This window comes from Gracilimonas amylolytica, assembly GCF_002911695.1.
GTDB lineage: Bacteria > Bacteroidota > Rhodothermia > Balneolales > Balneolaceae > Gracilimonas > Gracilimonas amylolytica.
In genome coordinates this window covers 1-57,671 of the sequence record NZ_PQBS01000037.1, presented here as the reverse complement: position 1 = coordinate 57,671, position 57,671 = coordinate 1, and the positions used below count along the sequence as shown (strand labels likewise).

At 45.6% G+C, this 57,671-nt stretch carries 46 protein-coding genes (1 of these 46 running past the window's edge); 19 read left to right on the top strand and 27 right to left on the bottom strand.

The window, feature by feature from the left end; genetic code table 11:
* Positions 1-481, bottom strand: the 5' portion of a protein-coding gene (locus C3B73_RS09680; RefSeq protein ID WP_103665828.1) for a PhzF family phenazine biosynthesis protein. Its footprint begins 305 nt before the window's first position; only the first 481 of its 786 coding nucleotides appear in the window; the start codon lies at positions 479-481; the stop codon falls past the left edge of the window.
* Positions 482-680: 199 nt separating this feature from the next.
* Between C3B73_RS09680 and C3B73_RS09675 the strand changes: the two genes are divergently transcribed.
* The 3 genes from C3B73_RS09675 (at position 681) to C3B73_RS09665 (ending at position 6,571) form a co-directional block, all read left to right on the top strand.
* Positions 681-2,678, top strand: coding sequence for a TonB-dependent receptor plug domain-containing protein (locus C3B73_RS09675; RefSeq protein WP_103665405.1), 1,998 nt, complete (start codon positions 681-683; stop codon positions 2,676-2,678).
* Positions 2,679-2,892: 214 nt separating this feature from the next.
* The gene (locus C3B73_RS09670) at positions 2,893-5,304 is read left to right on the top strand and encodes an endonuclease MutS2 (protein WP_103665404.1); all 2,412 of its coding nucleotides are present in this window, start codon (positions 2,893-2,895) and stop codon (positions 5,302-5,304) included.
* A 217-nt stretch (positions 5,305-5,521) separates the two neighbouring features.
* Positions 5,522-6,571: a type I restriction endonuclease gene (locus tag C3B73_RS09665; RefSeq protein ID WP_103665403.1), complete on the top strand. Its 1,050-nt coding sequence runs from the start codon at positions 5,522-5,524 to the stop codon at positions 6,569-6,571.
* Positions 6,572-6,752: 181 nt separating this feature from the next.
* On the opposite strand, the gene clpB is transcribed toward C3B73_RS09665, so the two are convergent.
* The 4 genes from clpB to C3B73_RS09640 form a co-directional block, all read right to left on the bottom strand.
* Positions 6,753-9,392 carry an ATP-dependent chaperone ClpB gene (gene clpB, locus C3B73_RS09660; RefSeq protein WP_103665827.1) on the bottom strand — a complete coding sequence of 880 codons (2,640 nt, stop codon included), beginning with the start codon at positions 9,390-9,392 and terminating at the stop codon, positions 6,753-6,755.
* 876 nt (positions 9,393-10,268) lie between these two features.
* Positions 10,269-11,741: a Do family serine endopeptidase gene (locus C3B73_RS09650; RefSeq protein WP_103665401.1), complete on the bottom strand. Its 1,473-nt coding sequence runs from the start codon at positions 11,739-11,741 to the stop codon at positions 10,269-10,271.
* A 155-nt stretch (positions 11,742-11,896) separates the two neighbouring features.
* Positions 11,897-12,325, bottom strand: a complete 429-nt coding sequence (locus C3B73_RS09645) for an Hsp20/alpha crystallin family protein (RefSeq protein ID WP_103665400.1) — start codon at positions 12,323-12,325, stop codon at positions 11,897-11,899.
* A 216-nt stretch (positions 12,326-12,541) separates the two neighbouring features.
* Positions 12,542-13,900 carry a class II 3-deoxy-7-phosphoheptulonate synthase gene (locus tag C3B73_RS09640; RefSeq protein ID WP_103665399.1) on the bottom strand — a complete coding sequence of 453 codons (1,359 nt, stop codon included), beginning with the start codon at positions 13,898-13,900 and terminating at the stop codon, positions 12,542-12,544.
* Between the two features lie 117 nt (positions 13,901-14,017).
* On the opposite strand from C3B73_RS09640, the gene C3B73_RS09635 reads away from it, so the two are divergent.
* The 7 genes from C3B73_RS09635 (at position 14,018) to C3B73_RS09605 (ending at position 23,639) form a co-directional block, all read left to right on the top strand.
* Positions 14,018-15,310, top strand: a complete 1,293-nt coding sequence (locus tag C3B73_RS09635; RefSeq protein ID WP_103665398.1) for an adenylate/guanylate cyclase domain-containing response regulator — start codon at positions 14,018-14,020, stop codon at positions 15,308-15,310.
* Positions 15,311-15,574: 264 nt separating this feature from the next.
* A complete protein-coding gene (gene uvrA, locus C3B73_RS09630; protein WP_103665397.1) occupies positions 15,575-18,412 on the top strand; it encodes an excinuclease ABC subunit UvrA in 2,838 nt (945 codons plus the stop codon).
* 58 nt (positions 18,413-18,470) lie between these two features.
* Positions 18,471-19,025, top strand: a complete 555-nt coding sequence (locus C3B73_RS09625) for a hypothetical protein (RefSeq protein ID WP_103665396.1) — start codon at positions 18,471-18,473, stop codon at positions 19,023-19,025.
* Between the two features lie 144 nt (positions 19,026-19,169).
* Positions 19,170-20,984, top strand: a complete 1,815-nt coding sequence (secD, locus tag C3B73_RS09620) for a protein translocase subunit SecD (protein WP_103665395.1) — start codon at positions 19,170-19,172, stop codon at positions 20,982-20,984.
* A 40-nt stretch (positions 20,985-21,024) separates the two neighbouring features.
* The gene (gene secF / locus C3B73_RS09615; protein ID WP_103665394.1) at positions 21,025-21,936 is read left to right on the top strand and encodes a protein translocase subunit SecF; all 912 of its coding nucleotides are present in this window, start codon (positions 21,025-21,027) and stop codon (positions 21,934-21,936) included.
* A gap of 24 nt (positions 21,937-21,960) precedes the next feature.
* Positions 21,961-22,302 (top strand): STAS domain-containing protein, encoded by a 342-nt coding sequence (locus C3B73_RS09610; RefSeq protein WP_103665393.1) that lies wholly within the window; start codon positions 21,961-21,963, stop codon positions 22,300-22,302.
* 62 nt (positions 22,303-22,364) lie between these two features.
* Positions 22,365-23,639 carry an adenylosuccinate synthase gene (locus tag C3B73_RS09605; protein ID WP_103665826.1) on the top strand — a complete coding sequence of 425 codons (1,275 nt, stop codon included), beginning with the start codon at positions 22,365-22,367 and terminating at the stop codon, positions 23,637-23,639.
* Positions 23,640-23,716: 77 nt separating this feature from the next.
* Here C3B73_RS09605 and C3B73_RS09600 read toward each other — a convergent pair whose 3' ends face one another.
* From C3B73_RS09600 to C3B73_RS09555, 10 genes are all read right to left on the bottom strand, one after another.
* Positions 23,717-24,445 carry a sulfotransferase-like domain-containing protein gene (locus C3B73_RS09600; RefSeq protein WP_103665392.1) on the bottom strand — a complete coding sequence of 243 codons (729 nt, stop codon included), beginning with the start codon at positions 24,443-24,445 and terminating at the stop codon, positions 23,717-23,719.
* A gap of 71 nt (positions 24,446-24,516) precedes the next feature.
* A complete protein-coding gene (locus tag C3B73_RS09595; RefSeq protein WP_103665391.1) occupies positions 24,517-25,440 on the bottom strand; it encodes an aminotransferase class IV in 924 nt (307 codons plus the stop codon).
* A gap of 529 nt (positions 25,441-25,969) precedes the next feature.
* Positions 25,970-26,641: an FAD-binding oxidoreductase gene (locus C3B73_RS09590; protein ID WP_103665390.1), complete on the bottom strand. Its 672-nt coding sequence runs from the start codon at positions 26,639-26,641 to the stop codon at positions 25,970-25,972.
* A 68-nt stretch (positions 26,642-26,709) separates the two neighbouring features.
* Positions 26,710-27,177: a nuclear transport factor 2 family protein gene (locus C3B73_RS09585; protein WP_103665389.1), complete on the bottom strand. Its 468-nt coding sequence runs from the start codon at positions 27,175-27,177 to the stop codon at positions 26,710-26,712.
* Positions 27,164-28,696, bottom strand: coding sequence for a sodium:solute symporter (locus tag C3B73_RS09580; protein ID WP_103665388.1), 1,533 nt, complete (start codon positions 28,694-28,696; stop codon positions 27,164-27,166). Before C3B73_RS09580 ends, C3B73_RS09585 begins: the two co-directional genes overlap by 14 nt.
* A 2-nt stretch (positions 28,697-28,698) precedes the next feature.
* The gene (locus tag C3B73_RS09575; RefSeq protein ID WP_103665387.1) at positions 28,699-29,664 is read right to left on the bottom strand and encodes a N(4)-(beta-N-acetylglucosaminyl)-L-asparaginase; all 966 of its coding nucleotides are present in this window, start codon (positions 29,662-29,664) and stop codon (positions 28,699-28,701) included.
* 57 nt (positions 29,665-29,721) lie between these two features.
* Positions 29,722-30,309 (bottom strand): RdgB/HAM1 family non-canonical purine NTP pyrophosphatase, encoded by a 588-nt coding sequence (gene rdgB, locus C3B73_RS09570; RefSeq protein WP_103665386.1) that lies wholly within the window; start codon positions 30,307-30,309, stop codon positions 29,722-29,724.
* Positions 30,306-30,566: a PQ-loop domain-containing transporter gene (locus C3B73_RS09565; protein WP_103665385.1), complete on the bottom strand. Its 261-nt coding sequence runs from the start codon at positions 30,564-30,566 to the stop codon at positions 30,306-30,308. The genes rdgB and C3B73_RS09565 overlap by 4 nt, the downstream gene beginning before the upstream one ends.
* Positions 30,567-30,572: 6 nt before the next feature.
* Positions 30,573-31,568 carry an adenosine kinase gene (locus tag C3B73_RS09560; RefSeq protein ID WP_103665384.1) on the bottom strand — a complete coding sequence of 332 codons (996 nt, stop codon included), beginning with the start codon at positions 31,566-31,568 and terminating at the stop codon, positions 30,573-30,575.
* A gap of 149 nt (positions 31,569-31,717) precedes the next feature.
* A complete protein-coding gene (locus tag C3B73_RS09555) occupies positions 31,718-32,950 on the bottom strand; it encodes a S8 family peptidase (protein WP_103665383.1) in 1,233 nt (410 codons plus the stop codon).
* A gap of 258 nt (positions 32,951-33,208) precedes the next feature.
* On the opposite strand from C3B73_RS09555, the gene C3B73_RS09550 reads away from it, so the two are divergent.
* Both C3B73_RS09550 and C3B73_RS09545 read left to right on the top strand, forming a co-directional pair.
* A complete protein-coding gene (locus C3B73_RS09550) occupies positions 33,209-33,772 on the top strand; it encodes an NUDIX hydrolase (RefSeq protein ID WP_103665382.1) in 564 nt (187 codons plus the stop codon).
* 81 nt (positions 33,773-33,853) lie between these two features.
* Entirely contained in the window at positions 33,854-34,783 is a 930-nt protein-coding gene (locus C3B73_RS09545; protein ID WP_103665381.1) for a 2-hydroxyacid dehydrogenase, read from the top strand.
* A gap of 73 nt (positions 34,784-34,856) precedes the next feature.
* On the opposite strand, the gene crcB is transcribed toward C3B73_RS09545, so the two are convergent.
* The 3 genes from crcB to ppc all read right to left on the bottom strand — a co-directional run bounded on the left by crcB (position 34,857) and on the right by ppc (position 39,213).
* Entirely contained in the window at positions 34,857-35,249 is a 393-nt protein-coding gene (crcB, locus tag C3B73_RS09540) for a fluoride efflux transporter CrcB (RefSeq protein WP_103665380.1), read from the bottom strand.
* 2 nt (positions 35,250-35,251) lie between these two features.
* Positions 35,252-36,343, bottom strand: a complete 1,092-nt coding sequence (locus C3B73_RS09535) for a branched-chain amino acid aminotransferase (protein WP_103665379.1) — start codon at positions 36,341-36,343, stop codon at positions 35,252-35,254.
* A gap of 68 nt (positions 36,344-36,411) precedes the next feature.
* Complete coding sequence (gene ppc / locus C3B73_RS09530; RefSeq protein WP_103665378.1) at positions 36,412-39,213, bottom strand: phosphoenolpyruvate carboxylase; 2,802 nt, start codon at positions 39,211-39,213, stop codon at positions 36,412-36,414.
* A gap of 108 nt (positions 39,214-39,321) precedes the next feature.
* Here ppc and C3B73_RS09525 point away from each other — a divergent pair, with 108 nt between their 5' ends.
* The gene (locus tag C3B73_RS09525) at positions 39,322-39,900 is read left to right on the top strand and encodes a DNA-3-methyladenine glycosylase I (RefSeq protein WP_103665377.1); all 579 of its coding nucleotides are present in this window, start codon (positions 39,322-39,324) and stop codon (positions 39,898-39,900) included.
* 57 nt (positions 39,901-39,957) lie between these two features.
* Here the strand turns inward: C3B73_RS09525 and C3B73_RS09520 are convergent, their stop codons facing one another.
* Entirely contained in the window at positions 39,958-41,370 is a 1,413-nt protein-coding gene (locus C3B73_RS09520; protein WP_103665376.1) for an MBL fold metallo-hydrolase, read from the bottom strand.
* Between the two features lie 73 nt (positions 41,371-41,443).
* On the opposite strand from C3B73_RS09520, the gene C3B73_RS09515 reads away from it, so the two are divergent.
* On the top strand, positions 41,444-42,040 hold the full coding sequence (locus C3B73_RS09515; RefSeq protein ID WP_103665375.1) for a class I SAM-dependent methyltransferase: 597 nt from the start codon (positions 41,444-41,446) through the stop codon (positions 42,038-42,040).
* Between the two features lie 120 nt (positions 42,041-42,160).
* On the opposite strand, the gene C3B73_RS09510 is transcribed toward C3B73_RS09515, so the two are convergent.
* The 8 genes from C3B73_RS09510 to C3B73_RS09475 form a co-directional block, all read right to left on the bottom strand.
* The gene (locus tag C3B73_RS09510; protein WP_103665374.1) at positions 42,161-42,823 is read right to left on the bottom strand and encodes a sulfite exporter TauE/SafE family protein; all 663 of its coding nucleotides are present in this window, start codon (positions 42,821-42,823) and stop codon (positions 42,161-42,163) included.
* Positions 42,824-42,928: 105 nt separating this feature from the next.
* Positions 42,929-44,191, bottom strand: a complete 1,263-nt coding sequence (locus C3B73_RS09505; protein WP_103665373.1) for an NAD(P)/FAD-dependent oxidoreductase — start codon at positions 44,189-44,191, stop codon at positions 42,929-42,931.
* Positions 44,192-44,418: 227 nt separating this feature from the next.
* Entirely contained in the window at positions 44,419-44,760 is a 342-nt protein-coding gene (locus tag C3B73_RS09500) for a rhodanese-like domain-containing protein (RefSeq protein ID WP_232803127.1), read from the bottom strand.
* A gap of 63 nt (positions 44,761-44,823) precedes the next feature.
* Entirely contained in the window at positions 44,824-46,044 is a 1,221-nt protein-coding gene (locus tag C3B73_RS09495; protein ID WP_103665371.1) for an MFS transporter, read from the bottom strand.
* Positions 46,045-46,062: 18 nt separating this feature from the next.
* On the bottom strand, positions 46,063-47,793 hold the full coding sequence (locus tag C3B73_RS09490) for a SulP family inorganic anion transporter (protein ID WP_103665370.1): 1,731 nt from the start codon (positions 47,791-47,793) through the stop codon (positions 46,063-46,065).
* A 262-nt stretch (positions 47,794-48,055) separates the two neighbouring features.
* Positions 48,056-49,474, bottom strand: coding sequence for an MBL fold metallo-hydrolase (locus C3B73_RS09485; protein ID WP_103665369.1), 1,419 nt, complete (start codon positions 49,472-49,474; stop codon positions 48,056-48,058).
* A gap of 113 nt (positions 49,475-49,587) precedes the next feature.
* Positions 49,588-50,013, bottom strand: a complete 426-nt coding sequence (locus tag C3B73_RS09480) for a DUF6691 family protein (RefSeq protein ID WP_103665368.1) — start codon at positions 50,011-50,013, stop codon at positions 49,588-49,590.
* A 19-nt stretch (positions 50,014-50,032) separates the two neighbouring features.
* A complete protein-coding gene (locus C3B73_RS09475) occupies positions 50,033-50,590 on the bottom strand; it encodes a YeeE/YedE family protein (protein WP_103665367.1) in 558 nt (185 codons plus the stop codon).
* Between the two features lie 211 nt (positions 50,591-50,801).
* Between C3B73_RS09475 and C3B73_RS09470 the strand changes: the two genes are divergently transcribed.
* The 5 genes from C3B73_RS09470 to C3B73_RS09450 all read left to right on the top strand — a co-directional run bounded on the left by C3B73_RS09470 (position 50,802) and on the right by C3B73_RS09450 (position 57,660).
* Positions 50,802-51,590, top strand: coding sequence for a GntR family transcriptional regulator (locus C3B73_RS09470; protein WP_103665366.1), 789 nt, complete (start codon positions 50,802-50,804; stop codon positions 51,588-51,590).
* Positions 51,591-51,647: 57 nt separating this feature from the next.
* Positions 51,648-53,153, top strand: a complete 1,506-nt coding sequence (locus tag C3B73_RS09465) for a M16 family metallopeptidase (RefSeq protein WP_198597331.1) — start codon at positions 51,648-51,650, stop codon at positions 53,151-53,153.
* Positions 53,154-53,184: 31 nt separating this feature from the next.
* On the top strand, positions 53,185-55,251 hold the full coding sequence (locus tag C3B73_RS09460; RefSeq protein ID WP_103665365.1) for a M16 family metallopeptidase: 2,067 nt from the start codon (positions 53,185-53,187) through the stop codon (positions 55,249-55,251).
* Positions 55,252-55,371: 120 nt separating this feature from the next.
* Entirely contained in the window at positions 55,372-55,896 is a 525-nt protein-coding gene (locus tag C3B73_RS09455; RefSeq protein ID WP_103665364.1) for a DinB family protein, read from the top strand.
* Between the two features lie 534 nt (positions 55,897-56,430).
* Positions 56,431-57,660: an IS256 family transposase gene (locus tag C3B73_RS09450; protein WP_103664478.1), complete on the top strand. Its 1,230-nt coding sequence runs from the start codon at positions 56,431-56,433 to the stop codon at positions 57,658-57,660.
* Positions 57,661-57,671: the final 11 nt, after the last annotated feature.

The following is a 57,671-nucleotide window of genomic DNA, read 5'->3' as shown; positions in this document are numbered from 1 at the left end:
GTAAGGCAGCTACTTCATCTTCAGAGTCCAGCACGATCATATAATCGTCTGTTTTATACACCCTTGAGGTCGGTTGTATTCCAAGAGACCTGAACAACACATCAGGAGCTTCAACCTCAGGCATTTCAACGGCCGGAAAGTTCATTTTCAAATAATCTCCTTCCCTGCCAACCGTCAGAATTCCACTTTTGGTTTTGAAGACCAGCTCGTCCTCATCATAACCAAGTTCCTCAAACAAGACATGGGCAGTAGCCAGAGTGGCATGGCCGCAAAGATCAACTTCAGTGGTTGGTGTGAACCACCGTAGTCTGTAACTGTCTCCCTCTTTTACAAAGAAGGCTGTCTCTGAGAGATTATTTTCCGCAGCAATATTCTGCATGTGTTCATCAGTCAGCCATTTGTCTAAAGGAACCACCGCAGCCGGGTTACCTGTAAATAACGAATTTGTAAAAGCATCAACCTGATAGATCGGAAGCGTCATACGTTTTAATATTTTTTGGATACTTAGATCACCAACTAAAGTACTGTCATTTTTTAAAGATGTAAAAGCCTTGTTTTGTAAATCTTTACCACTTAAAACAAGCTCCTGCATCCAATTTTAGCTTATTATGATTGGTATTTACATGTTACAGATATGTATCTTTGCAGCATTACAGACCTATTCATCAAATTAATTACCTATGAGAACCCTATTAACCATTGGTCTGCTCTTACTTACCACTGAACTGTCTTTTGGGCAGATCAAAGCCGAGCTGGACTCTATTGACGTTACCGCATCACGTATCACAACCACTATTTCAGAAAGCGGAAAAAATGTATCCGTTATCACTCAGGCAGACATTCAGGAAATGCCGGTTCAATCAGTTGATGACCTGCTGAGAAGCCTGCCCGGTGTCAACATCAATGGTCGTGCCGGCTTTGGTGTTCAGGCCGATGTTGGGGTGCGGGGAAGTACCTTTTCACAGGTTATGTTTCTTCTTGATAACACTCCACTGAATGACCCTTTGACGGCACACTTCAATACAAATATTCCGGTTGCCCTGTCCGAGATAGCTCAAATTGAACTGATCCGCGGGCCGGCCAGTACCTCCTATGGAGCCGATGCCGTGGGTGGTGTGGTTCATATCAAAACCAAGACTTACATGATGAAGGAGATCGAAGCCGGCGAGAAGCTTCAGACCCGTACTAACGTTGATGTATCAGCGGGAGAAAATGCCCTTCGAATTTTAGACGCCACCGCCGGTGTAGCCAAAAAGAATATCCGGTTTAGCACCTCCTTCCGAAGTGCAAGCTCTGATGGAGAACAATATCAAAACCCTGGTTTTGAACAGGGAGTCTCATCTCAGGAAAACTACAACTCTTACTTTGATATGATGAACCTGTCAGCGGCCCTGGCAGTTGATCTTGGCACCAACTGGAACTGGTATGTTCGTTCCGGGATCGAGAATCGGGACTTCAACGCTCGTTACTTCTACACCCAAAGCATCTATGACGAATCTGTTGAAGACATCGACAGCCGATGGGCATTGACATCGCTAACCTATGAGAATGGGAATCATCGTTCAGAGGTCAATGCTTCCTACCGGCAGGTTGAGGATATTTTTGATTTCAATTCGGCCATTTCTCCTGCCAATGTGCACGAAACCGATCTGCTATTCCTGAACGCTTCTCACCAATATGAACTTAGTTCTGATCAGCTTTCTTCTCTGTCCGGTTCCCTGAACTTCATGCGCTTTATGATAGGTGGTCAGGTCATGAACAAAGAGATCGTGAGTACTGATCGAGGCGATCATGAAACCACTTCCTGGGGCATTTATGGGATCCATAACATGAGCTTCGAGTCCGGTTTGAGTGTCACATCCAGCCTCAGAATGCAGTTCGATCCGATCAGTGACCTGTCCGTTCTGCCACAGGTGAGTGCGGCTTATGATGCGGGCCCCATCGTCGTAAGAACTTCTATTGGTCGGGCTGTGCGGGAAGGTGACTTCACCGAACGCTACATTTCTTCCGAGATCCCCGACCTCACACCGGGACGTAACATCGGCAATCCGGATCTGTTGCCTGAGGAGTCAACCACCTTTGACCTGGGACTCGATATCACTCCAACCAACAACTTGCTGATATCTCCCACCTTTTTCTATCGTTCCTCGAGTAATCTGATCGATTATGCACTGACCAACTCCTCTGCCATCAACAACGCAAATAACCTGCTGCCAAATGAGGATTATTTCTATGCTTCTAATATCTCAGAAAGCGACGTGATCGGGGTGGAGTTTATTTCCGCGTTGACCAATAAACTGACGTCCAACAGTAACCTAAGAACTGAAGCCGGTTACACCTACATCAAGACCGAAAGTGATGGTAATACGGTGTCCCGTTATATTGCCAACCATCCCTCCCATCAGTTGAGTTTGAATCTATCATTGAATGCCGGAGATATAACCGTTCAAACTCTGTCAAAATATAATGTACGGTCAGCCCAATCAGATGCCCTTATCAATGCTGATGTTCCTGATGAATACTTTGTGACCGATCTGAGGGTGGCCTATAAGCCATTCGGCGGACGGATTCAGCTTTACACTCAGGTGCTTAACCTGACTGATACCCAATATCAGGAGATCCTTGGCGCTCCCCTGCCCGGAAGGTGGTTATTAGGTGGAGTGAAGTACAGTTTATAACCCGTTTAGAATCGATCCCAAGCTCCGATTTAAGACTAGTTCACCAAGCAGGAGCTTGGGAACGATTCCGACGCTCCGGCTTGGGATCGATTCCAGTTAAATCTCGCTGCTACGCTCTGCATTGGAGCAAACAGTGCACCTCCAAAGCCTGCTTGGGAACGAGTGCTGCTACCTTTATCTTTAGGAGTCAGCATATTCAGTCCAAACCTCATTAATGAAGATATACCCCGACTCCCTTTTAGATAAACTTGGCTTTGAGCAAATCCGAATAGCAGCCCTGAAGCTTACCCAGTCTGTTCGTTCAGAAGAACTTCTCGAATCACTACGACCTACCTCCGACCCCAAACGAGTTGAACTGCTTACCAGTCAGACGGCCGAAATGCTGCAGATCCTGGAGGACCCGGATCCCTTTCCTTTAGGTGAAGTCCCCGAGATTCGAGACTACCTCTCAGCTTCCAAAGCTGAAGGAAGCCTGATCCCCCTGCCTGCCTTTGTGGATATTCTTAAGATCTGCTCGGTGACCCGCAGGGTCAAAAGTTTTATCAGGCAGAGGAGCGATGAGTATCCGGAACTTACTAAAGTTTCAGAGGGACTCATCCCAATGAAGGATCTTGAAAAAAGCATTAAAGAGAAGGTCACAGACCATGGTGAACTCAGGGATGATGCCAGTCCTGAACTTCAATCCATTCGGAGAAAATTAAACAAGAGAAAAAGTGACCTTCGCGGCACCATAAACCGGGCCATGAGCAAAGCGGCTAAAGATGGCATGACCTCTGATGAAGGTGCCACGATTCGTAATGGCCGAATGGTGATCCCAATTCAGGCTGAGTTCAAGAGGAAAGTACAGGGCTTTGTGCATGATGTCTCCTCAAGCGGACAAACGGTTTACATTGAGCCGGTTGAAGCCCTGAATATGAACAATGAGATCAGGCAGTTCGAAGCTGAGGAACAACGGGAGATCGAACGGATCCTGCGGGAACTGACCAATCATGTCCGAAAGAACAGAGATTATATCGATCAAAATACCCTGTTCCTTGCCAAGATCGATGTGATCGCAGCGAAAGCCAAGCTTACCAAAAAGCTGGAAGGTCAGATTCCCATTTTAGCCCAAAAGAATTACCTGAGTGTAAAAGAAGCCTATAACCCGATCTTACGGCTCAAAAACCTCAACATCCGTAAAAAGGAAGACCGGGAAACCATCATCCCATTGTTTTTGAAGATGGAAGAGGATGAACGCTGCCTGATGATCACCGGACCCAATGCGGGCGGTAAATCTGTTGCCATGAAGACCGTGGGATTGTTATCCCTGATGATGCAATCCGGTTTTGGAGTACCGGCCGACCCGACTTCTGAATTACCCATTTTCTCAGGATTATTTGTAGATATGGGGGATGATCAATCCATTGAAGATGACCTGAGTACCTTTTCATCCCGACTCCAGTGGATGCGGGAAACCATCAAGAAATTTGAGGCCGGAAGCCTGGTTTTGATCGACGAAGCCGCTGCGGGTACCGATCCTGAGGAAGGTGGAGCCCTTTTCCAGTCGTTTATCGAACGCATGCTGGAGCAGGACTGTAAGGTGATTGTAACCACCCATCACGGTTCACTGAAAGTATTTGCACACGAACATCCTATGGCGGTAAACGGATCCATGGAGTTTGATCAGGCGACCCTCTCCCCTACGTACAAGTTCAAGAAAGGAATACCCGGAAGCAGTTACGCTTTTGAGATCGCTCAGCGTATGCAACTTGATGAAGATGTACTGAAACGAGCGAGGGTATTGCTGGGGGAGGCTAAGAATAAGATGGAATCGCTTATCACTGAATTGGAAACCAAGTCCCAGCAAGCTGCTGAGTTAAAAGACAAATACACCTCCCTTCAGGCCAAGGCAGAATCGGAACGGAAGAAATTCGAAAATAAGATACAAGCCATTGAAAAGGATAAGGAGAAGATCCGTGAGAAGGCTTTGAAGGAAGCTAAATCCATCATGGATTCGGCCAATCAACGGGTAGAACAGGCGGTACAGCGCATCGTTGAGCAGAATAAGGCGGATAAGGATGAGATCAAGGAGATCCGCAAGGAAGTGGATCAGGAAAAGAAGGACATCGACCGATCGCTGAAGGAAATTGAGGAGAAAAAAGAGGAGCGGGAGCAGGTCACCGATGACCCACCCAAAACTGGAGACCATGTTCGGTTCAAAGATGGCCATACAACGGGAGAGTTAGTTGAGATCACCGGTAAAAACGCTGTGGTTCAGGCGGGAGGACTCAGGCTAAAGACCAAGTATAAGAACCTGGTAAAAGTGGAGCAGCCCAAAAAGAAAAAGATATCGAAAGCCCGTTCATCGGTCATTGTGGGTGACAGTGACCTGACCAAAGGTCTTGTGAAGCCATCCATTGAAGTACGGGGTATGAGAACTGAGGATGCCCTGCATGAAGTCACCCAATACATAGACCGGGCTGTTTTCAGAAATATGAATCAGGTTGAGATCATTCACGGCAAAGGAGATGGGATCTTGAGAAGTCAGATCCAATCATATTTAAACACCCGTAATGATGTAAAACGGGTTGAAACGGCACCGATTGAACGAGGTGGCGCCGGGGTTACGATCGTTGAATTGAAGTAGGGTAAGGTTTATGGTGATGCGAACAATTATTTTTTGGGTCAGCTGATCTGCTTCATCGCCAAGGTATCACTTATAGACAAGGAACCGGAAGTTCCGGCAGGCATTCCGAACGAGACCTTCGGAACGAGAATGAGTATTCTGAAATAGTTATTCATTAGATTCTATCAAAATATTTCATTACACTAACAATCAGTTATTAAATAGTTTAAAGGGAAAAATGGATTTAATTGATCAGCTCAAATCAATCGCCAATAATATTGAAAGGCAGAAAGACAAGGTGTTAACTGAAGAGGCTACCAAAAATGCATTTGTAATGCCGTTCATTAAATCATTGGGTTATGATGTATTTAATCCCGATGAAGTTGTTCCAGAATTCACTGCTGATGTTGGTATTAAGAAGGGTGAAAAAGTTGATTATGCAATTTTTATTGATGGTAAGCCTGCTATTCTCTTTGAGTGTAAAAAGTTTGATACAAATTTATCTGAAAAAGCTCCTTCTCAATTATATCGCTATTACTCTGTAAGTGAGGCAAAACTTGGGATTGTCACGGATGGTAGATTTTATCACTTCTATTCGGATTTAGAAGAATCCAACAAAATGGATGATAAACCATACATGGAACTGGACCTGCTCAATATTGATGAACATTTAATCCCACAACTAAAAAAAATATCAAAAGGTACTTTTGACTTAGATGCAACTTTAGAAACTGCTGTTGAACTTAAATACACCAAAGCTATTAAACGTGAAATAGCGAAACTTTTAGAGGAGCCTACAAAAGAGTTTGTCAAATTTTTCACATCATTAGTTTATGATGGAAGGTTTACAAGTAATACTGAAGAACAATTTACTCCAATTGTTAAAAAAGCTTTCAATCAATTCATCAGAGAAAAAATCAATGCTAAAATTGATTCCGCTTTTGATGAAGAAGAGGATGATCAAGAGCTACAGATTGACGAAGTATCTGAACCTGATAACGGAGTTGTTACTACTGAAGAAGAAATTGAAGGATTCCATATTGTGAAAGCCATTGTTTCATCAGTTGTTGATCCTAAAAGAGTTGTTCATCGAGATACAAAAAGCTATATGGGAATTCTATTAGACGATAACAATAGACAGCCAATTTGCAGATTGCATTTTAACTCTACAAACTGGTATTTGACTTTATTTGATGAAGAGAAAAATGGACAAAGAGTTGATATTGAATCACTAACTGATATTTACAAATATTCTGAACAACTCAAAACTGCAGCAACTAGCTATTAAAACAAAAGCTCATACGAGTCCTTAGTATCGAGGTACATGAATTTATTGCTCCAACGCAGAGCGACTTGAGCAAGAACGAACCGGTGTCCCTCCGGAGGGAAGTCAGTACTTAGCAAAACAAAAATGGGCTGCAGCTTTCACCACAACCCATTTTTAATCTATCATTTTGAATTTTTAATTCTTAATCCGCTTCTGCCCAGGCTTCGGCATCTTCCACAACCTCAGCAAATTCAATGGATTCCCCATTTTTGCTCATGGTTGCCTCGAAATGAACCGGGCCTTCCTCATCTCTGCTGATCAGCAGTGAAGCCAGTTTATTTGTGATATTCTGCTGTATCACACGCTTCAGCGGTCGGGCACCATACACCGGATCGTATCCGCGCACGGCCAGCCAGTCTTTCACATTGTCCGGAACATCCAGCTTCACATGGCTCTTGGCCAGCATCTCGTGAACGCGTCTCATTTGAATATCCACAATAGCCCGTATGTGCTCTTGGCCCAGTGGATGGAACACGATCGTATCATCCACACGGTTCAGGAACTCAGGCCGGATCGTCTGCTTGAGCTGTTCGATCAGCTTGTTCTGCAGCTCATCATACTTCTCATCAGACATTTTACCACCTGATTTCTCGATCTCATTGGAGATCAGGTGTGAACCGATATTGGAAGTCATGATGATGATGGTGTTCTTGAAGTCCACCGTTACGCCTTTGTTATCTGTCAGGCGACCTTCATCCAGCACCTGAAGCAGAATATTGAATACATCAGGGTGGGCTTTCTCGATCTCATCCAGCAGGATGACTGAGTACGGATGCCGGCGAGCGGCTTCCGTTAACTGACCACCTTCATCATATCCCACATAGCCCGGAGGAGCACCAACCAGACGGCTGACACTGTGTTTCTCCATATACTCACTCATATCAATGCGGATCATCGCCTGCTCATCATTAAACAGGAAATCTGCCAGTGAACGAGCCAGCTCGGTCTTACCCACACCGGTTGAACCGAGGAAGAAGAACGAACCGATCGGTTTCTGTTCATCCTGAAGTCCGGCCCGCGATCTACGAACCGCATTCGATACCGCCTCGATGGCTTTGTCTTGTCCGATCACTCGTTTATGCAAGACCTCTTCCAGGTGAAGTAATTTCTTACGCTCACTTTGCAGCATCTTGCGCACCGGAATGCCTGTCCACCTGGATACGATATCCGCAATATCCTCAGCATCCACTTCCTCTTTTAGAAGGGACTGATCTTCCTGCATCTCATCCAGTTTGGTTTGAGCATCTTCCAGCTCATCTTCCAGCTTGGTGATGGTTCCATATCTCAATTCGGCAACTTTCTCATAATTACCCTGACGCTCGGCCTTGTCCGCTTCGTTTCGGGCATCATCAATAGCCTGCTTGGTATCACGCACTTTTTGGATGAGCTCACGCTCCTGTTCCCACTGAACACGCATGGTTTTGCGCTGCTCCTCAAGGTCGGCCAGTTCCTTCTCGATGCCTTTCATCTTGGACTGATCCTTTTCCCGTTTCAGGGCCTCTCGCTCGATCTCCAGCTGACGGATCTGTCGCTCTATGGCATCCAGTTCTTCCGGCAGGGAATCAATTTGCAGGCGTAACCGTGAAGCTGCCTCATCGATCAGGTCAATGGCTTTGTCCGGCAGGAACCGATCAGCGATGTAACGATGCGAAAGTTCTGCCGCTGCAACCACAGCCGCATCCGTGATCCGAACCCCATGGTGCACTTCATAACGTTCCTGCAATCCTCTGAGGATGGATACGGTATCTTCCACACTCGGCTCACCAACCAGTACAGTTTGAAGTCGGCGTTCGAGAGCCTTGTCTTTTTCAATGTATTTTCGATATTCATCAAGGGTGGTGGCACCGATGGCATGGAGTTCTCCCCGTGCCAGTGCGGGCTTCAGGATATTGGCAGCATCCATGGCGCCTTCCGTAGCTCCGGCTCCAACCAGTGTGTGGATCTCATCAATGAAGAGGATCACTTCCCCGTCAGAATCGGATACATCTTTCACCACGGCTTTAAGTCGTTCTTCAAATTCACCGCGGAATTTGGTACCTGCTACCAGCGATCCCATATCGAGGGCCACAATACGTTTTGATTTAAGTCCTTCAGGCACATCACCGCGCACAATTCGCAAAGCCATACCTTCTGCAATGGCGGTCTTACCCACCCCGGGTTCACCGATCAGAACTGGATTGTTCTTGGTACGCCGGGTCAGGATCTGCATCACGCGCCGGATCTCCTGATCACGGCCAATAACGGGATCCAGTTTATTCTTTTCGGCCAGTTCGTTCAGGTCGCGGCCGTACTTTTTCAGGGCTCCATACCGGCTTTCGGCATTTGGGTCATCAACCGTTTGGTTTCCGCGGACATCCTGAAGCACTTTCAGAATATTTTCCTTAGTCACGTTCTGGTCATTCAACAGGCTGGCGATCTCACCTTTGATACTTGCCATACCGATCAGTACATGCTCCGAGCTGATATATTCATCTCCAAGCTTCGTGCCTTCTTTCTGAGCTATATCAAACAGCTCTTTACTGGTATTGGAAAGATATTGGCCCGAAACGGATGCTCCCTGTACTTTTGGCAAACGTTCCAGAATGGAATCCACTACCTTACTGATGGCTGATGGATTGGCCCCAAGCTTACCCAGTAATGTGTTTACGATGCTATCCTGATCACTCAGAAAAGCCTTCAAAATATGAGCCGGTTCAACCGCCTGATTGTTCCCGCTTTGTGCGAGCTCCAGTGCTTTCTGAACGGCTTCCTGTGCTTTAAGCGTAAATTTGTTCAAGTTCATATTAAAATCTCCTTTTTCTCTTGTTTCGATATTAATATGACCAAAATCATGCCTATACCTGAATATTGACATAATTTCAGTACCGGCTTCTGCCGAAATTCACATCTGACTAAATAACGTGAGTTCGATATAAAACTACCTCTTGGTTGTCACTCTTATAGAGGTTAGATAATTCGAGGGTAGTTTCTAAATTTAAAAAAGCCCTGAAGGGGCCACATCTGAATAACCCCGGACAATGAAATGCGATAGCATGGAAGCAGTCCGGGGTTAATAAGCGTACATTGAACAAAGCTTCGCCCGATTCATGTTTAAAACCTCTCATGGTTTTCGAAGCTTGGGCAAACTTCTCTTTAATGACCAGATTCCCGCAACCCTGCGAAAACCAACAGAGACACTGGCATCTCTGTTTTCTTGGGTTTTCTTTTTTTGGACTATGTATCCCAGGGTTGCACCCGCTTACGCGGCTTTATCCTGGGCTATTCAGATGTGACCCCTTCAGGGTCTTCATCTTAACCAACATTGTCATCGAATTACCTAAAACATCTACAAGGATGACAACTTCAAAAGAATTATTTCGAACTCAGGTTAAATAAAATAGAAGGATTTATGAATGTGGCATGAATATCGTCGGATAAGCCTCTGTGACAGGGAAATTCATGCCATAAAAAAACCCTGAGCTGTATCAGAACTCAGGGTTTGGGTTTTTCGGGGTACAAAATCAAAAATTTCTTCGCCCTTAAGATAAAAACATCTGAAGAAAGATGCCTTGTAATTATTCGTAAATACCAAGGCATTCAATAGAGTTTATCAATCAGTAAGATAGAAACCATGATCCGTATCAGGGACCATGGTCTTGGTTTTGGGGTACAAAGTCTTCTATAGCTCAAAAGCAATAAACTGCTCGATATCGTTCCTTAGCACGGTCAGCAGTAAAACCTCGTCTCCGGCATCTATGGCTTTTTCAACTTCATCATAGAATTCAGAAGAACTTGATACTTCGATCCTTTTAACCCGGGTTATCACATCGCCCCTGCGCAATCCTCTCTCGTAAGCAGTACTGCCTTCACTTATGGATCGTACGACCACGCCTTCTGTGTCTGAATCCAGTTGTAGTTGATCACGTAAGGATCCGTCTAATCCGGTCACTGTAAAACCCAGTCGCTCTTGCATACTTTCCATCTGTGCGGGATCGGCTGCGGCCACTTCACCTTCAGGACGCTCACCTAAGGTAACGGTTAGCTCTATTTCATCCCCATCCCGTATTAGGCCAAGTTCGATCTTATCCCCCGGTTTTTTGGAGGCTATCTCTGTTCTGAAGGCATCCCAGTTTCTGATCTGCTCTCCGTTCAGCGATACGATCACATCCTGTTGTTGCAAACCGGCTTTATCAGCAGGACCACCTTCCTCTACGCGTCCAACGATCACCCCGCGAATATTATCAAGACCGAGGGCACGTGCCATGGTTTGGTCCACTTCGCCACCGGTGTACATTCCGAGATATCCTCGGCTTACTTCTCCATCCTCGATCAGATCGGTCATGATCCTTTTCGCCAGATTCACAGGAATCGCAAAACCAATACCGTCATTTCCTCCTGATCGGGATGCAATAGCTGAGTTGATACCTACTAAATTACCATTCACATCGATCAGGGCACCACCCGAATTACCCGGATTAATGGCGGCATCGGTTTGAATGTAATCTCCATAGGCGGTTAAATTATTCAATGATCGCCCGCGTGCACTCACAATACCAAAAGAAACAGTGTGGGCCAGTGATTCATCCAAAGGACTTCCAATAGCCAATACAAATGACCCCACTTTAAGATTATCACTGTCACCCATATTTACAGCCGGCAGATCATTCACCTCTACTTTTAACACAGCAATGTCGGTTTGTGGATCGGTTCCTACTAATTCTGCCTTCACCTCATTACCATTGAACATTCTTACGGTGATCTCATCCGTTTCCGCGATCACATGGTTGTTGGTCAGGATGTATCCCTCTTCGGATACGATCACTCCGGAACCGAGTCCACGCTGAGTTCTTTCACGGGTTTCACCCTGATCTCTTGGGTTTCCAAAGAACTGAGCAAAGGGATTGATGACCCGCACTTCCTCTGTTCGCTTGGTGGTAATGGTTACTACGGATGGATTTGTCTTTTCAGCGATGTCCACGATGGCATCGTTAAAATCCTGAAGGGTATTGACGGATCTGCTCTCAGCTGATTTCACCTTATCATTTTCAGCTGTATTAAAGCTAACGGAGCTTGAATCTGTGGCCAGATTAAATCCCAATAGAACTAAAATGGCCGCAGCCACTCCAAATATATTCCTTACAGTCGTATTCATGATTTGTAATTAAAAAGTTAGTCTGTTTTGATTTACGATATTACAACGCATGAAAGCTTTAAAATTGTGCGTAGCCTCAAACGCCTTGTAAAAATCACAAAAAAACCGGAGCTCTTTTCACAGAACCCCGGTCCTCTTAACCAATCAGATCAAGCTTATGATATCTTGATCTGCTTCTTAACCTTTTCTTCGCTCTTCTTAATGTTGATGTTCAACACACCATTATCATATTTAGCTTCGATGCTCTCTTCATCAATGCTGTCGGGCAGCTGGAAAGAACGGCTGAATGAACCGTAACTTGATTCTACCCGATGGTAATTTTTTCCGGTCTCCTCGTTCTCTAACTTTCGCTCGCCACTAATGGTCAGGCGTCCGTTCTCAAGGTCTATATTAATGTCGTCTTTCTTCAAGCCGGGAAGAGATACTTCTACCTGAAAATCATTTTCAGTTTCAGAAATATCTACGGTTGGCATGAAGGTATCTTTGCGATAATTCAGTGAATCGTTAAAGAATTCATCTAAAATGTCGCTGAAATTTCTTGAGTTAACATCAAGATTTGGTCGTGAATATTTGATAAGTGCCATGATTGCCTCTCTTTTTAATTCGTTGTTCACCTTTGAATATGCAAGGCATATGCCAACTTATTACGGCGAAGCCTGAATATGACAGACGGGCAATATGGGTATGATACAATTACACACCGGTTGACATTTTGGGATAAGATGTCAGACCGGGCGCTTCTTATTTGGCAGTCCTATGACAGTTTTGGCAGAAACCTGATTAAAGATCAGCCGGTTGCCTTAACCCCTACTGTTTTTCCATTCGCGAGCCACCAGAAAGGCCATTTCGAGGCTTTGCTCATAATTGAGGCGCGGATCACAGAAGGTCTCATAATTTCGGTTGAGTTCATTTTCCTCAAGTCCCTTGGCACCACCTACGCATTCGGTCACATTATCTCCGGTCAATTCCAGGTGAACTCCACCCAGGTAACTGCCTTCAGAGCGGTGAATGGCAAAAGCGGAACGAACCTCACGAATGATATCATCAAAATTACGGGTTTTGATACCCCCGCCGGTACTAAATGTATTCCCGTGCATAGGGTCTGAACTCCAGACCACCGGAAAGCCTTCACGTCTCACCGCCTGGATCAATCCCGGCAATTGTTCTTCGATCAGATCTTTCCCAAAGCGGGTGATCAATACGATCTTACCTTTTTCATGGGTCGGATTCAGGGTTTCGATAAGCTTTAGAGTTTCATCAATTTCAAAAGGCGGCCCGATCTTGATACCAACAGGGTTATTGATCCCTTTAAAATATTCCACATGTGCTCCATCCAGTTCACGGGTTCGGTTACCGAGCCATACCATGTGGGCACTCAGGTTATAGTGGCCCGGTTTTCGGGGAACCGGACGGGTTTGAGCAGAATCATAATATAGATTCAGAGCCTCATGTGAGGTATAAAAATCAACTTTCTGCAGGGTCGTGAAGGTGTCCGGTGCAATGGCTTCAACAAACTTCACAGCCTTGGTAATGGATGAGACCATTTCCTCATACTCAGCGTAGTATTCATTATTCCGCATAAAATCGAGTTCCCACTGCTCGGGGTGATGGAGATCAGCAAATCCCTCTTCCGACAAAGCTCTCAGGAAATTTAGCGTCAACCCTGCTTTATGATAACCCTCTATCAGTCTTTGGGGATCCGGAATCCGAATACCTGACTCAGATTCAAATCCATTGATCAGGTCACCACGATAATTGTGTATCTCTTCCCCATCTACCATCTCAAAATCATTGGAACGGGGTTTGGCATACTGCCCGGCTATTCGCCCTACCCGCAATACCGGTATGCCCATCTCATGGATCAGAATGAAACTCATCTGAAGCAGCACCTTCACCATGTTGACGATCTTTGGAGCCTTGGTTGCATCAAAACTCTCTGCGCAATCACCACCCTGCAGTAAAAAACCATTGCCATCAGAAATATCCGCCAGTTTATTCTTCAAGGCATCAATTTCCCAGGATGTCACCAAAGGTGGCAGGTCTTTAAGCATTTCATAACACTGCTCTAACTCCTTTTGATCCGGATAATCAGGTAACTGCTTTACCGGTTTTTCTTTCCAGGAGATCGGCGACCAACTTTTATGTACAACTTCAGGCATAAATCTTATAATTTTTTAATTGGGTTTAAAACTATCGGTTTTTACTGCTTAATGCTCAATTTTCTTATACCTTACGGCATTCAAACTTACATTTGAGGGAAATACAAATAACACACTATGTTAGAAACAAAACCACGCATACTGGTTGTTGATGACCATCCTGCCCTTGTAACACTTACAAGGCATAAATTAATTCAAAAAGGGTACGAAGTATTGACGGCACAAAACGGGGAAGATGCCTTAGAGCTGGCCCGAACAGAATATCCCGATCTCATTCTCAGTGACGTTGAAATGCCCGTCATGGATGGCTTTGAGCTGTGTGAACGCATCAAAAAAGATTCAAGGCTCAACAAGATCCCTTTGATCCTTGTCACATCCATGGTCACCACCGAATACATCATGCGAGGTATAGAGGCGGGGGCCGATAATTATCTTACCAAGCCATATGACGATGACACGCTGTACACCAAAATAAAAGAGTTACTTCAAAATCCCCCTCCTCCGGTAAGTGAAGTAAGTACTGTTGAGGTTAACATAGAAGGCAAAACCTACAATATTCTGGCGGATTACTCACACCTTGTGAACCTGCTGATATCGACCTATAAAAATACGCTCGCTCAAAACAATCAACTGAGTGAGATGCAAAGCGGGTTAAATGCAGCCAATAAGGAACTTGAGATCACCAAACAGGAACATGAGGAGCTGATCCACAATATCTTCCCTGAAAAGATCGCTGAAAACCTGCTGGCTTATGGAACCGTGACTCCCGAGCGTTATGAGGATTCCACGATTATGTTCACCGATTTTGTAGGCTTCACCAAAGTGGTGCCTGACCTTTCAGCGGAGCAACTCATTGAAAGCCTTTCCTTCTACTTTGACAAGTTTGATGATTTTACGGCTCAGCATAATATGATCAAGATCAAAACCATTGGTGACAGTTATATGGCGGCCGGTGGTTTGCCCGATCGAAACTCCACTCACCCGGTGGATGCAGTTTTGACAGCTCTCAAGATCGTGGATTTTGTGCGGGATTTCAGCAAGAAAAGTTTGTCAGAAACTCCTTACCTCCCGATTCGCATCGGGGTGCACACCGGTAAAGCCGTGGTTGGAGTGATCGGTAAAAAACGCTTTGCTTATGATATGTGGGGAGAAACCGTAAACCTGGCGGCCCGACTCGAACAACATTCGGATGAAAATCAGATCAATATCTCAGAAACAACCTATCAGCGGGTCAAGGATTTCTTTGAATGCGAACCGCGTGGCGATATCGAAACCAAGTACATGGGTAAAGTCCCGATGTATTTTGTGAAGCGTATCAAACCGGATTATTCTGAGGATGATGAAGGTATGTTTCCAAATCGACTGTTTGTGAGAGAGTACAATAGCATTTCCCGGCAGCATCAGTTGTAGGGTACAGGCTTAGCTAAACCATGGTTTAGGCTTGGGATATGTTAAGTTGGTATGGTTTAAGAATCGAAATCGTGGCAGATATTGGATTTCCGCCATCGCGGGAATGACCATAACAGTCACTTTCACTGATCTTATCTTATATTCCGTCCCTTTTTCAAACTCATATTCGATTTTTGAACCGGACTTTTCTTTTAAGGAATGAAGGCATTCGGTCAGCTGTTTTTGTATTTTGTGAAGTTCTGAATTTCAAAAACAATCATTCCATTGCAGCATAATATTGTAGTACGCGGAGCACGCGAACACAACCTTCAAAATATTGATATCGATATTCCCCGCGATCAGCTTGTGGTCATAACCGGACTCTCCGGTTCAGGGAAATCTTCACTCGCCTTCGACACCATCTACGCGGAAGGTCAGCGCCGATTCCTGGAATCCCTATCCGCCTATGCCCGGCAGTTTCTGGGTATGATGGAACGTCCTGCGGTAGATTTCATTGACGGACTTTCACCGGTGATCTCGATCGACCAAAAGACCACCAACCGAAATCCCCGTTCCACGGTTGGTACGGTCACAGAGATCTACGATTTTCTCAGGTTGTTGTATGCCCGCGTTGGTACGCCCTACTCCTACAAAACGGGCAACAAAATGGAAAAGCAGTCCGCCGATCAGGTAGTTGCCAATGTGATGGACATGCCGGAAGGCACCAAGGCCTATTGCCTGGCTCCGGTGGTACGGGGACGAAAAGGACACTATCGCGAGCTGTTTGAACAAACCATCAAACAGGGGTTTGTGAGTGCCCGCATTGATGGTGAATTCCACGACCTGGAAAAAGACATGAAGCTGGATCGCTACAAAACTCACAATATTGAGATCGTGGTAGACCGCTTTGTGATCTCTCAAAAAAGTGAAAAACGCATTGCCGACAGTATTCGCCTGGCCCTGGAAATGGCCGATGGAAACGTGATCCTTGCCATCAAAGAAGACGATGAATTTAAGGACCAATTGTACTCACAGAATCTCTTCGATCCGGAGAGTGGTCTGGCATATGAGGATCCTGCCCCAAATTTATTTTCCTTTAACTCACCCTACGGTTACTGCAATACCTGCGAAGGCCTGGGCTACACCTACGATGTAAGCTGGGAACTTCTGGTTCCAAATGAAGAGCAAAGCATAGCTGAGGGCGGGATCCGCTTTCTGGGAGCCCCCCGGGATATATTTGTATTCAAGCAGCTCAAAGCCATTCTCAAAACTTTTGATCTGGATTTCGATACTCCGATCAAGGACTATCCGGAAGAATTGAAAGACCTGCTTATGAATGGCAGCGGAGATCAAAAATTCTCAGTCAGTTATGATTTCAAGGATAATTCCGTCACTTATAAACATAAGTTTGAGGGCCTGCGAAATACCATCACCGATCAGTATCACAACAGTAAATCTAACAAGCAGCGTGATAAGGCCAAGGCCTTTATGGATAAGGTGACATGTCCCGATTGCGAGGGTGGACGGCTCAATAAAGAGGCCCTCTCCTACAAAATTGACGGATACACCATCCACGACCTGGTGCAGAAAGATATTCAGGAGCTGCGTGATACCCTGTATGGAATAAACCTCACAGAGCGACAGCAGATCATCGGTAATCAGGTGCTGAAGGAGATCCGAGACCGGCTGGACTTCCTGTTGAATGTCGGGCTGACCTACCTAAGCCTGGACCGTGAGGCACAGACACTCAGTGGCGGTGAGGCTCAGAGAATTCGCTTGGCCACTCAAATAGGAACTCAACTGGTAGGTGTTCTCTATATTCTGGATGAGCCAAGTATTGGCCTTCATCAGCGAGATAACATCAAACTCATTCGATCTCTTGAAACGCTCAGGGATCTTGGCAACTCAGTGCTTGTGGTAGAACATGACCGGGAGACTATTGAACACGCTGATTTTGTGGTAGATCTTGGCCCCGGAGCCGGTGTTAATGGCGGTCATATCGTAACCTCTGGTAAACCCGACGAACTGGATCCAAATTCGGATACCGCCAAATTCCTGAATGATGAGGAAGTCATTGCCATCCCGGAAAAACGACGCAAAGGCAATGAAAAAACCATCAAAGTTACTAACGCCCGGGGACATAACCTGAAACATCAGGAACTGGAAGTACCGCTTGGCAAGTTCATAAGTGTGACCGGGGTGAGCGGGAGCGGGAAAAGTTCGTTGATCAATCAGACGCTGGTACCTATACTTTCCAATCACTTTTACAAATCCAAAACGGTTCCCCTTCCCTACGATACTATTGAAGGCATCGACAATGTGGATAAGATCATTTCCATCGACCAAAGTCCGATCGGGCGAACCCCGAGATCCAATCCCGGTACCTACACCAAGGTATTCGATCACGTTCGCCGATTGTTTGCTGAATTACCGGAATCGAAGATCCGCGGTTACGATCAGGGGCGATTCTCCTTTAATGTGAAGGGTGGCCGCTGCGAAGAATGTAATGGAGATGGTGTTCGCAAGATCGAGATGAACTTCCTGCCTGATGTGTACGTGACCTGCGAAACCTGCAATGGCAAACGGTATAACCGTGAGACTCTCGAGATCTACTACAAGGGAAAAAATATCTCTGATGTACTCAAAATGCCGATCAGTGAAGCTGCTGAGTTTTTTGATGCCCAACCGGCCATCAGCCGAATTTTAGGCACCATGGTGGATGTGGGGCTTGGATATCTCACTTTAGGGCAATCATCCACAACCCTCTCAGGTGGTGAAGCCCAGCGGATCAAACTGGCACGTGAGCTATCTAAAGTGGGAACCGGTGATACCTTATACGTGATGGATGAACCTACCACAGGACTTCACTTTCAGGACGTGCGCATGCTGGTGGATGTGATCCAAAGGCTGGTTGAAAAAGGAAATACGGTGATGGTCATCGAACATAATCTGGACCTGATCAAAGCAGCCGACTGGATCATCGACCTTGGTCCTGAGGGCGGTGCGGGCGGTGGTGAGATCATTGCGACCGGAACTCCGGAAGAAGTGGCCGAAATAGATCGGTCACATACCGGCCGTTTCCTGAAAGAAGAGTTTGAAAGACTTGCGAAGGTCACCGTTTAGTAATTTTTCTGAAATTCTATTCATAATGGATCTTTAGTTGTTTATATTTTAGGTCTGTATGAAATTTTTCCGCCAACATATCATCCAAACCTATGGGGCAGCGCTGCTGCTGGCCGGGATCATTGTTTATTTCCTGAAGCCGGCCGGTGTGCACGAAACGCACGATGCCTTTGCTTTATGGTTGCAATCCAACCTGAAAAATAGCAGTAATGCCGGCGTTGCAGATCAGATCCGCGGACTCTCATCCTCACAAGAAGGTTTCGAGACCGTTGTAAGGCAGGCTTCTGCCCTTGTAACAGCCCACGCCGAAGATTTTGAATTACCGGTCAGAGATGGATCTCAGGATGAAAGTGAAGTGTACCAACTGCTGATCAAAGAGTGGAATTCCTATCAGGAATCCTCATCGGGCATGGCTAAAGCTGTGATCATTAAACAGGCTCAGCCCTATTCCCTGATCCCTGCAGATGGATTTTCACCCAATGGAAAAACAACGGTAGCGTACTCAAAAGATGAACCGATCGCTGCAGAAACAGGGAATCAAAGTAACCCCGAGCCTGCTACCAGCTACCACCTCTCTCCTTTTACCAGTGGAACGGCCATAAACGCTCCATAGCGACCAACGACTTTTCTTTATTTTTGGTAACAGGACCTTAAGATGTGGTTCTGATGCTACACTGATCCGTTACTTATTAACAGACGGATCCGATCATTTTTCAAAACATCCAAAACAACAAATTACTTAATAAATCATATTACCATGCAAGGAAACGGATTTAAAATTGGTACGATAGTGGCTTTCTTAGCCCTTACCATCTACTACCTGTACCCGACGGTGCAGTATCAACTGGAGCAGAATTATATTGAGGATCTCAGTGCTTCTGAAGCGGCTCAATACACCGAAGAAAACGCGGAGAAACTTGAAAACCTTCGCTCAAATATACTTTCCCTGGGGCTTGACCTTCAGGGCGGAATGCACGTAACCCTTGAAGTGGGTGTACCCCAGCTGATCAGGGAACTGGCCGGCGAAAACGCCGACGAATTATTGAATGACGTGATCGATGTAGCTGATCAGCGTTCTATTGAAAATAACAGTGACTTCATTGATGAAATGGTTGCTGAGTTTGAATCAAGGGATCCTGATGCGCGCCTGAGCCGTTATTACCGAAATGACGCCATGGATATCACCCGTCGTTCTACCAACGAGGAGATCGCCACTTTCCTGAAAACGCAGCGACAGTCTGCCCTGGATCGTGCCATCGAAATTATCAGGACCCGTGTTGACCGTTATGGTGTAACCGAGCCTTCTATTGTGAAGCAGGGACAGAACCGTATTGTGGTTGAGCTTCCGGGTGTTGAGGACAAAGAACGTGTGCGTAACCTTCTTAAAGGAACGGCACGACTGGAATTCCGTTTGGCGGCCGATGCTGACGAATTTCGTTCATTCGTAAATCAAACCTACGAGTATTACGACTCCTTTGAGCAACCAGCTGACACTGCAGACAGCGTTGTAAACAATCAATTCAATCCTTTGGATGAAGTGCTTGTTCCGGCTCAAAACCCTTACCTGTTTGGCTACGCAACGCCTGATGACACCTCACGGGTTATGGACCTTCTTAGAAATGAAGAAGTTCAGCGCATGCTGCCGCGAAACACCACGGTAATGTGGAGTGCAAATCCTCTTCCCGGACAAGCAGGAGAAGAGCTTTATCAGCTCATCGGTGTGAGAACTCAGGTTGAACTGACCGGCGATGTGATCGAAGCGGCCAGCGTTCAATTTGATCCCGCCACCAACGTGCCTGAGGTATCTATGAGCATGAACAGTGAAGGAGCCCGTAAATGGGGACGTATCACCGGTGCCAACATCGGGAAACCGGTTGCCATTGTACTGGATGGTTTTGTTTTCTCTTATCCTAACGTACAAACCAAGATCTCCAATGGTCGATCATCCATCACGGGACTTGATGGAGTAAGTGAAGCGGAGGATCTGGTTAACATTCTGCTTTCAGGTGCCCTCCCGGCTCCTCTTGAGATCATGGAAGAGCGTACCGTTGGTGCTACCCTCGGTGCTGAATCCATTCAGGCCGGATTGAATTCCATTCTTGTGGGACTTGGGATCGTGGCCATCTTTATGATCGTTTACTACCGAACCGGTGGAGGTATTGCTGACCTGGCATTGCTGCTTAACATCATCTTTATTCTCGGTATTCTGGCTGCTTTCAAAGCCACACTGACCCTGCCGGGTATTGCCGGTATTGTACTGACCATTGGTATGGCGGTAGATGCCAACGTGCTGATCTTTGACCGTATTCGTGAAGAGCAGCGCACCGGAAAAACCATCAAGGCATCGATCGAAGCCGGTTATGCAAATGCCATGAGTGCTATTGTGGATGCCAACGTAACCACCTTCTTTGTTGCTATCATCCTGTTCAGTTTTGGAGTGGGGCCGATCAAAGGTTTCGCCGTTACGCTGATGGCAGGTATTGTAGCTTCTCTCTTCAGTGCCATTGTGATCACCCGTGTTGTGGTTGATTACCTGACACAAACCAAGAAGAGTGCAGTAAGCTTCGGTTGATCCACAAAAAGAAATTTAAAACGACTAAAAGACTAATATTATGAGATGGTTTGAAACACCAAGTATTGATTTTAACGGAAAGCGCAAGATAGCTTATATCCTGTCTGCCGTGCTTTTCATCGCCTCCTTAGGGGCAATTTTGACGAAAGGACTCCAGTACGGAATTGACTTCCGCGGAGGTAAAGAATTCGTTCTCGATTTTGAGGACCCGATCAGTGTGGTTGAGCTACGTTCAGATCTTTCTGAGCCGCTTGGAAGTACCCCGGAACTGAAACTTTTCGGTTCCGACAGTGAGATCCTCATCAGAACCGATAATGAACAGGAGATCGCTGAAGTTCAGCAGATCATATCCTCCACGGTCAGGGAATTTCATCCCGATAACCCCTTTATCGTGGTAAAAACAGATGTGATCAGTCCCCGTTTTGCAGAAGATCTGAAATGGGGAGCTCTTCAGGCTGTGATCTATGCCATTGTGATCATCTTCATCTACATCCTGATCCGTTTCCGAAACTGGACCTTCTCGGCCGGTGCGGTAGCAGCTCTCGTGCATGATGTGGTGATCGTACTCGGTATCTTCACGATACTGGGAGACTGGGTTCCATTCAGCTTGCAGATCGATCAGGCATTGATCGCCGCTTTCCTCACCATTGTGGGTTACTCCCTTAACGATACTGTGGTTGTATTTGACCGCATCAGGGAGAATTCAAACGTCCACAAAGGGATGGATTTCATGCCGATGGTGAACAAGAGCCTGAATGACACCTTAAGCCGTACGGTAATTACTTCTTTAACCACCTTGTTTGTGGTGCTTGTGCTGTTTATTTTCGGCGGAGAAGTGCTGAAAGGATTTTCATTTGCACTGCTGATAGGAATCGTTTTGGGTACTTACAGCTCACTGTTTGTAGCCAGTTCTTTAGTGGTTGAATTAGAACAACGCACAAAACAATCTTAAAATCTTAAAACAACAGGTAATTCTATGAGCTTTAATACATCAGAACGCTACAACAGCGTTGTTATCGAATTTAAGGGAAATGTAATGGGTGGCCCTGATGCGGTTAGTCTTAACGAAAAACTGCACGAACTCATCGATGCCGGTAAGACCAATGTTGTAGTTGATCTTGGTAAAGTTAAATTCATGAATTCATCCGGTCTCGGTATGCTGATTGGCGGCCTTACCACCATGCGTAAAGCGGGTGGAGATCTTAGGATCGCCAATGCAACCGACAAGATCGAAAGCCTGTTGGTTGTCACCAAATTGATCACGGTCTTCAAACACTACAAATCAGTGGAAGAAGCCGCCGAATCATTTGACGATTAATATTTGATTTAATTCTATAACTGATAAGGGGTGTTTTGCACCCCTTTTTTATTGATTTACTTATGAGTACAAGAGTTGTAATTGGTGCCCAGTGGGGCGATGAAGGTAAAGGCAAGATCGTCGATCTTCTCAGTTCTGAATCGGACTTTGTGGTTCGTTTTCAGGGTGGAGCCAACGCCGGTCATACCCTGAAATTCGATGACAAAAAAGTCGTTCTCCACCTCATCCCATCCGGAATTTTTAACGGGGACGCTGATTGTGTGATCGGCAATGGTGTGGTCATAGATCCTGTGGCCCTGGTTGAAGAGATCAAAGGGGTGCAGGACATGGGATTCAGCCTGGAAGGCCGGTTTTTAATTAGTCAAACCGCCCATGTGATCCTTCCCTACCATAAGCTGCTGGATCAGCTGAAAGAAAAACGCCGTGGCGGAGATGCGATCGGAACCACCGGTCGGGGCATTGGCCCGGCTTATGTCAGCAAGGTATCTCGCATTGGGATCCGAATGATCGACCTGCTGGATCGGGAGACCCTAAGAACCAAGATCGATCAGAACCTGACTGATATAAATTTTGCTCTTGAGAATCTTTATAAGGAACCGCTGCTTAGCACAGACGACCTTATGAATGAGCTCGAAGACGCCATTCAGACCCTCGAGCCTTTTATCTGCAATACCACCAATTTGTTGCACGAAGGTATCAATGAAGGGAAAAACATTCTACTGGAAGGCGCCCAGGGTACACTCCTGGATGTTGATCACGGCACTTATCCGTACGTTACTTCATCCTCTCCTACCTCAGGCGGGGCATGCATTGGCTCAGGAATTCCCCCAACCGCACTGGATAAGGTGATGGGTATCACCAAAGCCTATTGCACACGTGTTGGAAACGGACCTTTCCCAACGGAATTACTCGGTGAGACCGGGGAAGAACTGCGCAAGAAAGGAGCCGAGTTTGGAGCTACCACCGGTCGCCCGCGACGCTGTGGATGGCTGGATCTCGTAGCCCTAAAATATGTGGTTCAGATCAACGGTATGAATGAGCTTACTCTCACCAAAATGGATGTGATGGATGGCTTTGACGAGATCAAGGTTTGTACCTCTTACAAGATCGATGGTGAAGAGACGAAGGTTTTCCCTCTCTCGCTGGATGAGATCGAAAAAGTAGAACCGGTTTATACCACCCTGCCCGGCTGGAAAAATTCTATTGAGGGCATCACAGATTGGAATAAATTGCCTTCAACGGCTCAGTCCTATATCCGTTTTATAGAGGAATATCTTGGAGTGAAGTTTACCATCATATCAACAGGACCAAAACGAAGTGAAACGATCAGACTTTGATCCGACCTGAACTATAGTTCAATAATAATTTACTCAAAAAGCTCACAGGCTTAATACAGACTGTGAGCTTTTTTTTATTAATCTCCGGCGTAAGTAAGAAGCTCTTCGTAGGCTTCTTCACATTGCTCCAGCAGATCTTCAAGGTGTTCAGGAATCGGATCAGTAGAGGCTTTATAAGCCTTAAAACCGGTAGAACGGTGTACGTTATGGTACCAGTACTTAGCCCATACTCCATCCTCTTTACGCGGACCTGCCGGCCATTTCAGCATAGCTTCATCAAATGGAATTCCAAGGGTTCCGCAGAGCTCTCTTAAACGGGATTGAGGGTATTGCAATATATCCTTGGCATCAACGATGACCGGTTTCTTCCCGATCGATTTCAGGTATTTGACCAGTTCAAGATGCTTTTCATAGCCAACATCCTGCATGGTTGGATTCTTCACATGCTTGGAATAGGATATCAGCATTTCCTTCGGGGGGCGGGTCAGGATCACATTCGTGGTTTTTTCCATAAACCCCCAGTCCAAATTCACCAGATGGTGGGTCATATTTTTAAAGAATGCGATGGGGGTATCATAATCTCCCAAAATGACCTCATCTATAACTTTTTGGCCGTCATTCTCCTGACTTTGTATGACCTCATCAGCTCCGGGATGATATTCATTGGCATCCGTATTTACCAGATAATGAGCATATAGGGGCTCATCAACAATAGTCGTATCCTCTCTTTGACCAAAAGCATACATTAGTGCGGTAGAGATATTACGTGGACCGCTCCACAAACAAATTCGTTTTGTCTTTAGCATGTATTCTGTCTTTACTTTTTGATTACGACCTGAAGTATTCCATTCAGGCTCATATTAAATTCTTATTTCGTCTAAACCGACCTTTCGCTCACAGTACGATCAATTTCCTGTTCATATAACTTCTGAAGTTTGGAAACCATCCTTCCGGGAACCGATTCTGATATCACCCGACCATCAATGGCGGTAACAGGTGTCAGGCCGCCAAAGCTTCCGGTAACGAAAGCTTCATCCGCTCCATACACATCGAACAGTGAAAAATTCTTCTCTTTGCATACAATTCCATGTTTATGGCAGACCTCGATCACCTTGCCACGGGTGATCCCATTCATGCAATATTGACCGGTAGAGGTCCACACTTCATCACCCTTCACCATAAAGAAATTCGTGGCGTTACAGGTCGAAACAAATCCATTCACATCAAGCATCAACGCCTCATCCGCTCCGGCCTCTATGGCCTGAATTAGAGCCTGTACTTCATGCAGCTTTGAATGACAGTTAAGCCGGGGATCCAGATAATCCGGCGACCCTCTTCTGATCGTGCTTGTAAATAAGGTCACCCCTTTGTTTCGGCTTTCGGGATCGGCTTTTTTATACTCTGCAATGATAACCAAATTAGGTCCTGTAACTGTTAGTCGTGGATCCTGAGATGGAGTCTTCTTGATTCCCCTGGTGAACATCAGGCGAACATGAACGCCATCGGTCATATCGTTGGCATCCAGGGTTTTCCATATCGCTTCCCGGATCTGCTCACGACTCATCTTAAGGTCCATTCCAATAGTCTTAGCCCCCTGGAACAATCGATCCAGATGCTCATCCATAAATACAAGTACACCATGATGAAGCCTGAATCCTTCCCAGACTCCATCCCCCACCAGGTAACCACTGTCAAATACAGAAATCTTAGCCTCTGGACGAGGTTTTAACTCTCCATTTATGTAGATGAGGACATTTTCATTCCTCGGATCATCCAATGCGTTATGGGTGCCGTGTGCCATTTAATTTTTAGCAAGAACATACATAAAACAGAAGAATAACTCACCTTTTGACACTTATCTATAAATACCTGTATGCACTATTCATACAGAGAAGGTATTAAAAAAAATATGCTCACTTGTTCTGAGATGTTCTAAAAATGTAGCTATCTCCATTAAATGCACCTTTGGTTTGAAATCAGCAGTTGCTTGTCAGGCGCACATGAAGCTCGGTTCAAATGATCTGAAACCCAAAAAGCCTAGATCATTTGAATAAGGAGAAATGCTTCCACATTCTGTTAGAAATAAAAAAAGGACCCCTCTGATCGTATCAAAGAGATCCTCTGTTTTTTAAGAAAAACACCCCGAAAAACCGGAAGGTTAACAAGATGAACAAATTCGGGTTAGCGATTTGTTCAACCTTAAAGTATTACAAATATGCCTTAAAACAAGCGCTGAGGCCGTTTGTAATGTGAACCGGTTCTGAACCGGGGGAAATCAGGGCTTTAAAATCACTTAAACACACCTTAATGATGTGAACTTGATGTGGACCTTACTCTTCAAAGATCAAAGCATCAGGATCTGCCCCTAATTCCTTGAGGTAATTCATCATTGATTCGTTGAATGGCCCCGGACCACAGACGTAGAAGGGCTGATCAAGATCATCGATCCTGGAAGCCAGAAAATCCTTATCAATAAATCCATTCAGGAAGATATGCTCATCCGTGGGATGATCGGTGATCACGTTTATGAAGTTATGACCTAACATCTCACTAAACTCTTCTTTTAGAATAATATCTTTGTCAGCCTTATTGGAGAAGATCAGCTTATTATCTCCAATTTCTCCTTTCTTGTGAAGGTCTCTGAAAATAGCGATAAATGGAGTAATGCCTGCGCCACCGGCAAGAAAGGTGCCTTCGCCTTTGTACTGAATCGTTCCCCAGGGTTCTTCAATGATCAATGCATCCCCTGCCTTAAGCTTACCGATCTGTTCAGTCACCCCGTCGTGATCCTCATAGATCTTGATCACAAATTCAAGATGTTCATCCTCATTCAGAGAGGTAAAGGTAAAAGGACGTTTTTCATCTCTCCACCCTTCTTTGTCAATAGCTACCTCTGTAGCCTGACCGGGTTCAAATTCATAGCCCTCAGGTTTTTCGAGGGTCAGTTTCTTCACATCGTGAGTTACGGATTCGGTTTCAAGTATCTTAACGTTATGTGCCATAATATTTTGTGCTTTTAAGATTCAATTATAACTACAAAATTGATCCTTAAAGAATTCAGAATGGCTTTTTAATTCTCTTTCATGAACCGCTTCATATTCGTATATGCCTGATTCTGTACTTTTCTCTGTAGCAAGGAATTCCAACCCAATACGACACCAGGAAGACCCAAGGCCTGCCGACTCCACTTCCAGAAATCGAAGGTGTCAACATGTTCTATGATCAATCCATTTTTGAAATTGAACCGGGTATGGATATGGTTGTGTACCATACGGTCAGTTTGAGAAAACAAATATTTCGCATTCAGGGTAGCTCCCCCTTCATCTTCATCAGCCCATACTTCATCATAGTGAAACTCGAATGCCTTGGCTCTTTTGCAAAGCATGGTCCACATACCGGCTATTTCGTCTTTTGAATTCAACTCAAAGATCGGATCCCTAAACGTGGCTTCCGGATGGTAGCATTGGATCATTCCTTTATGATCCAGAGTTTGCAGCGCCGAATATAGCTTATGGATCGTTTCTTCATTCTCGATCATTTCCCTTACCCCTCACACGGTTTGATATTAATCCCGTCAGCACTACGATCAATGAACCCACCAGGGTATAAAGTGGCCACGCAATGGCAAGCCCATTTCCCGGTAATACATTTTGAATGGGTCCCTGAACCATAAATAGCAGGGCGAACAATCCCGTAAAAAAACCGATCATAGCATCCCGTTTATCCGGTTTATCAAACAACATTCCTAACAAAAACGCACCGAGTAGTCCGCCGTATGTATACGAGGCAATACCTAATCCAAGTTCAACGATAGCAGGCCTTTCTCCCCCCTGAAGCTGAAGGAAAGCAAAGAATATGGCTGAAACGGAAAGGATGATCCCCCACACCAATGTGATCTTTCTGGAGATGGCCAGGTCCTCGGCATCCGTGTTTGATTTTCCAAAATAGGGTTTATAAAGATCGTAGGTAGTTGAGGAGGCCAGTGAGTTTAGTGAGGAACTGAGGCTACTCATAGCAGCCGCAAATAGTGCCGCAACGATCAGTCCGGATATGCCTACCGGTAGTTGCTCAACTATGAATTTGGCAAAGATCTCATCGGTTGTAGCCAGGCCAAGTGCTTCTGCCGAAACGCCTTCATAGAACATAAAGAGCAGCAATCCAATCCCAAGAAACAACCCAAACTGTAACATGGCTAATATTCCGCTCCAGATCATGGCTTTTTGGCCCGACCTCAAACTTCCCGTTGCCAATACCCTTTGTACCAATAAATGATCGGTTCCATGCGAGGCCAACGAGAATACGGCTCCACCCACAATAGCAGTGATCAATGTGTAGGGCTGACGGATGAATTCCTCGAAACTCATATCAAATCCGATATCAATGATCTTAAGTTTCTCGACAGGCAGTGAAAAGTCCTGCGGCAGGTTATTCCATAGCACGAATATCGCAATAAATGCACCACCTATATATACGAGCATCTGTACAAAATCCATCCAAACCACCGCCTTTATCCCTCCAAAGAAGGTGTAAATAAGTGTGATCCCTGTGATCACCGCAATGGCAATGATGTACAGCTGAAGGTCACCCATGCCGGTAAAGGCTCCACCCAGACGAAGGATTATGGCTAACGGAATTGCCGTAGCAAATAATCGAACCCCATCTGCCAGCAGACGCGTGATCATAAAAGTGGTACTCGCTGCATTTCGCATTCCGGCTCCGAACCTCCTTTCCAGAAAGGTATAAGCCGTTAACAGTTCTCCCTCATAATATTTTGGCAGAAAGAACAGAGCAACCCCAACTCTCCCGATCACATATCCTACTGTGATCTGCAAAAAAGTGAGGTTACCACCGTAAGCCACGGCAGGAATACTAATGAAGGTCAGCGTACTCGTTTCAGTTGCCACGATGGAAAATAGAACGGCCCACCACGGCATTCCTTCCCCGCCTAAAAAATAATCCTTATTGGAGGTCTGCTTACCCGAGGTTCTCAACCCAAGAAAGGCCACCCCAATCAGGTAAACAACAATTACGATGTAGTCAATGATTGAAAATTCCATATTTAGTAAAGGTGCTCTGTAGGTTCGGTTCGCATTCCATCAGGATCCGTAACCACTGCATCAAACCCTTGCCTGATGCTGAATCCTCCATACGCCCCATCTACATTCAGGGCAATGTATGCCACCTGAACCCCCTCTTTGTTTTTGGGATCCCGCTCGATGATCCGCTCAACAGCGATCTTACAGGCCTCACTTGGTGAATGACCGGCCCGCATCATTTCTACCACCAAATGACTCCCGGCTGTTTTGATGACTTCCTCTCCCAGTCCGGTTGCCACGGCTCCCCCAATTTTAGGGTCAATGAATAGACCTGATCCGATAATGGGTGAGTCTCCGACCCGACCGTGCATCTTCCAGGCGGCACCACTTGTGGTACAGGCCCCGGAAATTCTGCCCTGTTTGTCCAAAGCCAGCATTCCTATGGTATCATGATTTTCAATGTTGATGGCGGGCGGGGTGTAATCTCCACGTTCCAGCCATGCTTCCCACGCTGCTTTGGATTCCGGGGTCAATAGATCTTCTTCAGGAAATCCCTGTGAAAGGGCAAATTGTTTGGCTCCGGGACCCACCAGCATGGCATGTGGACTATCGGTCATGATCTTCCGGGCCACAGAGACCGGGTGTTTGATATTTTCAAGGCAGGCTACCGACCCGCAGTTACCGGTTTCATCCATTACACAGGCATCCAGGGTTACTTTCCCATCGCGGTCGGGTCTTCCGCCAAAACCAACGGTACTGTTATCGGGATTGGCTTCTTCAACTTTCACCCCTTCTTCCACCGCATCAAGAGCATAGCCGCCGTTTGACAATACTTTCCAGGCTGCCTGATTAGCATTGGTCGCGGTTCTCCAGGTTGAGACCACTACCGGTTTTTTACCCGGGTAGGATTTAGTGGAAGCAAACCCCCCAAATCCCAGCGGCAGTATGCCTGCTAATGAGGTCTTTAAAAATTGTTTACGATCGAACATACCTGATATCTTTTAATTAGTGCGATAGCAGGTAGATAAGTTATTCAGAGATCAGATTCACATCTCTTTCAGGAATTTCACAAAATTTTCAACGGCTTTACCACGGTGGGATATCATATTTTTGGTTGAACCGTCCAACTCTGCAAAGGTTTGATCATAACCATCCGGCCTAAAAATAGGATCGTATCCAAATCCTTCGGTTCCCCGTTGGTCTTCAATGATCTCACCGTTGCAAATCCCTTCAAAGGTAAACTCTTCATCCCCATCTACCAGAGCAACGATAGTTCTGAAACGGGCATTTCTGTTATCAACTCCTTCCAGTTCATTCAGCAACTTAAATACATTGTCCTCATAAGTGGCGTCGGGGCCCGCAAATCTGGCGGAATAAACCCCGGGTTTTCCATTCAGAGCTTCCACTTCCAGGCCCGTATCGTCAGAGAGGGCAGGCAGGCAGGTCTCTTTTGCCACATACCGGGCTTTTTTGAGGGCGTTACCTTTCAGCGTTGGCCGGTCTTCCACAACCTCATTGAGTTCAGGAAAATCAGCCGTTGAAAGCACTTCAATTCCCAGGGGACTCAGCAGCTGCTGCATCTCCCCTATCTTATGTTTATTTCTGGAGGCAATGACGAGCTTACTAATATTCATATCTCTTTTCTTGGAAAGAATTTATAATACAGGTTTATCCCGCTGCCAAGCGTCAAAAGGGCATTCAATGCCGTAAACACCTGATCTTCAGTGAGAACGGAATAAATGGTTAGCAGTAAACTTGAGGTAAAATACATGATGATGAAAGCCAGGTTCATCTGTGTATTTCCCTTTTTGATGGTATCCAAGGTTTGAGGGATCCAGGCAGCAACCAGTATTCCAAAGCCTGCCCAGCCCATGAGTTCAATTCCTGTCATTTTGTTCTATTTTAATTCGTGAAGTATTTCCTGAACCTCGTGCCATTTCAAACGCGGACCGTATTGGGAGACGATCTTTGAACCGGCCAGACTAGCGAGTTTCCCTGAATTGGCAAAGCCCAAATCATTGGTGATTCCATACAGGAAAGCACCTGCAAACATATCTCCGGCTCCGTTCGTGTCCACGGCTTTTACATCGTAGGGTTCAATATCGATGAAAGTATCTCCGTCGTATATCATAGCTCCGTTTTTTCCCTGGGTGATCACGAAGCGTTTGGCTTCTTGTTTCATAGCTTCCCGAGCCTCAGCCATGTTATCTTTTCCGGTAAAAGTTAAAGCCTCCTGCTCATTACAGAATAACAGATCGACCGAAGCACCGATCACTTCCCGGAACTGGGGACGAAAATGCTCTGCGATAGCCGGATCAGAGAGGGTAATAGACGTTTTAATGCCATTTTCCTCAGCCACTTTTTTAGTGTATTTCATGGCATCCAATCCCCCTTCTGATGTCACGAGATATCCTTCCAGATACACATATTCTGAATCTTTAATGGCTCTATCGTCCACTTCATTCACCGATAATCCGGATGAAATTCCCAGAAAGGTATTCATGGTACGATCGGCATCTTCGGTCACCATAACCAGGCATTTGCCGGTTATACCTTCTTCTCTCTGCTGCCGGTCAAAGTTTGTGGGGATGCCGGCCTCTTCCATATCCTTTAGATAGAAATCACCAAATTCATCGGCCGCCACTTTACAGGAATAAAACGATTTCCCCCCAAACTGATTGACCGCAATCATTGTGTTAGCCGCCGATCCTCCGGATTTTTTTAGTGCGTTGTTATGATCTATGGCTTTTATGAGCCGGTGCTGAGTCTCCTCATCAACCAGGGTCATCAGGCCTTTTTGAACCTCATGTTCCTTTAAAAAATCCGGTGATACTTTAAATTCAAGATCGACCAGGGCGTTACCAATTCCGTACACATTGTACTTTTTCTTCATAAGTAGCTTTTCAGTATGTCCAACTATGATATTTAAATTTCAAGACTTCAAAAATACGTACATGTGTTCAGCTTTAAAAACCGGCAGACAACAAAAAAGCCTCTCCGGAACACCGGAGAGGCTTAACACTGTAAATCGTATTTAAACTATCAGTTTACAATGATCGGATCCGGATTTCCGTCAGGATCTCCGTTCACGTTACCGTCGGTACTGGCGTTTCCAAGAAGCAGAACTCCGGCCGCATGCGGTGAGGCCATAGAAGTACCACTGATTGAATTATAACCACCACCTTTCCAGGTAGAATTAATGCTCACACCCGGAGCGGCATAATCAACGGGGGGATTTCCATAATTTGAGAAATAAGCCCAGTCATCATTGCTGTCCATTGCAGAAATGGTATAGATATTCGAACCATTGACCCGTGCCGGTGAAGAGTTATAGGCATCTGTACTTTCATTTCCTGCAGCCAGTACAAACTTGATCCCATTTGAAGAGGCCGCAAGTACGGCATCATCCAGTGCCTGAGAGGTTGGGCCACCCAAACTCATATTAGCAACATCTCCGTTGGAACCGTTGGCTCCAACATGATCAACTCCGGCAATAACACCGGAATAAGAACCACTTCCACGGCTGTCGAGTACCTTCACAGGAATGACCGTAGCACCGGCGGCAACTCCGATCACACCTTCATTATTATCAATGGCAGCGATCGTTCCGGCTACGTGTGTTCCGTGGCCGTTTCCGTCGTCAAGGCTTTTACCGTCGCGTCCGGATGTAAAGGCATTATAACCTCTAGATGCATCAACATTGAGGTCAGGATGGTCCAGATCGATCCCGGAGTCAATGACCCAGGCTACATTACTGCCCGTGTAAGTGACACCGCCATTAACGCGGGTAATTCCATAGGGAGTTTCCTGAGTTGAACCGGAATCTCCTCCATCATCTCCGCCACCGTCACCCGGATCTTCCGGGTCATCACATGGGCCACCACGTGGAGTTCCACAAGGAGGAGCAAAGGTGTAGATCCTGTCTTCCTCGATATAATCAACATTATCACTGTTTCTAAGTTTGTCTAACTGTGCCTGATCTAACTGGGCTGTAAAACCTGCGATCACGTTATTGTACTTATGAACGATCTTATCAGGAGCGATCTTAGCTTCTGCTACAAGTTGACTGCGTACTTCTTCAACCTGCCGCACATCACCAAGCTTGAATTTGCCTGAGTCTGAACCCTTCATGACCACAATATATTGGCCATCAATGACCTTATCTATGGCTTGATCGTTGGTTTCTGCAACTTCAGTTACATTTTGACATCCTACTACTGCAAACATCAGTACCAATGCCCCAGCAGTTATTTTTCTTAGTATTCTATTCTGCATATTTAGTTTAACCTGATTTTGGTTATGGTTCTATTTATACCCGAGTGAATGAGTTATAACAAGTAATTGTTGAATAAGAGATACACTTAAACTTTATGTACATTCAAAATCCAAATGATATAAAGCGATGTATCACTTGCACATCGGTTATCATACATTAAACAGTTTTAATTTTCCACTTTGTTACAAAATAAATTTCACAACTATTTACAAGAACGTTTAAAAAGCCGACTTCCGGGGCGACCATCTCAACAAAAAATGGCGCCTCACCCGCTGAATGGCAGAAATACTCTTCGTAATTACGAACCGGCTAATGATGATTTCAGAAACAGCAGTGTGCTTGTCCCTCTGATCTCATGGAAGGATGAACTTGAAGTTATACTCACTTTGAGAACGCAAGACATCAATCATGGAGGACAGTTAAGCTTTCCCGGTGGTGGAAAAGAAGGTGACGAAACCATTTTTGAGACGGCCCTACGGGAATCGCAGGAAGAGATCGGGTTACATAAGCATGGAGTACATATTGCCGGAACTTTGACCACCCTGTATGTAGGGCACTCGGATAACATGGTTACCCCGGTAGTGGCCTTTTTGGAAGAGGAGCAGCATTTCACCCCAAATCCGAATGAGGTGGATGAGATCATTTCTGTCCCCCTGAACAAACTGGTGGAAGAAAAGAATCTGGTTTTTGAGGAATGGGATCTCAGAGGCACTCCCTACCGTGTACCTTTCTGGAATATTCACCGGGTACCGCTTTGGGGGGCAACCGCTATGATGATGAGTGAACTCATTGAGCTTTATCAGGATTTTCTCAACGAGTAACCATAGCTGATTTTTACGCTTCCTTTTTAAAAACCTGTACCATCGATTTCTTATCTTTTTGATTCATCAATTTGAGAACACATGTCACTATTACTGATCGCAAAGAACAGAGATTTTACTTCACTCAAAGAAGCCATTCAAGAGCTGGATCCCAATGTGGATGTGGAAGTCTGGCCACGGGTCGATAAGAAGGAACGCGTCAATTTTGCCGTATGCTGGAATCACCCTGAAAAGGTTTTAGGAAACTATCCTAATCTTCGGGCAGTCTCCTCTCTTGGCGCCGGAGTCAATCACTTATTGGATGATGAAAGCCTGCCGAACGATATTCCAATTTCACGTTTGATCACAGATTCACTGCAATCTCAGATGGGGGATTATGTTTTGAATGCCATCACTAATTACCGGCTTCACACATATCGGTATTTTGATCAAAAACGAACCGGCGAATGGAAACCTCACGGCAATATTTCTAAGACATCTACCCCCATTGGGATCATGGGCTTGGGCGAAATGGGATTACATGTTGCGACATTATTGTCGCAACAGGGATACAAAGTAAATGGATGGTCTCGCTCTAAAAAAGAACTGAATGGGGTTTCCACTTTTGCCGGAAATGATGAATTAGATGCCTTTTTGAATGAAACAAAAGTACTGGTGAATCTCCTGCCACTTACCGAAGAAACTGATGGAATCTTGGATCTCGACCTTTTCAAAAAACTGATAAAACCTGGCTACCTCATTAACGTTGGGCGTGGCAGTCATTTGGTTGAAGAAGATCTTATCTATTCATTCGACATGGATTACCTGGAAGGAGCCTGCCTGGATGTGTTTGAAGAAGAGCCTTTACCTAAGAATCATACGTTTTGGAATCGACCACAGATCATGGTCACCCCTCATGTTGCGGCTATCACTCCGGCTAAAGAAGCGGCTAAGGTGATCGTAGAAAATTATAAGCGGGCTATGTCGGGTATGGAACTGATGTTTGAAGTGGACAGGGAGAAGGGGTATTGATTTGAATATCAAATATTGAACCTGCCTCGCCGGTAGGCAGGTATTGAACAAGGAATTTTGAAGTGGAGAGTTATTAGCTGAAGAGTCTGATGAGTTGATATCCGAGCCAGACGAAGATCAATCCAAATAGTACTTGAACAGCGAGGTTGGCCAGGCTCAACAGGATTTTACCGTTTTCGAAGAGGAGAAAGGTTTCGTGAGAGAAGGTGGAAAACGTGGTAAATCCGCCGAGTATGCCCACAAATATGAACAGCCGGAATTCAGGATTACCCCACGATTTAAGCTCAAACAGTCCGGCTAATAATCCGATCAGTAAACAGCCGATCAGATTGGCCGCTACCGTACCATAGGGAAATTTTGAATCCGGGGCCTGAGAGATGGCAAATACTGAGATCAAATAACGAAAAACGGCTCCAATGAAACCACCGGAGCCGACTGCAAGAATTTTGATCAGATCAACATTCATGTTTAAATTCCGATCTTATGAACCCATCCAAAAGTATCTTCCCTTCTTCCGTATTGGATACCGGTGATCTCATCAAAACATTTCTGCGCAAATTCACCCGGTTTATCCCGATCCAGTTCAATATTTTTGCCCTGATGATGAATGAGTCCCACCGGTGAAACCACTGCTGCGGTTCCCGAACCAAAGACCTCTTTCAGATCTCGATTTTCGTAGGCTTCGAACAATTCATCAATGGAAATACGTCTTTCTTCCACATTCAAGCCCCATTCTTTGGCAAGAGCCAAAACGGACCTTCGGGTCACTCCGGGAAGTATGGACCCGGTCAGAGCCGGTGACACCAGTGTATCCCCGATCAGGAAATGGATATTCATGGTTCCGACTTCCTCAATATACTTGTGCTCTTTTGCATCCAGCCACAACACCTGTGTATAACCGTCGGCTTTAGCCTTCTTGGCAGGCAGAAAACTTCCGGCGTAATTACCGGCTGCTTTGGCTTCTCCGGTTCCACCCTCAACGGCACGTACATATTCATCGGTTGTTGTCAGGGAAACGGGATTGAATCCCTCTGCGTAGTATGCCCCTACCGGTGAAGTTATGATCTGATAGGTGAACTTATCGGATGAGCGGGCAGCCAGCAGATCGTCGGAGGCAAAAATGAACGGACGGATATACAAGGCCGTACCGGCTTTCTTTGGGATCCACTTACGATCCAGCTTAATAAGGGTTTCAAGGGCTTCGATAAATGTCTCAAAATCCGTTTCGGGAATGCACATTCTGCGGCACGAATTATTGAACCGCTGATGATGCACATCCGGCCTGAATATATGTACGGTGTTTTCATCTGCATAAAAGGCCTTCATGCCTTCAAAAACGGCCTGACCATAATGTAAGACATTGGTTGCCGGAGTGATCTGAAATGGCTCATACGGCTTAATGAGCGGCTCACCCCACTTTCCATCCGCATAGACCATCTCAAACATGTGGTCCGAGAATTTTCGGCCGAAAACGAGGTTGTCAAAATCGACTTCGTTGATACGGCTTTTGGTTACTGGCTGTACGGTAATTCGGGTATTCTCTATTGTCTCGTTCATCATGATATTAAAATAACACCTTTCGAAATAAATTACAGTTTTGGGTCTGTTAATTATTGTTTAACCATGCATTAACCCGTACTCTGCATGGCTGCAGCTATTCCGTTTATATTCAGGAACAGCACCTCAGTCAGTTCTTCTTTCTGGGACTGAGTTTCGGCTTTTCTCCATCGTTTTAATAATTCTGCCTGAATAAAATTCAGGGGATATGTAAACGGATTTCTGAATGATATTGAATTCTGAATGACTTTGTTATGATCCAGAATATGCTCATATCCGGTTACCTGTGTGATGTTCTTTTCGGCATCCTCAAATTTACGTACAAGCAGATTATGAAATTGTGATGGTTCATAGTTATAAAGACCTGAAGTTGGTAAATGTGTCCGTGCCATTTCACGCTGCGAGTTATTCAGTACCGTACGGAAAAAGGTCCATTCCTTGTTCCATTTTTGTAACACCTGCATTCCATTATTATGTTTATTTACGGCCGACTCAATACCCTCTGCTATACCGTACCAGCCGGGCGTATTGTAACGAACCTGCGTCCATGCAAACACCCAGGGGATGGCGCGAAGAGTATCAAAGGTCATATCATCAGAAGAACCTCTTGAAACCGGTCGTGATGCGATCGGCAGCTTACCAATGTGCTCTATCGGGGTAATATCTGAGTACCAGTCCCAGAAATCAGGGTCGTCTATCAGTTCACGATAGGCTTTCATGGATGTTTCAGCAATTTCTTCAATAATGGCCCTTTCATTTTCCTTTCCGGAAAGATAACCGGTAGCTTCATCATGCTGTGCCATGGTAACTGTGGCCATGGCATTCACGATCTGCTCGAGATGCCGGTGCGTTATGGACGGAAGCATGTAGCGAAACGAGATCACCTCTCCCTGCTCCGTGAACCGGATCCTGCCATTATTTGCTACTGCAGGCATGGCTACAATGGCCTGATTGGACTGACCACCGCCACGCCCTACGGTTCCACCCCGGCCGTGAAATAACCTGAAATCCACCTCATGTTTACGGCACACAGACCCAAGCTCATACTGCGCCTTATCCAGTGCCCAGTTGGCCATCCAATAACCACCATCTTTGTTACTGTCAGAGTATCCCAGCATGATCTCCTGAAAGTTATTTCGCGATTCCAGGTATTTTGAGAACAGATCGTGTTCATACATCTGCTCCATTAAGCCTGCACTCTTTTCAAGATCCTCAATGGTTTCAAATAGTGGTACCACATCGATCTGACTTTCCACGTCTCCCTGTCTGTAACTCCACAGGCCGTTCTCTTTGGCAATCAGCATCACTTCAAGCATATCGCTGATGCCGTGGGTCATACTGATTATGTAGCTTCCGAAAATATCCGGGTTGATGGCCAGCATGTCACGGATCTCCTCAAACACCGTCATCACTTTGGCTGCCACTTCCGACCTGTCACTTTTCACGGGACTCAGTGGCCGTGGGTTCTTCAATTCTTTAACCAGGATCTCGATCTTTTCATCTTCACTCAGCGCACTGTATTCGGGCAGTATATTGGCCTGAGCAAATAACTCCTCAACCGTATCTTCATGTAAACTGCTGTGCTGTCGGATGTCGAGGGAGCTCAGATGAAATCCAAACGTCTTTGCCCGTATGATCATATCCTGTAACCTCCCCTGTTCCGAAAGTCCTGACAGTCCATTTTTCACCAGGCTCTCTTTAATGATCTCAAGGTCATCAATGAAATCTCGCTGGGTATAGGTTTGAGCCGATCGAATGACCTCCTGTTTATCTTCGGAAAGCTTACTGATCAAAAACCGGATCTTGTGCATCATATGGGTCACCTTACGGCGATACATTTCATGCTTATACCGGCGTTCGTACCGTTCGGATAGCGGAAATTCCTGCTCATCCTTTTTAACGGATTCTTCCAGGTCTTTTGAGACCTTAGCCTGTTTATCAGAAACACTCAGATAGCGCCGGAGTTCATTCAGTTCATCCAGATAAAGATTCAATACGGTTTTTCGTTGCTCGATAACCGCCTGCCACGTCACATTTGAGGTCACATTCGGATTCCCGTCTCGATCACTTCCTATCCATGAACGGTATCTCAGTACGATGGGTACTTCCGGCCTTTTATTGTAATAGGTGTCAAAGGCCTGCCGTATATCACGGTAAAGCACCGGGATGGAATCCCAGATGGAGTGCGTAAAGTAGAAAAGTCCGTTTTCAACCTCATCCTCTACGGTCAAACGCTCGGAACGCACTTCATCCGTCAGTAGCAGCAGGTTAAGCTGATTCAGTATCTCCCGATGGAGGTCTATCTTTTCATCCGGAGTGATATCAGAATCTCCAAGTCGTGAGATCATAGATGCCAGTTCCTGCTGCTTGAGCAGAACACTGCGCCGGCGGGCTTCGGTTGGGTGTGCCGTGATGGTGGGTTGAATATCCATTTGCCGGAATACATTCAGGGCGTCCTCATAACTATACCCTTTCTCCTTCATTTGGTACACGGATTCGGCTATACTTTCTTTTCGGGGCGAGTCCGGGGTCTCCTCAAATTCGCGTCTTCGGTTCACCCGGCTGATCTCATGTTGCTCCAGCGAGTTCACCAAATGGAAAAAAGTAGTGTACATCTGAAGGATCTCCTTGATCTCACTGATGGAAAGTCCTTCCATTTCCTTTTGAAGGTCTCCCAGCAGCTTTTCATTACCTTCATCCAGGGCTTCGGCACTTTCGAGGGGCAATCGCCCAAGGGTTGTTACCAGCTCCTCTCCGTGTTTAGCAACCGTCAGTTCTTCAAGTATTTCGGTTAGTTTGATGACTCTTTTGGAGAGACTCTGACTGATTCCACTTTTTTCGGCCAGATCCTTTACAGTTTCTTTCCAGTTCATGAATTTCTTGTTTTATATTGAGTGAGTGTGAGAGAGTTTAATAAAGTAGAAATAATTGAACTCTTATATAATTACGGCAAGGTCAATTTTTCACTTTAATTACATAAAATGAGCAGAAAACGTTGCGAGTGGGTTGAAGGACAGTTCCCTGAATACATCGATTACCACGATACGGAATGGGGAGTTCCGGTTCATGACGATCGTGTTCATTTTGAGTTTTTGATCCTTGAAGGAGCTCAGGCCGGTTTAAGCTGGTCAACCATCCTGAAACGAAGGGAAGGATACCGAAATGCCTTTGCCGATTTTAACCCTGAGGAAGTGGCTCGGTTTGATGAGGCTAAAGTTCAGGAACTGAAACAGGATCCGGAGATCATTCGGCATGAACTTAAGATCCGATCCGCCATCTCGAATGCCCGGCATTTTCTGGACATACAAAACGAATTTGGCAGTTTCGACACTTATGTTTGGACGTTTGTTGAGGGTGAGCCGATCGTAAACCATTGGGAATCGATCAAAGAAGTGCCTGCCACAACCAAAGAATCCGAGGCATTAAGTAAAGATCTCAAAAAACGCGGTTTCAAATTCGTCGGCAGCACCATCATCTATGCCTATATGCAGGCCTGTGGATTGGTCATGGACCACACCACGGAGTGTTTCAGGTATCAGGAAATTTTGAATGGCGAATAATGAATTTCAAAATTCATTATTCATTACCTGCCTGCCGCGAGGCAGGTTCGATGTTCGTTATTCCTTACTCCCTTCCAGCCATTCTTCGATCAGGTCATCCACGTATTTAACGACGAAATCATTGCTTTCGAGCAGTGCAGAAGCTGCTGCCGCCCGTGCTCCGGATTGACAGGAAACCATAACCGGCTTATCCACAGGAACCTCTCCGATTCTATCCAACAGGCGTGTGTGGGCTATGTTGAGTGCTCCCGAAAGGTGACCTTCGTCAAATTCTGAGGACGTTCTCACATCCAGCAGATACGCTTCATCATCGTTCAGATACGTTTCCGCTGCTTCAAAATCGATGGTCTCTGTGGCAAATAATTCCCCACCATCTTCCTCAAATGTCTTCAGCTGATCGGGAGTAGCATATCCGGCCACTTTATCCAGACCAATGCGAATGAGGTCCTTAACGGCCTCTTCCACTTTATCTTCATCTACGATCAAAAAGATCTTCTCATTCTCCGTGATATAGGATCCGGCCACAGTATTAAAAGCCTTGTTGAGCGGAGATAGCAGCGATCCCTGAATGTGTCCGTTCATAAAATCTGTGCGCTCACGGGTATCCAGAATAACGGCCTGAGAGATCCTTACTTCTCCTATCATATGGGCCACGGTCATGTTTTTTGGCTGAGGGAGATCGCCCAATACTTTTGGCCCTTTTCGGTTATCCCGTTTCATTCGGGCAAAATATAAGGGTGGCTCAGGCTGTCCCTCTAAGATATAATTCACAAAATTTTGTTCTGAGGAAGCCGCTTTCAGCGAGTTATTGAACCGCTGCTCGTACCCAACCGTCGATTCAGGGATAGCCCCCAATGCTTTTCCACAGGCACTACCGGCTCCATGACCCGGCCAAACCTGCCAGTACTCCGGCATATCTTTGAATATCTGAAGGGATCGAAACATTTCCCGTGCAGAATCTTCCATCACTCCTTCCATACCGGCAGCCGTTTCCAGCAGGTCGGGTCGGCCCACATCCCCTACAAATACAAAATCACCAGACAGGATACCCATTGGTTCATCGGCGGCCGCACCGTCCGTTACAAGGTAGCTGATGTGTTCGGGAGTATGACCCGGGGTATGTTTCGCAGTAAATTTGATGTTACCGATCGCAAACTCATCCCCATCCCTCAACAGTTGATGATCATAATCACTTCCGGTTACCCATTCATATTTCCAGTCTGCATCGCCTTCATCCGACACATACACTTTCACCCCTTGTTCAGCCAACTCACGCATCCCGGTCAGGTAATCCGCATGGATATGAGTTTCAGCTGCCGCTACGATCTTGAGCCCTTCTTTTTCAGCAATATCCAGATATCGCTGAATATCCCGCATTGGATCTATAATGATCGCTTCGCCTGAGGCCTGACAACCGATCAGGTAAGCATATTGAGCCAGTTTTTCTTCAAATATTTGCTGAAAAAACATGAATGAGATAATGTTAATTTGCGTTAGTTAATCCGCATGAAAATACCACATAAAACATCCATCAAAAACTGAAATGAAAGATTTTTGGAACGAACGCTATGCTGAAGCAGAATTTGTATATGGAACCGAGCCAAACCGTTTCTTTAAAGAACAGATCGACAAGCTTAAACCGGGCAAGATCCTGCTTCCTGCAGATGGTGAGGGTAGGAATTCAGTGTATGCGGCGCATCAAGGCTGGGATGTTACAGCAGTCGATTACAGTCGTTCCGGGCGGGAAAAAGCCCTGAAATTAGCTGCTGATCATGATGTTGAGATCACCTACGATATCGCAGACCTGTCAGAATATGATTTTGGTGTGGACCGATTTGACGCAACGGCCTTTATTTATGTTCATCTGCCCCGGTCAATCATCAAAGAGGTTTATACCAATATCATCAAGAGCCTGAAAGCCGGAGCTCCTATCATTGTGGAGGTGTACTCCGTGAATCAGCTTGGACGTGATTCCGGTGGCCCAAAAGATGAACGGGTATTGTACACTGAGGAAAAATTAAGGGAGCTGTTAGCCGGTACGGATATTGAGTGGATGGAGGAAATGGAGATCGACCTGAAGGAAGGCAAATACCATGTGGGTAAAGCGATGGTAATTCGTGCTATGGCTTTTGCGAAGTAAGACAATAATCTAAGTTTATTGATGATTAAGGGAAGCAAGAGCTCCCTGTATGGTGTTACCAAGCCGGAGTTTGGTAACGAGTACCTACACTCATTTTAATTGAATAACTCTTTGGTAAGCTCAGTGACCGCCCATCATAAATAATCCGCGGTAGATGAGGATGAGACCAAGGACAATGGTGGCCCAGGGCAGAAATTTCTGGATCTTGCGGCGCATCTCCACACTCAGAAAACCGGGACTTAGTGCCACAGCAACCATGGCCGGCATGGTACCAAAACCAAATCCGGTCATAAAGATCATACTGGAAACGGTACTTCCGGTATTTAAAGCAGCCGCAATGGCCATATAGACAAATCCACACGGAAGTAATCCATTTAACAAACCGATCCCGAAGAGTGCAGACAAAGAATTCTTTTGCATCAAGGCTTTGAATGGTTTGACGATCGCTCCCATCCTGTTTGATGGAAAGGCCTGCCAGCTGTTCAGTTTATTCCGGACCTTGGGGATCAATACAGCAGCTATGATCAAGACTCCCGTTAAAACAGACAGCCATTTTTGAAAGCCTACCAGGCCGGCCAGTTTTCCAAAAAAACCTACAATGGTTCCAAGAAGTACGTAGACGATCGTTCTACCCAGATTGTACAAAAATATACCTGTGTACTTCTTTAACCCCTTCTTGGCATTGACCGGAAGAGCCAAAGCAATCGGTCCACACATTCCCACACAGTGTGCACTGCCTAAAAAGCCAAATAAAAGTCCGCCGATCAGCCACTCGTTGATCATCTAAAAGTCCGTCCGTTATTAATCTTCAACACATTACAATATAAAAAACCTCTCATCAGCATAACCAATGAGAGGTTTATTCTTTCCCCTGAAATGTCGTGGTATTTAAACCTTCTTCCCTTTTAGCATCTTATTCCAATACAAATAAGGCAGCATATACTTTTTAAGCAGCCATAGCCTGTAGTGTTCCTTGGAACTGTCAAATACAAGCATTTGCTTCAGTTTAGGATCTGGCGTAAAGTTATTATCATAATCAAATTCAGCCAAAACCATCTTACCATAACCAGTTATAAGCGGACATGAGGAATAACCGTTATAAGATGCATTATCTGCCTCTTTTTCTGCCATGAGTTTGAATATGTTATCGATCACAATAGGAGCCTGCTTACGTATGGCTGCTCCTGTTTTGGCGGTTGGCAAACCACAGACATCGCCTACACCAAAGATATTCGGGTATTTGTTATGTTGCAGTGAATGATGATCTACATCCAGCCAGCCTTCCTCATTAACCAGATCTGAATTTTCTACAAAATCAGGAGCCTTTTGAGGCTGGGCCAGATGAAGCATCTCAAAGGGTATCTCGATAAGATTGTTATCGGTAAGCTTTGCTCCATACTTGTTACCTTCTTCTACTCCAGGTATTGTTTCCTCTTCACCAATATACTGGTAGTAAACTTTTTTATTCTCTGGATCAATTTTGACCGGTGCATGATATGTTTTTAGATCCATATTATAACGATCCAAAACTTTATGAAGTGTTTCAGCCACTTCTGTTACACCAAAAATAACGGTACCTGGCGTTGCAAAGAGAATATTAGAATCCTTGTCGTTATTTCTGTTCCTAATATAGTCAGCAGATAGGTAAGCTATTTTCTGAGGTGCCCCACCACATTTAATCGGAGTGGTTGGCTGTGTGAATATTACGTTACCACCTTTAAAGTTTTTCAGAGTCTCCCACACATGTTCAGGATCAGTGTAATTACTGCACACAACCCCTTTCTCCATGGCTTCGGGTAATCCTTCAATTTTGTCCAAAGCCATAACTAAACCCGGAGAAACGATCAGAAATTTGTACTCAAGATCACCGTTTTCGGCAGTTGACACTTTATTTTCTTCTGGTTTGAAACCAACGGCTTTATCTTTGATCCAGGTAACTTTTTCCGGCATTACCTCTTTCATGGGCTTGGCCGTTTTCTCCATATCATAGGTACCGGCTCCAACAAGGGTCCAGGCAGGCTGGTAATAGTGGGTATCCCCGGGTTCTATGACCCCTACTTTTAAAGACGGATCTTTTTTCAAGATCTGTGAAGAGGTCATGATCCCTCCGGTTCCACCCCCAATTATCAAAACATCAAAAATAGTATCCATAATCTTCCTCATAAATTGGTTAACAGCAATAACGTGATTTAGGCCTCAGAATCCGACTTGTTATAACAGGACGAATATAAACCACTCTGAAGATGGTTATTTGATATGAAGAATTAATTAAGAACCGAAACTCAGAGGATAAAAAAAGGACGTGCCCGAATGAGCACGCCCTTTTTTCTTCACGATCAATCAAATCAGTGAAGCATGACCTATTAAAAACAGGTAAATTATTCGGCTTCGAAACCGGCACGCGCCAGATCATCAAATCCGCCTATGTTATATACTTTTTCGAATCCTTCACTCTTCATGATGCGGGCAGCTTGTCCGCTTCGGTTTCCGGTTCGGCAGTACAAATAGTACGTCTTGTCTTTTTCCAACTCATCCAGTGACTCTTCAAATTCACCATTCATCAGATCCAGCTGCATGTCTGTTTTAGCCAGGTGACCTTCGTCATACTCTTGCTGAGAACGCACGTCTATAACGACACCCGCATCCTCTGCATATTTCTCTTTGAATTCATCGATGCTTACATCGATATCGTTTGATTTTTTTGTAAACATGTTAAACATGATCATACCTATAATTAAAATTGACGCTATTGTTAAAATCGTTTTCCACATAATGCTATCAGGTTAATGAGCGATTGGTTTTTTAAGTTTGTTCATACTGAATAACAAAGTAATTCCGGATATCATTACAATAATTCCTGTGATGGTAATGGCAAAACCCAGGTCGAACATATCTGCTAATATACCGGCGAGAAGGGCTCCTATCGCATATCCTCCGTCTCTCCATAGCCTAAAAACTCCGATACTCTCTGCCCGGTCTTCCGGATGCACAAGGTCTGCCACGGCTGCCAGAAACGTCGGATACACCATTGCGGTTCCAATTCCCAGGAAAGAGGCAGCGATCACAAATTCATAAAACTGGTCGAGCAACGGGAACACTAACAGACTTCCGGCCTGAACCATCAATCCTGCCAGCAACATATTTTTTCGGCCTGTAAAGTCAGATATTTTTCCGGTCACAACCTGAAGGATCCCCCAGAATGCCGGGTAAATACCGGTTACAATTCCTATTTGGTACAGGTCCAGCCCGGCAGCAGCCAGATAGAGTGGGAAAATTCCCCACGCCATTCCATCTTTTAAATTCGTAGCCATTCCGGATTGTGAGACGGCAAACAAATTGCGATCTCCAAATGACCCCTTCCAGAACAGATTCTGCTTACTTCGTTTTTCATTGCCACCTTCCGATGACTCTGCCTTTACCCATGGGGCCGTATCCTTAACCAGGGCCACTGACATCAACAAACCAATTCCGGCCAGTGCAATACCCAGATAGAACGGATAGGGTCGCAATCCATACTCGGAAGCGATCCAGCCGGTCAAAAATGCCACAACGGCCACAGCCAGATATCCCGCAAATTCATTTAGGCCCATGGCCAGACCACGATCTTTTTTCCCGGCCAGATCGATTTTCATGATCACATTGGCCGACCATGCTAACCCCTGATTGATACCCAGGAATATATTTGCTACGATCACCCAGTTCCAGCTGTCGGCCATCATTAAGATAAATGGCACCGGCAGGCCAAATAACCAACCGATGATCAGCATTTTCTTTCGGCCAAATTGCTGGACAAACCGACCGGCAAAATAATTGGATGCAGCCTTGGTGATCCCAAACACAACAATGAAAGAGAAGATCGCCGAACGGGCGGCCATCCCAAATTCACTTTCTGCAATTTCCGGGAGAATTGTCCTCTCCAGCCCTACCATGCCACCAACAAATGCGTTGATAAGCACCAGCAGCGAAAATTGCTTCCAGTTATATTTTAGTCCAAGGGGTTTCATTAATCGCTTAAAGCTTGTTTAAAGATTCGTTTGAACCGGTGAATAATCATGTTCTTTTTGATGTCCCTTTTTAAAAGCCTCAATGGCATCGGACACATCAAAGTAGAAATTGGTGATGCTCAACCCGTCAGTAATTCCACAGACTTTGAGTTTATCACGCACCGGACCAATGGCACCCGCGAAATACAATTCAATATTTTTTTCACCCAGGTCTTTGATCAGCTCTTCAAGGGCATGAACCCCGGTCGAATCCACACTGTTTATGGCTGAGGCATCAAGGACTACCAGTTCCAGGTTGTCTCCTTTCTGATCAATGAGACTGTCGATCGTTGAACGAAAATGCTCCACGTTGGCGAAATACAATTCAGAATCGAAGCGATAAACCAGGATCTCTTCCTCTGTTTTGGCTTCTTTGTAGCGGGTGATGTTTCGGTAATTTCTTGTATCACCCAATCGGCCAAGTTCTGTACTGTGAGGCTTGGTGCTGTTGTAGATCACCATCACAAGTGATAAGACCACACCGATCGCAATGCCCTCTTCAATACCAAGAGCAAGGGTCGCAATAAAGGTCGCCAGCAACATCGCCAGGTCTTTCTTATCGGTCTTCCAGAGGTGCTTCATTTCGTGCGAATCAAATAAACCGGCCACAGCCACTATAATAATGGCACCCAACACGGCTTTTGGCAGATAGTAGAATAGCGGGGTCAGGAATAGAACTGTCAGAGCTATAATAACTGCACTGATGATGCTGGCCATACCGGTTCTTGAACCTGCCTGATCGTTCACGGCAGTTCTTGAAAATCCTCCGGTGGTTGGATAGGCTTGAAATAAAGCCCCACCAATATTGGCCACACCCAGCCCGATCAACTCCTGATTCGGGTCTACTTTATAACCATGCTTGTTGGCAATGGCCTTGGCAACTGCGATGGATTCCATATAACCCACCAGTGCAATGACCAGTACGGTTGGCAGGATCGCTTCAAAATCGGACCAGCTGAATGAGGTTAACTGAAAACCTGGAAGTCCTTCAGGCACCTGCCCTACAATGGCCACGCCTGATTCGTGTAAACTGAAGAGGTAGGTCACCAATGTCCCCAGCCCCACAACCACTAAAGCTGACGGGAATGTCTTTTTCCATTTTCTCAGTAAAATGATGGTTGCAATGGATCCAAACCCGATAAGGGCTGTAAACGGGTCGATCTCTGAAGCCTTTTGTATGGTATTCATGACAATTTCGTGCACATAGTTCGTGCGGGGAATGTCGATCCCCAGAATACTTTTGATCTGACTCCCTCCAATGATCAACGCAGCGGCGGAGGTAAATCCACTCAATACCGGGTGTGACAGAAAGTTTACCAGAAAACCCATCCTGAACACCCCCATGAAAAACTGAAACAGACCCACAGCCATGGCCGTCATAATGGCAAGCTGTATAAAGCGGTCACTCCCCACTTCGGCAATTTCACCTACACCGGCTAAAACCAGCAACGATACCATGGCAACCGGCCCTACGGCAAGTTGTCTCGAGGTACCAAAAATGGCGTAAAGGATAAGCGGTACAATGGAGGCATACAGACCATAAATAGGCGGTAGTCCGGCAAGCATGGCATAGGCCATTCCCTGTGGGATCAACATAATACCAACCGTTATACCCGCATTCAGGTCACCCTTAGCATCCTCAGAGTTGTAGGACTTGATCCAGTCCAGGATGGGGATATATTTTGCGATGAATGATGTATTAGATTTCATTGTGGTGATTCGTTTTTGAATCGGTTACCGTAGTCACATTCCGAAGAACATCTCTACAAAAACCGGTTACTGAATTTCAATGGATTCTGTTTTAGAACCCGGGAAGCCTTTCACGCCTTTCCGGGATAGATTTTCGGGGTACAAAAATTATTCTCTCTTTAACCAACCCCATTTTCTGCATGTGGATATTTTTCCCACATTAGATCGATCTCACGCTGTAGTGAGCGAGCATGTTACCCGCCCCTATGCGTGCCGACCTTCTTTAAGCAGTCGCTGCTGCTTTATTTGCATAATTTTCCCACTCATCGTCGATGAGAGTTACTTCATAGCCATTGCGCTGTAACAGAGCCGCTGCAACTGCAGAACGACCTCCTGCCTGACAGTGAACTACGATCTTTCTTTCGCTTGGCACTTCATCGATTCTTGGAAGCAATCGGGTGTGAGCGATGTTTTGCGCTCCCTCGATGTTTCCTTCCTCATATTCTGAAGCCTTACGAACATCCAGGATCTGATAGTTGTCGTCACCGACATACTTGTCAATGGCATCGAACTTCTCGACAGCCAGCGTTTCCAGTTCGCCACCGTGCTCAGCGTAGTGATCCAGATCTACCGGAGTCACATAACCGATCACATTGTCGAGACCAATTCGGTACAGGTCACGAACGGCTTCAGTTAACTGATGCTCTTCCACGATCAGGTAGATCTCTTCATCTTCAGTGATGTATGATCCGGCAACCGTGTTGAACTGCTTGTTCATTGGTGATAAAAGTGAACCCGGCAGGTGGCCCTGTGAGTATTCGTCTCTTTCACGTGTATCTAATACAGCCACATCTTTATTGTTGTCCAGGTTGCCCAGCTCTTTCAAAGTCATGTGCTTAGGCTGTGGAAGGCCTTTGATCACATTAGGGCCAAGCTTATTGTCGCGCTTCATGCGTGCAAAATACAGTGGCGGTTCAGGCTGACCTTCAAGAATGAACTTCACAAAGTCATCTTCTGAGGTCGCTGATTTGATAGAAGCATTGTAACGCAGCTCATACCCAACCGTAGTTTCCGGGATCGCACCCAGGGCTTTACCACAGGCACTACCGGCACCGTGTCCGGGCCAGATCTGCATAAATTCCGGTACGCTCTTGAAGTCTTCAACAGATTTGAACAATGTTCGGGCTGAAGGCTCCATTACATTTTCCTGTCCGGCAGCTGATTCAAGCAGGTCAGGACGTCCGACATCACCTACAAAGATGAAGTCTCCGGTAGCAATACCGATCGGCTGATCTGCGGCTGCACCGTCAGTAATGAAATAACTTAAATGCTCAGGTGTATGACCCGGTGTGTGCCAAGCCTTGAATGTGATATTTCCAATACTGAACTCATCACCGTCGTTGAGTAACTGGTAGTCGTAATCGCTACCGATCAGCCACTCATACTTCCAGTCTTTATCGCCTTCATCAGAGGCATACACTTTCACACCTCTTTCGGCAAACTCGCGTAAACCGGAAATATAATCGGCGTGGATGTGTGTGTCTGCTGCACCGACAATAGTCAGGTTTTCTTTTGCTGCAGCTTCAATATACTGATCGATATCTCTCATCGGGTCGATCACGATAGCTGTTCCTTCAGCCTGGCAACCAACCATGTAAGCATACTGTGCTAATTTTTCATCGAAGAATTGTTTGAAATACATAATGTGTCTCCTGTGTTGTTTTATTTTAATAATCTTGGAACTCGGAACTCAGAACTCTATAGTCAGAATATTCTCTACTGAGTTCTGACTCCTGATGTCTGAGTTCACCTTCATTAATGAGGTAAAGAATCTCGAAGCATACCATAGACGTAAGTCCCCGCTACTGCTGATAAAATTGGGATGATCATTACGGTAATTCCGCTACCTAGTAGTGCAAACATAGGTCCCGGGCAGGCTCCTAATAATGCCCAGCCTAAACCGAACATGCTTCCACCGATGATGTAACGCTTCCATTGTGAAGCATCTTTAGGTGGAATGGTTATGGGATTCCCTTTGGTATCCTTGATGTTCTTTTTCTTAATGATCTGAATTGAGATGATACCCACCACAACTGCCAAACCAATGATTCCGTACATGTGAAATGAATCGAAACGGAACATTTCCTGAATTCTGAACCAGGACACGACTTCAGATTTCACCAGAATGAAACCGAAAGCTGTTCCTATCAATAAGTATTTGAGGTATTCTAAAATTTTCATTGTTCTGCTCTTAATATTTTTAAAGTATGATTGGGTAGATCAGGTAGGTCATTAACAGGCCACCGATAAAGAAGCCAACTACAGCCATCAGTGAGGCAAGCTGCAGGTCAGATAGTCCTGATATGGCATGTCCGGATGTACATCCGCCGGCATATCGGGCTCCAAATCCTACCAGAAAACCGCCAAGTACCAACACGATCAATCCTGTTGGGGTGCCTAATGCCTCCCACGAGATCAGATCAGCCGGTACCAATCCACTAAAGTCATTGATTCCCAAAGCCTGAAGGTCTGTGATCGTGGATGCTGCCAGATCAATAGGTTCTGGGTTTGCAAAAACGTATCCGCCGAGGAAACCACCTAATATAGATCCTACTAAAAAGGTAAGGTTCCACCATCCGGCTTCTTTCCAGTCGTAATTGAAAAATTCTACGTTACCAAAGTTACATGCCGCACATGCGTGGCGCAGGTTGGCTGATACTCCAAACATCTTTCCTCCCAGAATGAGAAGAATTGGAACCGTTAATCCGATGATCGGACCGGCTATGTACCAGGGCATAGGTTGTGTAAGTATGTCCATTGTATTTTTTATTAGTTGATTGATCGTTTGATTATCTCTTCGCACCAATGATACAAGAGTTTTTAATTTTGTATCAACATGTAATAACAAGTATATTAGTTCCATCAATTATCGGGAAATTTACAACCGAAATGACATTATAAGGTTTATTCAAGTTGTGTTATGACTTGTATTGACCTGTTTAAAATTTTCTGAATATCAGTAGATCGTTATGGAACAATTAGCCTCAAAACACGAGCAAGTCAAACAGCATCTTCAAAAGGAGATCACAGAAGGAAATTACGAATCGGGAGAGAAGCTGCCTTCTGAAAAGCGCCTTTGTGATTATTTTAAGGTGAGCCGGGTAACGGTGCGCCATGCCTTACAAAACCTCGAAAACGATGGACTCATTTATCGCAAGCAGGGCGTAGGGGCCTTTGTAAGCGATAAGAACATGAAGAGTAATCTGGTCCGGTTAACGGACTTTGCCGAGGATATGCGTCAGGCCGGACTTGAGAGCAGCTCACGACTCATCAATCTTAAGAAAGTTGACCCGATCAAAGAGATCAACGAGATCCTTGATGTTCGCCCTGATATGAAATTGATCCGTGTGGACCGGATTCGCCTGGGCAGCGGAAACCCCATTGCGTTCGACATTACCTGGTTACCGCCGGGTTACGGTCAGCTTTTATTTGATGAGGATCTCACCACTCAAACCATCTACAATATTATTGAGGAGAAATATGAGATCCCCATTCAGGCCGGAAGCTATAAAATAACCGCTGCCAGTGCTGATGAATATATCGCCAAGCACCTGCAGATGGAAACCGGAGACGCCCTGCTTGAAATTGACCGGTGCTCAAGAACCACGGGCGACAAGAAGGTCTATTTTCAAAAGCGATTCTATAACCCCAAGCATGTGTCATATGTGATGGAACTCTCCCGCACCGATGACCTCGACGAGACTTCATCCAAAGAGGGACTTCCTCTCAAAGATTTTTCACCGAAGTTTGCTAAATAGTAGTAATAGCCCCATTTTCCGTTTACATATTATTACTATTCACAAACGACAGTACAAATGAAATACACTACTAGATCAACAGCGATCCTGCTGCTGATGCTGGGCTTTTTGTTTTCCTTTTCGGGAGTACAGGCGCAGTATCTTGAAGAATTCGAAGAAAAAGTAACCGAGTTTACCCTCGACAATGGCTTACACTTTATCATCATTGAAAGACATGATGCCCCGGTAGCCAGTTTTTATACCCACGTTAATGTAGGCGGGGTTAACGAACCCGTTGGCAACACCGGTATTGCTCACATCTTTGAGCACATGGCCTTTAAAGGTACTCACTACATTGGCACCACGAACTGGGAAGAAGAAAAAGTAGCTATTGACAACATGGATCAAGCCTACCAAAACTGGCTCCGTGAAAGTTATAAGACCGACCCAGACAGTGCATTGATGGAGCAATACTGGGATGAATTCCAGAAATATCAGGAAGAATCCAAACAGTATGTGGTAAACAACGAGTTTTCACAGATCATACAGCAAAATGGTGGAACCGGACTGAATGCCTCTACCGGTGCTGACTTCACTAATTATTTTTACAGCCTTCCCTCAAACCGGGCTGAGCTTTGGTTCAACCTGGAAGCTGATCGCTTTAAGAACCCAACCTACCGTGAGTTTTATGTAGAAAAAGAAGTCGTTCGGGAAGAGCGAAACATGAGAACCGAATCAAATCCGATCGGACGATTGATCGAGGAATTCCTGGCTGTGGCATATACGGCTCACCCCTACGGCAGGCCGGTAGTTGGATGGAATTCAGATATAACAGCAACCACCATTGCTGACGCCAAAGATTTCTACGAAAAATTTTATGTACCAAGTAACATCACCATTGGTATTGCAGGAGATGTGGATCCTGACCAAATGAAGGAGTTCGCTGAAATGTATTTCGGTGATCTTCGCGAAGGTGAGCCCGCTCCTATTGTAACCACCAAGGAACCGGAACAGCGTGGCGAACGACGATTCACCATCGAAGGAAACTCTCAGCCTATCATGCTGATCGGGTACCACGGCGTAGCTGAATCACATGAGGATTTTGAAGCTCTGAATCTGCTTGGCAATATCATTTCAAACGGACGAACTTCCCGCTTGTATAAAAAGCTGGTTGAAGAGGATCAGCTGGCCCTTCAGGTTGGAGCCTTTAATGGTTTCCCCGGCAGTAAATACTCATCCATGTTCCTGACACTTGCCGTTCCAAATATGAATGTGGAACTGGATACGCTTGAACAATCGATCTACACAGAGATCGAATCTGTTAAGGAAGGTGTGTTAACTCAGGAAGAACTCGATCGCGCCAGAACCAATATTCGCGCCGGCATCATTCGTGGATTAAATAACAACACCGGCCTGGCCAGTAATTTTGCCAGTACCCATAACAATCAGGGTGACTGGAGAGAAGTATTCCTGCGACTGGATCGTATCAATGAGGTAACCCTCGAAGATCTGCAGCGTGTTGCCCGTGAATACCTCACCAAAGATAACCGCACCGTGGGTGCAACGGTTCGTGCTGAGTCCTAATCCAAGATTTTCAAAACAAATTGATCCAATTATGAAACGATTAACCATATTTTTATTTATCGCACTTTTTGCGCTGCCTATCATGGCGCAAAAAAGGTACGACGAGATCGAGTATCCGGAGTTGAATCCGATCAACATGCCTGAGATCGAGGAATTCAACCTCGACAACGGTATCAAATTTTACCTGGTTGAAGACAAGGAATTGCCTTTGATCAATGTTCGGGTGACCGTTAAAACCGGTGGCCTTTTGGTTCCGGCCAACAAAACCGGATTAGCCAGTATGACCGGACAGGTTATGCGTGAAGGTGGTTCCGAAAACTACCCGGCTGATCAACTGAATACCCTGCTGGAAGACAATGCGGCATTTATGTCGACCTTCATTGGTTTCGGTTCGGGCGGCGCATCCATGAATGTTCTGAAAGAGGATTTTGAGACCCTCCTTCCTGCTTTTGTAGATCTGCTTCAGAACCCGGCTTTCCCTCAGGAAAAGATCGACCTGGCTAAAACCCAGACAAAGAGTGGTATTTCCAGAAGAAATGATGATCAGCAGCAGATCGCAGGACGTGAATTCCAGAATCTCATTTATGGTGATAATTCTGTGTACACCCGCCAGACCGAATATGAGACCGTGGATAACATTACCCGCGAAGACATGATCGAGTTCCATAAGAATCATTTTGTTGGATCAAATATGACCGTGGGAATTGTCGGTGATTTTGACACCGATGACATGAAGCGCAAACTGCGTGAGGCCTTCGGTAGCCTTCCTACCGGCAGTCCAACCAACCTTCTGTATCCGGAGGTGGATTATGAATTTGAAACCACGATCAACCTGGTTGACAAGCCTGACGTGAATCAAAGTTATGTAACCATGGGGCATATAGGCGGACTCCGTGAAAACCCAGATTACCCGGCCATTCAGGTCATGAATCAGATCCTTGGCGGTGGTTTTTCAAGCCGACTATTTCAGGAAGTCCGAACCAATCTTGGCCTGGCATACTCTGTAGGAGGAAGCTATGGTTCCAATATCAACTACCCGGGAACCTTCCGTTTAACGACCATGACCAGCAGTTCACAAACCGCAGAGGCCATTGACGCCATTCTGGCGGAGGTTAAAAAACTACAGGAAGAGCCGATCACTGAAAAAGAACTTCAGGATACCAAAGACCGGTTCCTGAACTCACTTGTGTTCCGCTACGACAGTAAATCTCAGATCCTCAACGAGCGGATCAACAATGAATACAACGGACTCTCGCAAGATGCTTTTGACGAATTGGTTGAAGGGATCAAAGCTACCACTATCGAAGATGTACAGCGCGTAGCCCGTGAATACATGAAGCCCGAACAAGTTCAGATCCTGGTAGTCGGGAACAAAGCAGAGATCGGTGATCAACTGAACAAATACGGAAACGTGAATGAGCTTGATATCACCATCCCACAGCCTGCTTCGGATGAACCTCAAGAGGCCGGTGATGCCGCTCAGGGACAGGAATGGCTGAAGAAAATGGCAGAAGCCGTCGTTGAACCCGGAACCGATGTTGAATCGATCACTACCGTGGGCGACCAAACCATAAATTCTCCTATGGGTGAGATATCTGTATCAGGAACCGTGACGATCAACTTCAAGGAGAATTCTCAGAATGCGGTGCTGAATACTCCTCAGGGTAAGATCACCATAAATGTAGCTGACGGAAAAGGAACGCAGAAACTGGGTTCGCAGGAATTCCCAATGCCTCCGGCTCAGGTTCAGCAAGTTCAGAACGAGATCAAACGAAGCTATATGAGTATTGCCATCGACAGATCTGCTGTAGATGCTGAATATATGGGAACCGAAACCATAGGCGATACAGAGTATGTGAAGCTGAAGATCAATTTTGAATCGCCGGTCACTTATTATCTGGATCCTGCTACCTCCCTGCCTATGATGAGTACCTACTCACAATTCAACCCGCAGGCCGGTGGTAATCAAACGGTAAAAACAGAGTATTCTGACTGGACCACGGTAGATGGTGTTACATACGCCTTCGTTACCACAACCTATGCAGATGACGAAAAAGCAAGTTCCAGCTCAACTGAAAGCCTGGAAGTGAATAAGTAAACCTTACCGTTTATAAATTTTATTGATCCTGCATCACTTAACTGAGGTGCAGGATTTTTTTATTCAGTTTTATCCGTCTGTCTTCTATATTCAGTCAAATCAAATACAGAGGTTTACATTATGTCAGTTTGGGATAAAGAATTTCCGTCCGGTTCAGAATACGCGCATTATTATGCCGATTATGTGGCTCATGTGCCTAAAGGAAATATCATTGAAATTCTAAAAGCTCAGATGCACGAGTTTTACACCTTCATCAATGCCATTCCCGGTGATAAGGCTTTTCATTCCTATGAGGAAGGAAAGTGGACGGTAAAGCAGATCATTGGTCATATGATTGAGACGGAACGGATGTTTGCCTATCGTGCCCAGGCTTTTTCAAGGCGTGACCCGAATCCCCAGCCGGGTATGGAACAGGATGATTACGTGAAGTACTCGAACTATAACAGCCGCACCATCAGTAATCTTGGGAATGAATATCTGGCCGTAAGAATTGCTTCCATTCATTTATTTCAGAATATGACCAAGGAGATGATCGGCCTGAAGGGTATGGCCAACGGCGTTGAATTTACCGTTCGCTCTTTTCCTTTCATCATTGCCGGCCACGAATTGCACCATATGGAGATCATTAAGGAGAAGTATTTGTAAACCTGAGTTGGATTAAAAAAATTAGTCAACTCATCTTATTTGATTATTTAAGCAACCTCACAGCGTCCTCTTCGAGTAGTCGGGATTCGAGCGTTGCGAGCTAACGCTGCGAGGACCTTTGGACGCTCGCAGGTTCTCCGTTAGTGCTTATAACACTGACAACCTATCTATTTATAACCGAACTCTTTTTGTAAGGTTATTTACCCTTGTTTCCACACACACATCCCCCTGAAAATGATCAGAGATCATTTTCTGTCCCTCTTCAAAGAGGGATTTTCGCCTGATCAATTTTATGGGTGTGTAAACTCTATTTCGTAGTAGCCACAACTGAGACGGCTATTGAAAATTCTCCCCTGCCTCACCGGCACCTTGGAAGGGAGCAGTTGAGAGCTTTAGCTTGAAACCAGAGGAATGTGAGTCAGGTTGTATAGCTTTTCGTGTTTTGGGTTTTTAAAAACTATAATTAATCAGATTCAAATTCCTTCAGTGATGTAGAGACTGTTCAATTAAGTGTGTCATAACTAACTTAGACACATGGAACCTACAAAAAACAACAAACACCTGGATGCTTTGGTAAAACAGTTATCGGAGCAATTAACCCAGGGAAAGCCCTTAACGGGTCAGAACGGGGTATTCACGCCCCTGCTCAAACGCGTGATAGAAGCGAGTCTGGAAGGTGAGATGGATGCTCATCTGGAACAGGAGAAGGGCACGAGCTCCAATCGCCGTAATGGCCGTGGAAGCAAGAATGTGCAAAGCTCGTTGGGAGGATTTGAGATTTTTACTCCCCGTGACCGCGATGGCAGTTTTTCCCCACAAACACTCCCCAAGCGTCAGCGGCGGCTTACCAGTGATGTGGATACCAAGATTCTCTCGCTCTACAGCCGGGGCATGAGTTACCGGGATATTCAGGCTCATCTGAGCGATATGTACGGCGTAGAGGTAAGTACAGGCACGCTCAGTGCGATCACCGACCGGATTCTGCCGGAGATCCTGGACTGGCAGTCCCGGCCCTTGGATTCGGTCTATCCGGTCATGTGGCTGGATGCGATGCATTTTAAAGTACGCGAGCACGGAAAAGTCATATCCAAAGCCGTGTACTCAGTACTGGCAGTAAACACCGAAGGGGTCAAGCAGGTGCTGGGGATTTACTTTGGAGATATTGAATCGGCTAGTTTCTGGCGCAGCGTACTCCACGAATTACAAACCCGGGGTGTGGAAGACATCTTTGTGGCCTGCATCGACAACTTGTCTGGCTTCGCCGAAGCTATTGAGGACCTGTTCCCGCACACCGATGTGCAGTTATGCCTGGTGCATCAAATGCGTAACAGTCTCAAGTATGTCAACTACAAAGACTATAAGGCGGTAAGCCGGGATTTGAGGAAAGTGTATACAGCCCTGAATGAATCAGCGGCAAAGCAGTATCTGGAGCAGGCCGAACAAACCTGGGGAGCAAAATACAAGGTCATCTTTCGCAGCTGGCATAATAACTGGGATCGGCTGACTAATTTTTATAAGTATCCACCGGCACTACGCAGGGTTATTTATACCAATAACCCAATTGAAAGTTATCACCGAATGGTTCGTAAAGTAACCAAGACCAAAGGAGCATTCAGCTGCGAGAATGCTATTGTTAAACAAATCTACCTGGCCACGATAAACGCCCAAACCAAATGGAGTGGAGCTATGTTTGGATGGTCCTCGGTTCGTCGGGATTTAGTAGATTACTTTGAAGATAGATTTTTAACCCCTGACACACTTTAATGAACACTCCC

Coding starts and splice junctions, on each gene's coding strand:
- C3B73_RS09675 (WP_103665405.1), top strand. CDS start 681: ATGAGAACCCTATTAACCATTGGTCTGCTCTTACTTACCACTGAACTG.
- C3B73_RS09670 (WP_103665404.1), top strand. CDS start 2,893: ATGAAGATATACCCCGACTCCCTTTTAGATAAACTTGGCTTTGAGCAA.
- C3B73_RS09665 (WP_103665403.1), top strand. CDS start 5,522: ATGGATTTAATTGATCAGCTCAAATCAATCGCCAATAATATTGAAAGG.
- clpB (WP_103665827.1), bottom strand. CDS start 9,392: ATGAACTTGAACAAATTTACGCTTAAAGCACAGGAAGCCGTTCAGAAA.
- C3B73_RS09650 (WP_103665401.1), bottom strand. CDS start 11,741: ATGAATACGACTGTAAGGAATATATTTGGAGTGGCTGCGGCCATTTTA.
- C3B73_RS09645 (WP_103665400.1), bottom strand. CDS start 12,325: ATGGCACTTATCAAATATTCACGACCAAATCTTGATGTTAACTCAAGA.
- C3B73_RS09640 (WP_103665399.1), bottom strand. CDS start 13,900: ATGCCTGAAGTTGTACATAAAAGTTGGTCGCCGATCTCCTGGAAAGAA.
- C3B73_RS09635 (WP_103665398.1), top strand. CDS start 14,018: ATGTTAGAAACAAAACCACGCATACTGGTTGTTGATGACCATCCTGCC.
- C3B73_RS09625 (WP_103665396.1), top strand. CDS start 18,471: ATGAAATTTTTCCGCCAACATATCATCCAAACCTATGGGGCAGCGCTG.
- secD (WP_103665395.1), top strand. CDS start 19,170: ATGCAAGGAAACGGATTTAAAATTGGTACGATAGTGGCTTTCTTAGCC.
- secF (WP_103665394.1), top strand. CDS start 21,025: ATGAGATGGTTTGAAACACCAAGTATTGATTTTAACGGAAAGCGCAAG.
- C3B73_RS09610 (WP_103665393.1), top strand. CDS start 21,961: ATGAGCTTTAATACATCAGAACGCTACAACAGCGTTGTTATCGAATTT.
- C3B73_RS09605 (WP_103665826.1), top strand. CDS start 22,365: ATGAGTACAAGAGTTGTAATTGGTGCCCAGTGGGGCGATGAAGGTAAA.
- C3B73_RS09600 (WP_103665392.1), bottom strand. CDS start 24,445: ATGCTAAAGACAAAACGAATTTGTTTGTGGAGCGGTCCACGTAATATC.
- C3B73_RS09595 (WP_103665391.1), bottom strand. CDS start 25,440: ATGGCACACGGCACCCATAACGCATTGGATGATCCGAGGAATGAAAAT.
- C3B73_RS09590 (WP_103665390.1), bottom strand. CDS start 26,641: ATGGCACATAACGTTAAGATACTTGAAACCGAATCCGTAACTCACGAT.
- C3B73_RS09585 (WP_103665389.1), bottom strand. CDS start 27,177: ATGATCGAGAATGAAGAAACGATCCATAAGCTATATTCGGCGCTGCAA.
- C3B73_RS09580 (WP_103665388.1), bottom strand. CDS start 28,696: ATGGAATTTTCAATCATTGACTACATCGTAATTGTTGTTTACCTGATT.
- C3B73_RS09575 (WP_103665387.1), bottom strand. CDS start 29,664: ATGTTCGATCGTAAACAATTTTTAAAGACCTCATTAGCAGGCATACTG.
- rdgB (WP_103665386.1), bottom strand. CDS start 30,309: ATGAATATTAGTAAGCTCGTCATTGCCTCCAGAAATAAACATAAGATA.
- C3B73_RS09565 (WP_103665385.1), bottom strand. CDS start 30,566: ATGACAGGAATTGAACTCATGGGCTGGGCAGGCTTTGGAATACTGGTT.
- C3B73_RS09560 (WP_103665384.1), bottom strand. CDS start 31,568: ATGAAGAAAAAGTACAATGTGTACGGAATTGGTAACGCCCTGGTCGAT.
- C3B73_RS09555 (WP_103665383.1), bottom strand. CDS start 32,950: ATGCAGAATAGAATACTAAGAAAAATAACTGCTGGGGCATTGGTACTG.
- C3B73_RS09550 (WP_103665382.1), top strand. CDS start 33,209: ATGGCGCCTCACCCGCTGAATGGCAGAAATACTCTTCGTAATTACGAA.
- C3B73_RS09545 (WP_103665381.1), top strand. CDS start 33,854: ATGTCACTATTACTGATCGCAAAGAACAGAGATTTTACTTCACTCAAA.
- crcB (WP_103665380.1), bottom strand. CDS start 35,249: ATGAATGTTGATCTGATCAAAATTCTTGCAGTCGGCTCCGGTGGTTTC.
- C3B73_RS09535 (WP_103665379.1), bottom strand. CDS start 36,343: ATGATGAACGAGACAATAGAGAATACCCGAATTACCGTACAGCCAGTA.
- ppc (WP_103665378.1), bottom strand. CDS start 39,213: ATGAACTGGAAAGAAACTGTAAAGGATCTGGCCGAAAAAAGTGGAATC.
- C3B73_RS09525 (WP_103665377.1), top strand. CDS start 39,322: ATGAGCAGAAAACGTTGCGAGTGGGTTGAAGGACAGTTCCCTGAATAC.
- C3B73_RS09520 (WP_103665376.1), bottom strand. CDS start 41,370: ATGTTTTTTCAGCAAATATTTGAAGAAAAACTGGCTCAATATGCTTAC.
- C3B73_RS09515 (WP_103665375.1), top strand. CDS start 41,444: ATGAAAGATTTTTGGAACGAACGCTATGCTGAAGCAGAATTTGTATAT.
- C3B73_RS09510 (WP_103665374.1), bottom strand. CDS start 42,823: ATGATCAACGAGTGGCTGATCGGCGGACTTTTATTTGGCTTTTTAGGC.
- C3B73_RS09505 (WP_103665373.1), bottom strand. CDS start 44,191: ATGGATACTATTTTTGATGTTTTGATAATTGGGGGTGGAACCGGAGGG.
- C3B73_RS09500 (WP_232803127.1), bottom strand. CDS start 44,760: ATGTTTAACATGTTTACAAAAAAATCAAACGATATCGATGTAAGCATC.
- C3B73_RS09495 (WP_103665371.1), bottom strand. CDS start 46,044: ATGAAACCCCTTGGACTAAAATATAACTGGAAGCAATTTTCGCTGCTG.
- C3B73_RS09490 (WP_103665370.1), bottom strand. CDS start 47,793: ATGAAATCTAATACATCATTCATCGCAAAATATATCCCCATCCTGGAC.
- C3B73_RS09485 (WP_103665369.1), bottom strand. CDS start 49,474: ATGTATTTCAAACAATTCTTCGATGAAAAATTAGCACAGTATGCTTAC.
- C3B73_RS09480 (WP_103665368.1), bottom strand. CDS start 50,013: ATGAAAATTTTAGAATACCTCAAATACTTATTGATAGGAACAGCTTTC.
- C3B73_RS09475 (WP_103665367.1), bottom strand. CDS start 50,590: ATGGACATACTTACACAACCTATGCCCTGGTACATAGCCGGTCCGATC.
- C3B73_RS09470 (WP_103665366.1), top strand. CDS start 50,802: ATGGAACAATTAGCCTCAAAACACGAGCAAGTCAAACAGCATCTTCAA.
- C3B73_RS09465 (WP_198597331.1), top strand. CDS start 51,648: ATGAAATACACTACTAGATCAACAGCGATCCTGCTGCTGATGCTGGGC.
- C3B73_RS09460 (WP_103665365.1), top strand. CDS start 53,185: ATGAAACGATTAACCATATTTTTATTTATCGCACTTTTTGCGCTGCCT.
- C3B73_RS09455 (WP_103665364.1), top strand. CDS start 55,372: ATGTCAGTTTGGGATAAAGAATTTCCGTCCGGTTCAGAATACGCGCAT.
- C3B73_RS09450 (WP_103664478.1), top strand. CDS start 56,431: ATGGAACCTACAAAAAACAACAAACACCTGGATGCTTTGGTAAAACAG.